The sequence below is a fragment of the Bacillus sp. FSL L8-0099 genome (genome assembly GCF_038006385.1).
In the GTDB taxonomy this organism is placed as follows: Bacteria; Bacillota; Bacilli; order Bacillales; family Bacillaceae_G; genus Bacillus_A; species Bacillus_A toyonensis.
In genome coordinates this window covers 3,564,013-3,620,602 of record NZ_JBBOVC010000001.1, presented here as the reverse complement: position 1 = coordinate 3,620,602, position 56,590 = coordinate 3,564,013, and the positions used below count along the sequence as shown (strand labels likewise).

The window sequence follows — 56,590 nt, the reverse complement described above, 5'->3', positions numbered from 1 at the left end:
TAGGATTGATGGAATGGCATTTTGAAACTTCAACTCATCTTGCAAGTGGAATGGAAATGTTTCAAGTAAGTCGCCCGATTTCAAGGTTTACAGCTCATGAGCTTGTGGAAGTTATTTTAAATACTATACAGAAAGGGAGTATGGTTGATGGTTGTCCACTCGAGAAAAATATCATTAAAACATAACGTTGTCCAAAGTAAAGGTAATATAGTAAGCGATATGGATGGAGAAAAAGTGATGTTAAATGTCCAGAAAGGAAATTACTATAACTTAGGTGAAATAGGCGGAGAAATATGGGAGCTTATTGAAAAGCCAATAATAATTAATCAGCTTGTTACTATGCTAGTATCCAACTATGATATTGAACAAAAAGATTGTGAAGAGCAAGTTCTTTCCTTTTTAGAATGTTTATTTCAAGAAGGGTTAATTCAAATAAAAGATCAGCCTAATAGATAGATTTGTAATTTCAAAAGAACTGTTAGGAAGGGATTAATGAATATTGTGAAAAGGTTAAGGGTATTTTTATTGCTGAACATGGAAACAAAGCTTTTATTTTTAGAGGCTTTTATTTTTTTAGGATGGGCGCGTGTACTAAAAAGTATTACCTTTGCCAAAGTTGCACCTTCTTTAGGGGATTACATGAACGAAACATCAGTTGCTCAAATTCAGCAACACGAGGATACACTAAAGGAGGTGTCCGAAGCAATTTCTATTATGAGCCGTTATACTTTTTGGGAAAGTCAATGTCTCGTTAAAGCGATAGCTGGGATGAAAATGCTTGAAAAACGTGACATTGAGAGTACTCTTTATTTAGGAACTGCTAAGGATAATAGTGGGGAACTAATTGCACATGCATGGTTACGTAGCGGTTCTTTTTATGTTACTGGATCGGAAGGAATGGAGAAATTCACTGTCGTTGGATCATTTGCAAAGAGGCTAAGTGAGAACACTATTAAAGGAGAGTAAAATGGAGAAAGATTTTGGTCTTAATGTAGAGTTCATGTCTAAGGAATTGAAACTTCTTTTTGCAATTTTGAAGTTAAAAGATGATGAAACAATGCAAACTTACAGCAATGAATGGTTTTCGGATATTGATTGGGAATTATTTCTTGAACAGGTTGTGCATCATCGCGTTTATCCGGTGATATATCAAAAACTTAAACAGGTAGATGAGGAAATAATTCCTTCACATATTGTACAATCCTTGAATAGAAAATATAAAAAAAATACATTTCAAATGCTTTATTTAAGTGCTGAAACGGAACGAATAAATAAAATATGTAATGAAAATGAGATTCGTATGATTTTTCTAAAAGGGCCTGTACTATCTCAGGATTTATATGGAGATATTTCTTTACGAACATCCTGTGATTTGGACGTTCTTATTCCAATTCAAAATTTAGAAAAAGTAGAAATGCTACTTTTAGAGCAGGGGTATGTAAAAGACGATTATATTCAAACGATATTAAATGATTGGAAATGGAGGCATCATCATATAACATTTTTTCATCCGACAAAACAGATTAAGCTTGAGATTCATTGGCGGTTAAATCCCGGACCTAGTAAGGAACCTGGGTTTGAAGAGCTTTGGAAGCGAAAGAGAAAAAGCACCCTTACGAGTAATTCCGTATATATGCTAGGGAAGGAAGATTTATTTTTATTTCTTGTATCTCATGGTGCTAGACATGGTTGGTCCAGATTACGCTGGTTAGTAGATATAAAAAAAATTGTCAATCAAGATCTTAATTGGAGTGAGATTCATAAACTAATGAAAACATATCAAATGCTACATTTAGGAGGACAAGCATTAATTTTGTCATCTCAATTGCTAGGTGTACGGATGGATGAAAGAATGATGGAATTAGTAGCTAAAAAACATTCAAAACAGTTAGCGCAAGAAGCCTTGTTTTATTTCAAGCAAATGATAAACTTGCATACCGATCCGGTTCCTGAAGAAGTACTTGCTTATCATAGTCGACATTTATTTTCGTTAATGTCTAATCAGCAAAAAACTTTATTTATTATGAGCCAACTATATCCTTATCCAATTGATGCGAAAACATTGCCGTTACCTAAATTTCTTCATTTTTTATATTTTCCTTTACGTCCGTTTCTATGTATTTGGAGAAAAACGAAGAAGTTTGCTTTGTTATTGGGGGAACATCGATGAATTATATTATATATTTTATGAAGAAATTATATTCTTCAGCAGGAAAAATATTGTATGTGAATTTATTTGGTATGGTGTTAATAAGTTTACTTGAAGGGATAGGTATTATTTTATTACTTCCTATGATAAGTATGACTGGAATAATTAATACAGGTGAGGAGACTTCTTTTATTGCACCTGTCTATAGAATTTTGCAGAATTTCCCTAAAACAACAAGTTTAATTTCTATTTTAGGTATATATGTATTAATAGTGTTAAGTCAAAATATACTGCAAAGAAATATAACGTTAAGAGATGCGAGAACGCAACAAGTTTTTGTACGAAAGTTAAGAGTAGAAGCATATAGTATGATTTTAAAAGCAAAGTGGAGATTTTTTTTAGAAAAAAGGAAAACAAATCTAATTAATATATTAACTACAGAATTAGCTCGTGTTAGTTATGGGATTAATTTAATTTTACAATTGCTAGCTACTATTCTATTTACATTCATACAGGTAGGGCTTGCGTTTTTATTATCTCCCCAAGTCACTGTATTTGTTTTGGGCTTTGGCTTATTGTTCTTGGTAGCTTCTCGTGTTTTTATAAAAAAAGCACGGATACTAGGCGGTAAGACCTCAGAATTGGCAAAAGACTATCTTTCTGGTATAACAGATCATTTCAATGGAATTAAAGATATAAAGAGCAATACTTTGGAAGGATCACGTTTGGATTGGTTTCAATCTATAACAAAAAAGATGAGTAGCGAACAAATGGAGTATATGAGAATAAGGTCAAACTCTCAATTGTTTTATAAAATTTCAATGGCTATATTAATTGCATTTTTTATATTTTTGTCAGTAAATATGTTTCAAGCGCAAACGGCCCAGTTACTATTAATCATTCTCATTTTTTCAAGATTATGGCCAAGGTTCATGACGATTCAGTCAAATTTAGAACAACTGGCTGCAAGCATTCCTGCCTTTAAGTCATTATGGGAATTGCAACAGGAGTGTAATGAAGCGGTTGAAATGCAGGATATATACATGCAAAAACATATAAAGCCGATTTGTATAAAACAAGGTATTGAGTGTAAGGATGTTTCTTTTCGTTATAATAAGCAAGAAGCTTTATATGCACTTCAAAACATTAATATACAAATTCCAATAAATAGTATGACGGCAATTGTAGGACATTCTGGTGCTGGGAAAAGTACATTAATTGATGTGTTAATGGGGTTAATCCAACCAGAAAAAGGTCAAGTGTTAATAGATGGTATCCCTCTTACAACTGATAATTTATTATCATTAAGACGGGCTATTAGCTATGTACCACAAGATCCGTTCTTATTTAATGCTAGTATAAGAGAGAATTTAATGATGATTGACTCGAATGTAAATGAAGAACAAATTTGGGCTGCATTAGAATTTGCGGCAGCAACTGAATTTGTACGAATGCTTCCAAATGGACTTGATACACTGATTGGAGATCGTGGGGTGAGGCTTTCAGGTGGTGAACGTCAGCGACTTGTATTGGCTCGAGCTATTTTAAGAAAACCGTCGATTTTAGTATTAGATGAGGCTACGAGTGCGTTAGATACTGAAAATGAAGTAAAAATCCAATCAGCAATAGAAAGATTGAAAGGAACAATGACTATTGTTGTTATTGCACATCGCTTATCTACTATACGCAACGCAGATCAAGTTATTGTTTTAGGAAAAGGTGAAATTGTTCAAAAAGGTGAATTTAATCAACTAGCTAAAGAAAGAAAAGGTGTATTTCAAAATTTACTAGGGTCACAAATGGAAGTTGGTTCTTAGAGGAGAAAAATTGAATGAAGCTTTGTATGAATGCAGTTCGAATCGAATAAAATCTCGAATAATGGTGAACTACAACAGAATCTTATTCGGGATTTTATTTGCGCGTTTTTAAAGTCAGTGAATACATATAAACAAGTACCTTGCAATAAATAGTACCAAGTGGTATATTATGGATATACCTAGTACCGTGTATTGAACAGTACTGAACTAAGAAAGGAGGATTACATTTGAACGTTCAGTTTAAAAAAGGTGTGTTAGAGCTATGTGTTTTGGCACTTGTGAAACGTAAAGATAGTTACGGTTATGAACTTGTACAGCAAATTTCAAATAAATTTTTAATATCGGAAGGTTCAGTATATCCATTATTACGTCGTTTAACGAAAGAGGGATATTTTCAAACGTATTTAAAAGAGTCCACGGAAGGACCGCCTCGTAAATATTATCAGCTAACAGAGCAAGGGGAGACGCAACTTCATTTGTTAGTAACAGAGTGGAGTGATTTTGCGAAAGGGGTACAAGAAATTATTGAAGGGGTGAATTGGGATGAATAAAGAACAATTCCTTAGAGAATTATCGAATCAGCTTAGAAAGTTACCGGAAGAAGAGAGGAAAGATATTTTATTTGATTATGAAGAGCACTTTCAGTTTGGGATAGAAGAGGGGAAAACTGAATTAGAAATAATAAAAGGACTTGGTTCTCCTAAAGTAATTGCAAAAGAATTACTTGCGATGTATCGTTTCGATGAAATGAAAAAAGATCCATCGACTTCAAATGTTACAAGAGCTGTCATGGCGGCGATTGGACTTAGTTTATTTAATTTTATTATCGTGTTAGGCCCTTTAGTTGCAATTATCGGTTTTATATTTTCTTTTTGGGTCGGTGGGATTGCTAGTGTAGTGACACCATTTTTCGTTATCGTAAAAGTATTTATGGGCACTTTTATATGGTTGGATCTTTTCGTTAGTATAACATTTGTTGGAGTAGGTTTGTTGTTATGTATGATAGCGTATTATAGTACGAAGTGGTTTAAAAGATTGTGCGTACGTTATGTGATATGGAACTTCAAAATGATAAAAGGGGAGTAGATGATGAAAAAAATATTGTTAGTAGCTATCGCTTGTATCATTATTGGAGTAATAGGGATTTCACAAACATATGAAAAAGCAGTGCAAACTGCAGAAAAAGGCGATAAAGAAGACGTAATTAAAAACGAAACGTTAAAAAATATAGAAGTTAAGTTAGGTGCTGGGGATATTGTCGTCCAAAAATCTCCGGATGCCTCTTTTTATGTAAAGCAAACAGGAGATGTAAGTAAACAAGAAATTCGTATTACTGAAGATGGTGACACATTAAAAGTTATTGGGGAAAGAAAAAAAGATGTTTCGTTTGATTTTTCCTTTTACAATTTCGGATTTCAAACGTCTACATTGACTATATTTGTACCAGAACGTTCTTACCAAGAGATCAAAGTACATTCAGCAGCTGGACAAATAGAAATAAGTGATGTGAAAAGTGACCGCGTAAATGTTGGAACGCTGGCAGGAGAAGTGGATTTGAAGTATGTAACAGCTAAGAACGTAGAGGGATCTACAAAAGCTGGTGAGGTGAACTTTAAAAAGGTTATGGGGAAAGTAACAGCAAAAACGACTAGTGGGGATGTATATATTATGGATCATGATCCTAAGTATGATGTAGAGGCAAGCTCAACTGCTGGAGATATAACTATTACTTTATCGGAAAAACCAAAAGATGCAGTAATAACTGGGCAAACTCCTGCTGGAGATGTGACAATTTTTAATGAGGAAAATAAAAACGTAACAATTGGTAATGGGAGTAAAAAGATTAGCGGCAAAACGGCTGCTGGAGATGTTACGATAGAAACACGTTAATAATAGATGAGAAGATAGATTCATTCGAGTTTTTTGGAATGAATTAAAATCTACCAATATATAAAAGAAGATAATTCCCTATATAAATAAGGGAATTATCTTCTTTTATTATTTTTAATGTAAATCACGATATACGCCAATTACTTTTCCAATAACTGACACTTGTTTTAAAATGATAGGTTCTAATGAAGAGTTTTCCGGCTGTAGACGGAAGTGGTCTTTTTCTTTATAGAAACGTTTAACAGTTGCTTCGTTATCCTCTGTTAAGGCAACGACAATTTCACCGTTGTATGCAGATTGTTGTTGGCGGACAACAACTAAATCTCCATCAAAGATACCAGCTTCAATCATGCTATCTCCAGAAATACGTAACATAAATACTTGATCTGATCCAGAAACGATACTAGCTGGAAGTGGGAAGTGCTCTTCTACACTTTCGACTGCTGTAATCGGTAAACCGGCAGTAACTTTTCCGACGATTGGAACTTGAATAACAGATTGTGTTTCTGTAGCCATTCGGTCATCGCCTAAAATTTCGATTGCTCGTGGTTTTGTTGGATCGCGTCGGATATAGCCCTTTTCTTCTAGTCGTGATAAATGTCCGTGCACTGTAGAGCTAGAAGCGAGGCCGACTGCTTGACCGATTTCACGTACGGAAGGTGGATATCCTTTTTCTTGTACTTTTAGCTTAATAAAGTCGAGAATGTCTTGCTGGCGTTTCGTTAACTTTTCCATGTTTTCTAACACCTCGTTTTCTTTCGTTTTTCTTATTAATAAGTATAACATGCGAAAAAACATTCTACAAACATAAGTTCGAACAAAAGGGAGATTTGTGATACACTAGAGAGAAAATATAGCGAGAAAGAAGGGTTCAAAATGAATGCAATTGTTTATGCACGTGTGAGTACAACAAAAGAAGCACAAGAAACATCGTTATTGCGTCAAAAGGATGAATTATTGCATTTAGCTGAGCGCTATGAAATGAATGTGACAAAAGTGATTGAGGAACAGGCTAGTGGCTATACAATTGAACGTGATGGCATATTAGAAGTATTAGATACAATTCGAGATGAACAAGTTGATGTACTTCTAATACAAGATGAAACACGTCTTGGTAGAGGGAATGCGAAGATTGCATTAATGCATTGTTTACATAAAGAGGGAATAAAAGTATATACACATACGCATAATGGTGAATTACAATTGTCGGATTCTGATTCGATGGTATTAGATATAATTAGTATTGTTGAAGAATATCAAAGAAAGATTCATAACTTGAAAATTAAACGTGGTATGCAACGCGCGGTAGAAAAAGGCTATCGGCCAGAAAATAATTTAAAAAATCGTCATTTAAGCGTAGGGCGAGAGAAAAAAGAAGTGCCAATTGAGGAAATTGTACGTTTGCGCAAGAGTGAACTCACTTTCGAAGAAATTGCGGCAACGCTTCGTGGATTTGGTCATAATGTTTCAAAAGCGACTGTACATCGTAGATACGTAGAATATACAAAGCAATTGCTTGATAAAGAAGAGTAACTATTGTATGATAATAATCAGTTTTGATTAGAAGGGGGATTCGAGATGCTTAATCACGAACTCGTTGAACGCATTAACTTCTTAGCGAAAAAAGCAAAAGCTGAAGGTTTAACTGAAGAAGAACAACGTGAGCGTCAATCGCTACGAGAACAATATTTAAAAGGATTTCGTCAAAATATGTTAAACGAACTTAAAGGAATTAAAGTCGTTAACGAAGAAGGTACAGATGTTACACCAGCGAAATTAAAAGCTTTAAAAAAGCAAGATAATGCAAAATTAAATTAAAAGATGGGCGAAGCCCATCTTTTTTTATTTGTTATTTAATAACTTTCCAGTTGTTATTTCTCGTTGCTTCTATTCTTTTATGCTTCAATATATAGTTAGCAATAAGTTCAGACATATCTGTTGGAATATCTTTTATTACTGGTTTATTTTGAAACATGAAGAAGTTCCCTCCGCCGTTTGCTCGATAATTATTCATAACAACGTCATATTCTTCATTTATATCGAGTGTAGCGCCTTTATACTGTAAAGACTCTACTCTTTCACCAATTGGTTTTGAAATGTTTAATACATACGAAATCCCTTCCCACATATCGTAATTATAATGCGCAGGTTTTGGTTCTATGAATGCAGGATTAACAATTATATCTCCAACTTTATTTAATGTGAAATAAGAAGCAGAAAGTTCGAGAGCATCTTTTATATCGGCTCCAGTCACTCGAATAACTTTTAATGTGTTTGGGTAAATATAATTGGAAACGATATCCCGCATTGTGACATGTTTCGGGAATCCTGGAGATGTATTATGAAACAAACTTGTACAAGAAATAGAAACGTTAGCTATATCCATCTGGATTTTATTTATGAATTCAATAAAAGGATGGTCTTGCAAACGAGTTTGCATAGCATCTGAAATTCGCATGTCTCCATGAATGATGCCAATAGGCTGATCAAGCCATTTTTGTGTTTTCTCTTCATAATCGGCGACCAAGGAAAGAACATCTTTGTCGGCCTCGATTCCTTGCACAGGCAATAATTGTGCGTAACTATTTTTCTTTACCCATGTTTGTTCTGTTTTTTCGAATATTACTTTTACCTTTCCAACGGAGTGTCCATTGCATCCGGTCTGTAAAATTGTTACACCATTATCTAAAGTTTGAGCAATTTCTCGGTGTTGGTGGCCTGTTAGTAAAATATCTATACCATCAATTTCATCATACATTGCGTATCCTTGGTTTTCACCTGTTAAAACTTCAGTCGGTACTCCTGTTTGAAAATCGCGTTCAAATCCCCCGTGATAGGCTACGACTAGTAAATCGGGCTGCTCATGTTTACGGATGTAAGGAACCCACTTTTTTATTGTTTCTAATGCATCTTCAAATAGTAAATCTTTAATATGATGGGCCTGTTCCCAATTCGGGATGTAATGTGTTGTTGCCCCTAAAATAGCAATTTTTATATTTGATTCAATATGTTTTATTATATAAGGTTTCCCGAAATAAGGTTCTTTTATGTTTTTATCTAAAATGTTTGCTGATAAGTACGGGAAGTTTGCAGTTTCTACAGCATGATTTAATATATCCATTCCATAATTAAATTCATGATTGCCGATAATTGCAGCATCATAATTTAAATAGTTGGCCAATAAGGACATTGGATTTTTCTTATCTTTTTCGTATGTAGCGTAATGATAAGTTAATGGTGTTCCTTGTATGAAATCACCGTTATCAACTAAAAGAACGTTTGTATTTTTGGAACGTTCTTTTTTTATAAGAGTAGAAATTTTAGCTAAACCAATTTCTGCTTTGGAGTTATCTTGGTAGTGAATTGGATACACAGTACCATGTACATCGCTTGTTAATAAAATATTTAAAGTTACAATTTGATTTTGATTCAATACCATTCACCTTTTCTATTGTTATCTTTCAATTAATCATATCAAATATATGAAAAGAATTTTAATGAGAATGTATAGAATGTGTAAAGATTATGTAAATAAGTAATTGTTTGTAAAAATATGTGATATATTTCTTCATGTTTACGGAAGGTTATTTTATAACAACGAAAAATGGAGGCATTCACATGTTGAAAAAAGTTTTTGCAATGAGCACAACAGTTGTACTAGCAGCGGGGTTATTAAGTGGCTGTGGAACGAAGGAATCAAGTGCAAGTAAAAATGAGGATACGAAAAAAGGTTATGTACCGAAGACGTTAAATGTTCAATTTGTTCCTTCTCAAAATGCAGATACGTTAGAGGCAAAAGCAAAACCATTGGAAAAACTATTAAGTGATAAATTAAACATTCCGGTAAAAGTTAGTATTTCAACGAATTACAATACAATTGTAGAAGCTATGGCATCAAAACAAGTAGATGTAGGATTTTTACCTCCAACAGCGTATGTGTTAGCGCATGAGAAAAAGGCTGCAAACGTAATATTACAGGCGCAACGTTTTGGGGTAGATGATGAAACTGGAGCTCCCACAAAGGACTTAGTAGATTTTTATAAATCAGAGTTTGTTGTTAAGAAAGATTCTAATATTAACAGTGTAAAAGAATTAAAGGGTAAAAAAATTGGTTATCAAGATGTAACATCATCAGCAGGGTATGTATGGCCTGCAGCTGTATTGTTAAAAGAGGGAGTCGATCCGCTAAAGGATGTGAAACCTGTTACATTAAAAGGTCATGATCAGTCACTTATTGCTCTTTTAAATGGTGATATTGATGCAGCTGTTGTATTCCAAGATGCTCGTAATATTGTAAAAAAAGATTATCCGAATATATTCGATCAAACGAAAATAGTAAAATTTACGGAGAAAATTCCAAACGATACGATTTCTGTACGTTCTGATTTAGATGCGGAGTGGAGCAAGAAATTACAAGATGCTTTCATTGAAATAGGAAAGAATGAAGAAGGGCACAAAATCATTAAAGAGGTATACTCACACGAAGGATATGTGAAATCTGATGATAGTAAATTTGATATCGTTCGTGACTATGGAAAGAAAGTGAAAACACAATAATACATATGGAAATGGCGACTAACTGGAAAGTGTGTGATTTCAGTTAGTTTGCCGTTTTTCAGTTATTGATAATACATAGAAGGTAGGTAAGATGTGTGATAGAGTTTCAAAATGTCTCCAAAGTGTATCCAAATGGTACGAAAGGATTGAAAAACATAAATTTAAAAATTCAAAAAGGTGAATTTGTTGTAATGGTCGGGCTATCTGGGGCTGGAAAATCTACACTCCTCAGATCAGTAAATCGCCTTCATGAGATTACAGAAGGAGAAATTATTATTGAAGGTGAGTCTATTACTGCTGCAAAAGGCAAAGAGTTACGACGCATGCGCCGAGATATTGGTATGATTTTTCAAAGCTTTAACCTTGTAAAGCGATCCACGGTACTGAAGAATGTATTAGCCGGGCGTGTTGGATATCATTCGACATTACGTACAACGTTAGGCTTGTTTCCGAAGGAAGATTTGGAACTTGCATTTCAGGCTTTGAACAGGGTAAATATTTTAGAAAAAGCATATGAACGAGCAGATGAATTATCAGGAGGACAACAGCAACGTGTATCGATTGCTAGAGCATTGGCACAAGAAGCGAAAATTATATTGGCAGATGAGCCTGTTGCTTCGTTAGACCCACTGACAACAAAGCAAGTAATGGATGATTTGAAAAAAATTAATGAAGATTTTGGAATTACGACAATTGTAAACTTACATTCTATTGATTTAGCGAGGCAATATGCTACACGCATTATTGGATTACATGCAGGTGAAATTGTTTTTGATGGTGTAGTAGATGAGGCAACGGATGAAAAATTTGCTGAAATTTATGGGGACGTAGCTCAGAAAAGCTCACTATTAGAGGTGGCAGCTAAATGAATGACGTGACGATATATTCGAAATCAATACCGAAGCCGCCGAGTAAATTGAAACATATGTTAACGGTTATTCTAGTTATTTTACTGTTGTGGTGTAGTAGTGTACAGGTCGACGCATCATTTTCAAAACTAGTAGTTGGTTTTCCAAATATGATGGATTTATTGAAGGAAATGGTGCCACCAGATTGGAGTTATTTTCAAGTTATTACAACAGCAATGTTAGATACAATACGCATGGCGATTATTGGAACGACTTTAGGAGCGATTTTAGCCATTCCACTTGCACTATTTGCAGCAAGTAATGTATTTACTAGTGTATTTTTGTACATTCCAGCTCGATTGATTTTAAATTTTATACGAACGATACCAGATTTATTATTAGCGGCTATTTTTGTAGCGATTTTTGGAATAGGACCACTTCCAGGTATTTTGGCTCTTACTTGTTTCTCGGTTGGGCTCGTAGCGAAATTATTGTATGAGTCAATTGAATCAATTGATCCAGGTCCATTAGAAGCGATGACAGCTGTAGGAGCGAATAAGGTGCAATGGATTGTTTATGGGGTCATTCCGCAAGTGAAAGCGCACTTTGTTTCCTACGTACTTTATACATTTGAGGTGAATGTACGTGCCGCAGCTGTTCTAGGTTTAGTAGGAGCAGGTGGCATTGGTTTATATTATGATCGTACACTTGGATTTTTACAATATCAACAAACTGCTTCCATTATTATTTATACCCTTGTTGTTGTATTGTTAATTGATTATATAAGTACATTGTTGCGGGAGAAATTATAATGAGTAAAACGACGATAATCGTACCAAAACCGAAGAAACCGAGTGTAAATCGCTGGATTATTTTTATAGCACTAACAGTTATATATGTATGGGCCTTTTCAGGTGTCCCACTCGAGGGAATAAAAAATACAGCGGGAGAAATTACAAAAGCAATTATGACAGGCGTGTTGAACCCAGATTGGTCGTATGTATCTTTGCCTGATGGTGAAGATTTATTACATGGTTTGATTGATACGTTGGCAATTGCAATATTAGGTACATTTATTTCTGCCTTTTTATCTGTTCCATTTGCTTTTTGGGCGGCAACGAATATGAGTAGTGGAAAATTAACTTCAGGTGCTGGGAAATTTGTACTTAGTTTTGTTCGTACATTTCCTGAATTAGTTATGGCTCTTTTATTTATAAAAGCTGTTGGGCCAGGCTCTTTTGCCGGAGTTCTAGCTTTAGGGTTACACTCTATCGGAATGTTAGGGAAACTACATTCGGAAGGAATTGAAAATATAGATAAGGGACCGACCGAGGCGTTAATATCAACAGGTGCAAATCGGTTTCAAATACTTTGGTATGCGGTATTACCACAAGTGTTACCAGATTTTCTATCGTATACGTTATACAGGTTCGAAATTAATGTGCGATCCGCTGCGATTTTAGGTGTAATTGGAGCAGGTGGTATTGGTACGCCATTAATTTTTGCATTAAGTTCACGGAATTGGTCTCGTGTGGGAATTATTTTATTGGGCATCATTCTAATGGTAATTATAATCGATTTTATTTCAAGTTCGATTCGAAAACGGATTGTTTAACGGATTTTAAAAGCATCGAAGTCAGATGCTTTTTTGTCTTTTTAAGTGTTTATTAAAAGAAGTCTGTACGTTTGTATAAATATACAGATAATTCCCTTTCTTTTTAAAATAAAAACAATAAAAAAGTATGTCATATTGAATACCCATACATTCCCGAAATCATTGGTTTTTTTATAAAAAATCAAAAAAACATCAACATATTTGTCGATACATGTTGTATAATCTTGCGTGGGAAGCTATCATATAAATGTATAAAACGTTTACTAATATAAGCGAAGGGAAGAATAGCATGTCACATTCAATCGAACAACTTTCTATCAACACGATTCGCACATTATCCATCGATGCGATTGAAAAAGCAAACTCTGGTCACCCAGGAATGCCAATGGGTGCAGCACCAATGGCTTATACATTATGGACTCAATTTATGAAACATAATCCAAATAACCCAACGTGGTTTAACCGCGATCGTTTCGTATTATCTGCAGGTCATGGTTCAATGTTATTATACAGCCTACTTCACCTATCTGGTTATGATGTAACAATGGATGACTTAAAGAACTTCCGTCAATGGGGAAGTAAAACTCCAGGACATCCTGAGTACGGTCATACTGCAGGTGTAGACGCAACTACTGGTCCACTTGGACAAGGTATTGCAACTGCTGTAGGTATGGCAATGGCTGAAAGACATTTAGCGGCTAAATATAACCGTGATGCGTATAATGTAGTAGATCATCATACATACGCTATTTGTGGTGATGGAGATTTAATGGAAGGCGTTTCTGCTGAAGCATCTTCATTAGCTGCTCATTTACAATTAGGTCGTCTTGTTGTGCTTTACGATTCAAACGATATTTCATTAGATGGCGATTTAAATCGTTCATTCTCTGAAAGTGTAGAAGATCGTTACAAAGCATACGGATGGCAAGTAATCCGTGTTGAGGATGGAAACGATATTGAAGCAATCGCGAAAGCAATTGAAGAAGCGAAAGCTGACGAAAAACGCCCAACGCTAATTGAAGTAAGAACGACAATTGGTTTCGGTTCTCCAAACAAATCAGGAAAATCAGCTTCACACGGTTCTCCACTTGGTGTAGACGAAACAAAATTAACGAAAGAAGCATACGCTTGGACTGCTGAACAAGACTTCCATGTAGCAGAAGAAGTATATGACAACTTCCGTAAAACAGTACAAGATGTTGGTGAAACAGCGCAAGCAGCTTGGAACACGATGTTAGGTGAATATGCACAAGCATATCCAGAATTAGCAAACGAACTGCAAGCAGCAATGAACGGTCTTCTTCCAGAAGGTTGGGAACAAAGCTTACCAACTTATGAATTAGGATCAAAAGCAGCAACACGTAATTCTTCAGGTGCTGTAATTAATGCAATTGCAGAGTCTGTACCATCATTCTTCGGTGGATCTGCTGACCTTGCTGGTTCTAACAAAACATACATGAATAACGAAAAAGACTTTACAAGAGAAGATTACAGCGGTAAAAACATTTGGTACGGTGTACGTGAATTCGCAATGGGTGCAGCAATGAACGGTATTGCACTACATGGTGGTTTAAAAACTTACGGTGGTACGTTCTTCGTATTCTCTGACTACTTACGTCCAGCAATTCGTCTTGCAGCATTAATGCAATTGCCAGTAACGTATGTATTCACACACGACAGTATCGCTGTTGGTGAAGACGGTCCAACACATGAGCCAGTTGAGCAATTAGCAGCGCTTCGTGCAATGCCAAATGTATCTGTTATTCGTCCAGCTGACGGTAACGAATCTGTTGCGGCTTGGAGATTAGCTTTAGAATCTACAAAAACGCCAACTGCTTTAGTATTAACTCGTCAAGATCTTCCAACATTAGAAGGCGCAAAAGAAGATACGTATGAAAAAGTTGCAAAAGGTGCATATGTAGTTTCTGCAAGCAAGAAAGAAACAGCTGATGTAATTTTACTTGCATCTGGATCTGAAGTAAGTCTAGCTGTTGAAGCACAAAAAGCGTTAGCAGTAGACGGCGTTGACGCAGCTGTTGTCAGCATGCCATCTATGGATCGCTTTGAAGCTCAAACTGCTGAGTACAAAGAATCTGTATTACCAAAAGCAGTAACAAAACGTTTCGCAATCGAAATGGGTGCTACATTCGGATGGCACCGTTACGTAGGTCTTGAAGGAGATGTGTTAGGTATCGATACATTCGGTGCTTCTGCTCCTGGTGAGAAGATTATGGAAGAGTATGGATTTACTGTAGAGAACGTTGTTCGTAAAGTAAAAGAAATGCTTTAATGATTTTAGAAAAATCTCTCCGGCATGGAGAGGTTTTTCTATGTAAATGAGTTTTTTCGACAGAAAAAGTTTTTTATCTCTCCGCAGTCAGACAATCATTGCAAATTTTCTTCTATATAATGAAGAGAAAAGGTTGTCCAGATTGGGAGGCTGAAAATGAAAACGTATGAATTGTATTTAATTCAAGAGGATATTGCGAAAGCTTATTTTGGTCGTGAATATTTGTTTTTTGATTTATTTGCTAGATTTTCAGAATCTGGGTCCCTTTCGGAGAAAAAAGTGTTATATAAACAAATGATGTATATAACGATGCCATTACAAGTAATGAAAATTCATCATAAATTAGAGCAAGCTTTGCGTGTTCTTGGTAAATATGATAGAACACATCATACGCATACACTTTTTACGGGAGCGGAATATGGCGAAATAATAGTGAAACCACACTATATTCGCATGGATACCTCTGGAAATGTCTCTATGGAAACGACTTTCTTTGAGGTGTTAAGAAAGTGTGAACTAACATTTTTAGCTATGGATTATGAAAATACAAAGTACGGATGGTTGAATCCTTTAAAACAAGTACGAACATATGTGTAAAAAATGTCGAATTCTATCTTGTCTTATTGAAAAGGTTTTAGTACACTGTAAGGTAGACAACATGAAGGAGGAAAATATATGCCAATTTGGTTAGGTATTCTAGTGGGCGTAGTAGCACTAGTAGCAGGCGTGGCGTTAGGATTTTTCATTGCCCGCAAATACATGATGAACTACTTAGAAAAAAATCCACCAATTAATGAACAAATGTTAAAAATGATGATGATGCAAATGGGACAAAAACCTTCCCAAAAGAAAATCAATCAAATGATGAGCGCGATGAGCAAGCAACAAACAAAATAAGCGCTAAAGGGCACTCGATAAGAGTGCCCTTTCCTATTGGATTTTGAAAGTATTTAAAACTTTTAAAAATTCTGTATTTTTGTTAAACTGAAAACATCGCTCATTTTAAGGGAGGAGGATAAATATGAAAGTATTTTTTAATTTAGCTTGGTTTTTTAAACAAGAAAAACGAGCGTACATAATTGGGATTATTATGTTATTTGGTGTCGCGCTTCTTGAACTTGTAGCCCCGAAAGTACTAGGTATTGTAGTAGATGAAATTAATAATGGAACATTAACATCTGAAAAATTGTTGAAGTGGGTTATTCTGTTAGTTGTTGTAGGAATTACTATGTACATATTGCGTTATTTGTGGCGTATTATGATTTTTGGATCTTCTTTAAAATTAGCCCGTCAATTACGAAAGAATTTATATGAACATTTTACAAAGATGAGTCCAACTTTCTATCAATCACGTCGTACAGGCGATTTGATGGCGCATGCGACCAATGATATTCAGGCAATTCAGCAAACTGCTGGATCGGGTGTTTTAACACTTGTTGACTCATTAGCAGTTGGAGGATGTGTACTTGTGGCGATGGGGTTTACAATTAGTTGGAAGTTGACATTATTAAGTTTAATTCCGATGCCAATTGTAGCGATTTCTACAAATTATTATGGAACTTTATTGCATAGAAGATTTCATAAAGCGCAGCAATCGTTTTCTGAAATCAATGATAAAGTACAAGAAAGTATGAGTGGGATGAAGGTGATTCGCTCGCTTGGACAAGAGAAAGAGGATTTGGAAGCATTTCGGAAGAAATCAGAAGATGTCGTACATAAAAATATGTTAGTCGCGCGTATTGACTCGTTATTCGATCCAACGATTGCACTTATTGTCGGGTTTTCGTTTTTAATCGCAGTTTGTTACGGATCTTTATTAGTAGTACGGGGCGAATTAACTGTAGGAGAGCTAGTAACGTTTACAACATACTTAGGGACTCTTGTATGGCCAATGTTAGCTTTTGGATGGTTGTTTAATATTATGGAACGTGGACGCGCTTCGTATGATCGTGTGGAGAAAATACTTTCACAAACTTCAGATGTAGTAAATAAGGAAAACGCTATAAATACTATAGCAAGTGGTGATGTTTCATTTGCTATTGATTCATTTTCTTATAAGAAAAATGAACTATTAAACTTAAAAGATATTTATGTTAATTTAAGAAAAGGTGAAACGCTAGGTATTGTGGGACGTACCGGTGCAGGGAAGACGACGTTGTTAAAATGTTTAATTCGAGAATATGATCATTTTAATGGTGAATTAAAAGTTGGTGAGCGGGATATTCGAGATGTAACACTTCATGGTGTACGTTCTGCAATTTCATACGTGCCGCAAGATCATTTTTTATTTTCAGCGAGTATTGGAGAGAACATTGCATTCGGAAAGGTCGATGCTACATATAAAGAAATTGCGCGTGCTGCTGAAATTGCTTGTATTCATAATGATATCGTTCAATTTTCAGAAGGGTATGATACGGTAGTAGGTGAAAGAGGTGTTTCACTATCGGGAGGTCAAAAACAGCGGATTTCAATTGCGCGTGCTTTATTAACGAATGCTGAAATTTTAATTTTAGATGATTGTTTATCAGCTGTCGATGCAAAAACAGAAGAAACTATATTATCCGCATTGAAACGGGAAAGAGCAGAAAAAACGACGATTATTACTGCACACCGTTTAAGTGCAATTCAGCATGCAAACATTATTCTTGTGATTGATGAAGGAGCGGTAGTGCAACGAGGAACACATGAACAATTGATGGGAGAAAATGGTTGGTATAAAGAAATGTACGAAAGCCAGCAACTAGAGGCGTTAGTAGAGAAAGGAGGCGTATGATGGCTGAGAAAAAGCGGAGTGATTTAAGGAGATTACTTTCTTATATGAGACCATATAAAAGGTTATTAGCATTAGCATTTTTATTCCTAGTTGGTGCAACTGTAACTGAAATGATGGGTCCTTTTTTAATTAAACAATTTCTTGATGAACATTTAGTACCGCGTAACTTTGATCAATCAGCACTTGTTACTCTATTTGTAGTGTATATAATTGCACATTTATTAAAAGTATTATTTACGTATTTAGATTTATTGTACTTTCAAAATATAGCTTTTAAGATTGTTCAAGATATGCGAGTTGAAGTGTATGAACACGTTCAAAAATTGTCATTAAGTTTCTTTGATCGTACGCCGATAGGTACACTCGTATCTCGCATAACAAATGATACGGAAGCGATTAAGGATTTTTATGTAAGTGTACTATCAACATTTGTAAAAAATGTAGTGTTTTTAGTAGGGATTTTAGTGGCGATGTTTTTATTAGATGTAAAATTAGCACTATTTTCTCTTATATTAATTCCAATTATGTTTGCTATTATGGTGCTATATCGCCGGAAAAGTGCAGCTTTTTATTTAGAAGTACGTAATCAATTAAGCGTATTAAATGCGAAGTTAAATGAGTCCATTCAAGGAATGAATATTGTTCAAGTATTCAGACAAGAAAAACGTATGAGAAAAGAATTTGAAGAGGTGAATAATAAACATTATAGTGCAGGACGACGCACGTTAAAGTTAGACGCATTACTTTTACGTCCAGCAACGGATTTAGTTCATATTGTAGCAATTGCATTAGTACTTAGTTTATTCGGAATTGACGCTTTAAAGAGTCCCGTTGAAGTAGGAGTTTTATATGCGTTTGTTAACTATATTCATCGTTTCTTCCAACCTGTAAATGAGATGATGATGAAATTATCATTTTTCCAACAGGCACTTGTTTCATCATCACGTGTATTTCATTTAATAGATGAGAAAGATTTAGCGCCGGTTCAAAAAGGGGATGGGAATCCTCAAGTAGTTAATGGAGATATTGAATTTAAAAATGTTACTTTTTCGTATGATGGAAAGCGTGATGTTTTAAAAAATGTATCTTTTCATGTGAAACAAGGGCAAACGGTTGCTTTTGTTGGGCATACTGGTAGCGGAAAAAGTACCATTATGAATTTACTAATGCGATTTTATAATATTAAGTCGGGAAACATTGTAATAGACGGTGTAGATTTAGAGAAATTTGAAGAACAAGAAATTAGAAAGAGAATAGGACTCGTATTGCAAGATGCATTTTTATTTGCAGGAAATGTAAAGCAAAATATTCGTATGTACAATGAAGAAATTACAGATGAAGAAGTAAAAGAAGCTGCGCAATTTGTGCAAGCCAATACGTTTATTGAAAAATTACCAAAGCAGTATGAAACAGAAGTAGTAGAAAGAGGAGCTGCATTTTCTAGTGGTCAACGACAATTAATTGCTTTTGCTAGAACGATAGCAACTAATCCGAAAGTGTTAGTATTAGATGAGGCAACAGCTAATATCGATACAGAAACAGAAGAGGCTATTCAAACAGCGTTGCAGCAAATGAGAAAAGGTAGAACGACGATAGCGATTGCTCACAGGTTATCTACAATTCAAGATGCAGATCAAATATTCGTTATGCATGATGGAGAGATAGTAGAAAGGGGAACACATCAAGAGTTACTGAGTGAGCAAGGGTTGTATTATAATATGTATTTACTACAAAATAAAGGAAGCTTGCAAAAGGCCTTGTAATATACAAGGTCTTTTTTACTTTGTATATAAAATATATTTACTCTTTGTTTTTATAGCATACATGTCGTGTCCATTTAGTAAAGTTGTACATATTGTATGTATACGGAATGAAAAAATTTGATAGGAGATTTTATATGCAAAACAGATCGAGTTCAAATGTTACGTTTATCGATGTGTCTCATTGGGAAGGGAGTATTGATTGGAATGCAGTGAAGGCATCTGGCATTCCAGCAGCATATGCAAAAGCGACAGAAGGTGTAAATTATCTTGATCCTACTTTTGTTCAAAATGTACAAGCGGCACGAAATGCGAATGTATTAATCGGTGCATACCATTTTGCACATCCAGAACAAAATGATGCAATTTCAGAAGCGAAATATTTTGTGAGTATATTACAAAGCAATCAAACAGACTTAATGCCAGTTCTAGATTTAGAGTCACCAACAGATCCGAGTAATAGTAATTTAACTGGTACCGCTATATCTAATTGGGCAAGAAGTTTCATAAATTATGTGAAACAGGCTACTGGAAAAAATGTAATGTTATATACAGGAGTTTGGTATATTAATGAGTTTGGAATTAACGGGTTAAGTGATATTCCACTTTGGATTGCTAGATATTCTAGTACACCGCCTGCTGATGCTGGTGGATGGACAGAGTGGACAGCGTGGCAATACACTGATTCTGGTCAAATTTCAGGTGTAGGAAATTGTGATGTATCAGCAGCAGTTTCATTAGAAGCTTTGCAAGGGAATGGATCGAGTGGTGGAGGGAATGTTTCTCCGCCTAATAATGCAACTCCAGTTTACGGTGTTGCTGTAATTAATGGCGATAATGTAAATTTACGGACTGGACCATCTTTACAATCTAGTGTAATTCGCCAGCTAAATCGAGGTGAATCATATGAAGTTTTGAGCGAACAAGATGGTTGGCTTGCTTTGGGTGGAAATGAATGGATATACTATGATTCGAGTTATATTCAGTATAAACATTATGTGGCGACTATTACTGGTGACAATGTGAATCTACGGGATGCTCCATCATTAAGTGGAAATGTTATAAGACAGTTACATCATGGTGAGGCATATCGAGTATGGTGTAAGCAAGATGGCTGGCTCGGATTAGGTGGAAATGAATGGATATATTATGATTCGAGTTATATTCAGTATGGTGTATAATAAAGTCAACGTAAAAGGTATCTCGCCTGAGATACCTTTTATCCCGCGATTTGCAGGCAGTAAGAATCTCGGCGAATGCGAGGAAGATAGGTGGGAGTTGCCCGTAAAAGGCCGATTGGTGAGGGCTAATAATGAGTGGGTGATAGAACAAAACACTGATTAAAGTGTCACTCTATGAAAAAAGTAATTTTCACAAGTTGTATATTAAAAGCATAGTATAATACAATGGGGATATTTATAAAAAATAATCAAAAATTGAAATAAAGGAGTAAAAATATGGATTATGTGCTAATAGGTGTAATTTTAATATTATTAGCTGCAGTATTCGTACTGTTTTATAAAAATAAACAGTTGGAATCAGAGAGCCAGCAGGTGGAATTTGAAAAAAAGCAAGCGATTGAAACGTATGAAAGTGAAATTGCAGCCACGGTTACAGAACATAAAGAGCAACAAAATACGTTAAAAAATATGGAACAGAAAAAGTATAATGATTTACAAGTTAGTACAGCTAGAGAACTTGAAAATATGCGTATGATGAAAAATCAATTAGCTATGCAACATAGTAAAGAACGTAGTGAAATGCAAGATAAACATAGTAATGAAATACATATGTTTCAAAAGTTAATTGCAGATTTACGAGAGTATACTAAAAATAGCGCTGAAGTAAATACGCATGAAACATTACATTATATGAAGCAAGGATTTTTAGAACAAGAAATCATACAAGAAGATGAATTTCATATTATGCCGAATGTTTTTATTAGAGATAAACTTGGAATAAACGATATTCGAATCCATCATCTTATCTTATATAAAACTGGTATGTATTTACTTGAGACGAGAGAGTGGACAGGAAAATTAATTCATGGTGTAACGAAAGAGAATGCTAGTATATATTCATTTATGCTTGATGAAATAGGTAAGTATCAACAAGAAATTAAAAAAGAAGAGACGCTTGAATGTATTACAGGTGAAGATTCGTTAACTATACAAGTGAAAAATGAAGGGAATCCAGTATATAAAGCGAAGAAACAATCTCAAATTTTATACAATTGTTTGAAAGAATTGCAAGTTGATATTGTAAAAGAAAACGTAAAGCCAATTGTATATTTTTATAATGAGAGTGGTAAAGAAGTACTAGATCTTTCTAATGAGGACACACCTAGATTAAAAGATAGGGAGCAAATCGTAGCGTTTTTCAAAAATGAAGTTTTAACAGGGGAAGTAATATATACAGCGCAAGAGTTACAAAAGATAAGAGAAATGCTTTGCCAGGTGAATTAAAAAGGGGGAGATTTTTCTGGGTGCTCTATTACATGGGATTTTGTATGTTTATTTTTGTTTGTATATAGTCATGTACATTGCGTTTATTTTCGTTATCGATATAGTTCATATGTCATTAAGTGTAAAGAGTATTTTTGTAGTAGTTATGCCATTTATTTTATTAGTCATGATTCAAAGAGTCATCTTACGTGCTTCTACAAGTCGTAATAAAGAAAAGAAACAAATGTTACGTGTAATGATAGTAGGGATCATTCCATTAATAGTGTGTGCTGTACAATTAAGTATGAATGAGTACACTTCCAATTTTAATCGAGATCGGTGGTTAAATGACGAAGAGAAACGGGTACATATGGTAGATGATTTCATGCAAAAATATAAATTAATAGGGAAATCAAATGAAGAAATTACACAATTGTTAGGAACGCCTACTGAAACGAGAAATGAGGAAGAAGGGGTCATCACTTTGTACTATCTTGGGACAGAACGTGGCTTCATTCCAATAGATAGTGAACAGCTTATTTTCCAATTTGATAGAGATGGTAGAGTTTTGACATATAAGGTACAGAGAGGGTAAAGAAACTTAGAGAGAAGCTATATGTTATAGCTTCTTTTTATTTTTCAATATGTTATAGAAAGGGAATATGAATTTTGGATGGAATAAGGAATGAAAGTGGAGGTGATGCATATATATGGATGTATTGGGTTGTTTTTATCTCGCAAAAGCCTGGTTGATGAGGGCTAATAATCAGTGGGGGTGGCCAAAACCCCCACTGATTAAAGTGTCGCTTTATCATATTGTATAAATGAAAAGGAGGTAAGACGGTGAAGACGATACCGACTGAAGTCCTGAGTAAAGAATTGATGGAAAGAGAAGGTGTTATATCTATTACAGTAAAGGAATTTGAAAAGATAGAAGTAGCTGGAGTAGTCGTTGCTGGTCCTGCTGTTATTTTAATTAATCAAGATTGATTACATATTTTCAATATAGAAAAGTAGTGAAAGCATCCGGATAGGATGCTTTTTATTTGTATGGAAGAGGGCGTATAGTAGATAATTGGGATACTGGAGGGAGAGTATGTGGCAATTATTATAACGATGTTATTAATGGGTATTTTATTAGGATTTGTTGGAGCAGGGGGAGCTGGATTTATTATCGCGATACTCACTTTAGTATTTCATATTCCTATTCACGTTGCACTTGCAACATCTTTAACTGCTATGGCATTTACGACGTTATCTGGAGTTATAAGTCATTATCGTGAAGGAAATGTTGTACTTATGATAGGCGGGATTGTTGGTGGATTTGGAGCGCTTGGTTCTTATATCGGTTCAAAGTTTGGTTCGCTTATACCAGCACATCTTCTCCATTGGTTTACAGCTGGGATGTTATTTTTATCAGCAATTTTTATGTTTATTAAATTGATTATGTCTCTAAATAAGCAACAGCCACCCTTATGTGGACAGAAAAAACTTTCAAAAAACAACTTGATGAAATGTATATGTTTAGGATTAGTTACTGGAATGTTGGCTGGTTCATTCGGGATTGGTTCAGCCCCTTTTATACAACTTGGACTAATGGTTCTTTTAGGATTAACGATACAGCAATCTGTAGGAACGACTATGCTTGTTATATTACCCATTGCAATTGGAGGCGGGATTGGATATAGTTCGGAAGGGTATTTAGATTATATATTGTTATTGCAAGTATTAATTGGGACGATGTTAGGAGCATATATCGGTGCGAAGTTTACAAATTATGCACCACGCATGCTGTTGAGATTTTCAATGATTATGACGCCAGTTTTAGCCGGATGTATGTTATTGATGGAATAAAACTACTATAGCAAGGTATTAATATATTTTACGAATGAATTATATAAGTAATTCATATTTCCCATATAAAAGAATTTGCATTAATATTATGAGTATAAAGTTCGAGTATTCGAAGTACTACTTGAATTATATCCCTATCCCTTTTCTAAAAATGCGAACAAGTTTTGCCCTATTCTATTCAATACTTAATTGCATAGAAATATATTGTTCGATGACCATTATGGAACGTACATAATGGGAAAATCCCGATCCTTAAAGAGGATGCCCCTAATCTTCATGTGAAAATATGATCGGACAAGAAAGCTGGCCAATTGATGGTCAGCTTTCTTTTTGTTCCAAAACTATTTCTTCTTTAACCTCTGTTTGCAATAATAACGTTTTTCCAAAGCGACGTTTACATTCAGCCCGAACTTTTTGAATAGCTAGTAGTTGAGAAGTGGCGGGAACTGTGACGGTAGCTTGGCGAGGTTTTCGATTTTCTTCACAAAAGACACATTCCACAACATATTTAGAAATCATAATTTCATCCTTCCGTTTTTAATTTCTAAGAAGGGACTGCCTATGAAGTTGATGTATTCTTTCGTCACCGTTTTATTTTTTTCCTCTTTTTTCAAGGGGAAAATAAAAAAGAAGGCGAATTTTAGTAGGGGAGGGATGTTTATGGAGAGATGGATAGGTACGGCAGCTATATGTATGAATGACAGAAATGAAATTTTAATGGTGCTGCAAGGCAAAGAAGGGGAAGAAAAAAGGTGGTCTGTACCAAGTGGAGGACTTGAAAAGGGAGAAACACTAGAAGAATGTTGTATCAGGGAAGTTTGGGAGGAAACAGGCTACAATGTGGAAGTTGTAAATAAAATATACGAAAAAGAAGGTATTACATACGGAATTCCAGTGTATGTTCATTATTACTTTGTTAAAAAAATAGGCGGTAGTATGAAAATTCAAGATCCTGATGAGTTAATACATGAAATTGACTGGAAAGGGATACAGGAAGTTGAAAAATTATCGCTAGCTTTTCCGGAGGATTACGAGTTAATATGTCAATATATAAATGAAAAAGCAAGTATGTAAATACTTGCTTTTTAATGTATCCAAGATAAGAAAAGCGGAACGATAACTAAACTAGCACCCGCTGTTAAAAGCATGGATAAACTTGCGATTGTTCCTTCAACAGGGCCGATTTCGAATGCTTTTGATGTACCAGTTCCATTTGCGCTCGTTCCTAACATAATACCTTTTGCGAGCGCGGTTTTAATGCGGCAAATACGTATAAGGGAAGGGCCGAGTAATGCTCCTGTTAAGGCAGTTAAAACGACAAATACAGCTGTTAATTGTGACATGCCACCAATCATTTCTGAAATAGCCATTGCGATTGGTGTCGTTACAATATGCGGTGCTAAACTATGTTCTAGTGACGAATCAATTTGAAAATAATTTGCTAGTAGTGCCGAAGTAATAACTGATAAAAATGAACCAACGATGACGTTAAGTAAGATGGCGATTCCGTGTTTCTTTAATAAATCAAAGTATTTATAGATTGGCCATGCAAAAGCAACTGTTGCAGGTTTTAATAATTCTGTTAGCCATTGACCACCAGATTCATATGTTTCATAAGGTGTGTCTAGTCCAAGCAATAAAGCGATTAAAATAATGGGACAGACAAGGAGAGGAGAAAGTAAGCTCCAATTCCAACGTTGATATATTTTTTTAGATATCCAATATGTCAATAGTGTTAATAGTAAACAAAGAAAGCCGATCATTGCGTTGATCCTTTCCGCTTAAGTAGCAATTCTGTTAATAGTCCTGTTACGAGAGTAACACAAAGTGTACTAATCATAATAATTAAAATGAGATCGATTCCATATTGTGATAGTGTATCTTTGTAACGAATAACAGCGACTGCAGAAGGAATAAAAAATAAAATAAGTTCTTTTAATAGAAAGTCTGCTCCGTCCTGTATCCACTCTTTTTTAACTAGGTTAAATTTTAATGAAATTAATAATAAAAAAATACCGATTATACTTCCTGGAACTGGGAGGTGTGCCTGTTTTGCGATCCATTCACCTGTCCAAGCGAAACAAAATAATAATAAAATTTGTCCACTTAACTTCCACCATTTCATACAGTAACCACCTCTTTCTTTTTTTACATAAAAATTGTAAAAAAGAATTAACAATTTCTACTATACGTTCATTCAAAATATTTGTCTAATATATAAATTATATGTTATTAATATATTAGACGTATTAATTGAAATTGAAAAGGGTGTCCAAAATGGAATTACGGCATTTGCAATATTTTGTTGTTGTGGCAGAAGAGTTACACTTTGGACGAGCGGCTGCTCGTTTACAAATGACACAACCGCCACTTAGTCAACAAATTCAGCAATTAGAAAAAGAAATGGGAGTTCTGTTATTTTCAAGAACGAAGAGAAAGGTTGAATTAACAGAAGCAGGAGAAATGTTTTTAAAAGAAGTAAAAAAAGCGTTTGAGCAAATTGAAAAAGCAGTAGAAGTTGCACAAAGTGCGCAAAGGGGAGAAGTTGGATCACTCTCAATTGGTTTTGTAGGTGCGGCGATATATGATATTTTACCGTCTATCGTCAGGGAGTATAGAAAGAAATTTCCGAGAGTGTCTGTCGCATTACATGAATTATCTACACCAGATCAAGTGCATGCACTTCATGATAATCGTATTGATATTGGATTTTTACGGCCGCCAATTTCAACACAATTATTAGAGTTAGAACCAATTCAAAGGTTATCTTGTACTTTATGTTTGCCAAAGGCACATCCACTTGCAGAGAAAGATGAAATACATATAGAAGATTTACGCGATGAACCGTTTGTTTTTATTACGAGACCAGTATGGCCGGCGTTGTATGATACAATTTTATCTCTTTGTCGAGAGGTTGGCTTTAGTCCTCAAATTGTACAAGAAGCAACAGAATATCAAACAGTTATGGGGCTTGTAGCAGCAGGGATTGGGATTACAGTAATCCCTGTATCGGCAAATAAATTATATAAAACAGAAGTTGTATATAAAGAGTTATATGATTCTAATTTTGTTGCAGAAATGTCGGTAGCTTATAAAAAAATGAATAGTAATCCAGAGCTGTTAGAGTTTTTAAAAATTGCAAGAGAGAAGAAACGAATAGAAGTAGAAGATGAGTAATATTAGTAACGGTAAATAGATTTAATTCGAATATATAAAAGTACACCTTATTAAACAATAAAGCGGAAATGCAGCTTAAGTGCATTTCTGTTTTATTTTTCTTTTTTTAGCTCGATACTGAAAAGATAAACGTGTTCATTTTCTTTTAAGAGTAGATCAATACCTGTTTCTTCATCAATTGTAGGGACGCTTACAGTTTCTTTACTTGTTTGGATTACAGCAGCTAAAATTGTTTTCTGATTATATCTTAAATTTTTTGCAGATTGAATTGTAATAGTTGCAGAACTATTTACACCTAGAGGTGCTTCTTCAGGAGCAAGCGTTGAACCACCGTCAATATTAATATACCATTGACCTTTTTCTTTTACATCTTTATCAAATTGGAAATGTGGTGGTATGAAAGAGAGTTTTATTTTCTTTTCTAGAAAATGTGATGAAGCGATGTTAGTAATCTCTTTTACTTTTTTACCATTTTGATAATAATCAATCGTAGCATTTATTTCATCTTTATCATTATTAAGTGTAACGTTATAAAACATACTATTTCCTTCTTGAATAGGCGTCATTTGTAAAATAGAAGACTGTTCTTTTGTTAACTTGTAAGCTTCTACAGAAGCAACTTCATTATTTTGTATTTGGTTACAACTAGTAAAGAAAAGTAAAGATAAGATAAATAATACGTTTATACGCATAGTATAAACCCTCCTCTTTTTACAATTATAATTTAAATATGAATAAATTCCCATTTTCCTTTCTAGGACTAAAGACTTAGAAAAGATTCAGATTGTAGTGCGATGTTTGTAATGTCATATTTTTATACACTAGTAGTATAGAATGCGTATGTTATAAGGTAGGGGAAGAAATTTATGTCTTTATGTCGGTTAGCGAGAAAAAATATAAGAACATTTGCTGTCAAAAGGATGAAGCAATTCATGTGGATTGCCATGTGTACTGCAATTTTGTTTTTTATGATGTCGCTACAATTTAATGAACTAGCGACTGGGAAAGTAGGGGCAACATTTTTGTTTCAAATGTGTTTTTACACGCTGTTTATTGTATTGATTTTTATATGTATTTTTATTGCGTATAAAATGACGAATTCTCTTCTGCAAGTGAGGAGAGAGGAATTTAAATCTTATGTAGTAGGGAATATGAAAAAAAATGAAATACTATGTTTATTATGTCAGGAGCAATTATTCATTTATGGAGCAGCGTCTGTTTTCGGTCTAGTTCATGGGATGTTATTCTTGAAATTATTCACGATTATCTTTATGAAAATAGCAGGGATACAAGGGATAAATAGTGCACCAATTACAATATATGCAATAGCAGTTGTTAGTATAATTATGATGGCTGTCGTCGTATTATCGATGATGCAATGTTGTCGATTTGTTCGAAGTTTAAAAGACGGAAATTTGTTTCAGTTTGAGAAAAAGGCATGAGAAATCATGCCTTTTTCTATTTTACACATGAAAATAATCGTGTTAGAGTGAAAAGACCTGACAAAGAATGGGAAGGAAAGGTTGTATAGAATGACAAATGAACAATCAATTGTAAAAGTTGAGCGGTTAACGAAGCGAATCGGTTCAAAGACACTTGTAGAAAATATTAGTTTCGAAGTTAAAAAAGGTGAAGTTGTTGGCCTGCTAGGACCAAATGGTGCTGGAAAAACGACTTTAATGAGAATGATGGTCGGTATGATCCGTATGACAGAAGGTGAAGTATGGATTGATGGTCAATCTGTAAAACAGCAATTTGAAAAAACTGCTGCGAAAATTGGTGCAGTAATTGAGACACCGGAATTTTATCCTTTTTTGAGCGGCTACGAAAATTTAACATATTTCGGCCGAATGAATGGGAATGTGACAGAAGAACGTATCGATGAAGTAGTGAAATTGTTAGGAATGGGACAAGTAATTGACCGTAAAGTAAAAGCATATTCACTCGGTATGAGACAACGTTTAGGGATTGCTCAGGCGCTTATTCATAATCCAGATGTATTGGTACTAGATGAACCAACGAATGGACTAGACCCAAGTGGAATACATGAAATGAGAATGTACATAAAGAAAATTGCACATGAACAAGGAAAAGCAGTACTTGTATCTAGTCACTTACTTTCAGAAGTTGAATTAATGTGTGACAGAGTTATTATTATTCAACACGGAGAATATGTAGCGACGCAAAATATTCAGCATAGTCATAGTGAAGAGATGGAGACGATCCGTATACGTGTAGATGATGCAAATAAAGCAGCGGAAATGTTAGAATGTGATGTTGTAATAAAAGGTAATGATCTACTTATCAATGTAAAAGATGAAGAAATCCCAAATGTTATTCGTACTTTGCTTGAGAAAAATATTCAAGTTTATCGTGTATATGAAGAAAGAAAAACGTTAGAAGAGCAATTTTTAGAATTAACAGGGGGAAAAGATATTGTTTAATTTAGTGTATAACGAGCTGTATAAAATATTTAAGCGTAAAAGAACGATTATTCCTTTTGCGGTTATTGCAGTATTAATAATTGGATTAGGATGGGTTACGGTAAAGTATTTAGAACCAGAAACAAAGGGTTGGAAAGCAGATTATACAGAACGTACGGTAGAAATTGAGAAAAAGCTTGGTATGAAAAAAGAAGCTATTTTAGCAGAAAGGTCGGGGGACGAGCTTGTAAAGGAATATCAGCTTAAAATGAAGCATTTAGATACGGATATAGCACCAGCAAGCAATTCTCCACTTTCTTTCATGAGAGATACAGGTTTTATCGTATTTCCAATTTTGCTTCCATTTATCCTCGTGTATGCAAGTACAATTTTTGCGAATGAATATAGCTGGGGAACATATAAATTTTTAACAATCCGTCCGGCAAGTCGATTTAAAATTTTAACAGCAAAATTTTTAGCAATCGTTATATTTGCAGCTTTATTGTTTATATTTAATATGATTTTCTCCGCTTTAAGTGGACTTGTTATTTATAAATTCCAACAGCCTGCATGGAGTGAATTTATTTTTCAAGATGGAAATATTATAAAACAAAATATTTTTGTGGAAGTAAGTAAATATTACATTTTATCGTGGTTGCCAACTCTTGTGTACGCAGCGTTTGCATTTATGATTTCTGTGTTAACAAGATCTAGTGGGGGCGCAATCGGTATTTCACTGTTTCTTGCTTTATCAGGAAATATTGCGTTACTAGCAGCAACTAGATATAATTGGGTGAAATATTTATTGCCGGCAAACACAGATTTATACGGTATTGCCAAGAATGGAAGTTTTATTGAAGGAGTAACCTTCCCATTTGCTTCATGTATGTTATTGCTGTATTTATTTGTATTTTTAAGTATTTCCTATACAGTATTTTTAAAACGCGATTTAACTTAATAAGAAAAGCCGTTAAGTACCCCTTAACGGCTTTTTTCTATGAGAATTGTTTAAGAGCTTTTTCAGCTAGCAAAGCAAAGTATTTTGCACTTATAGGGAGTGCTCGTTCATCAATTGTAAAAGAAGGATGATGCCACTCATGTGTACCGCTCGTTCCCATAAAGACGAATGAACCTGGTATTTCTTGTTGGTAAAAGGAGAAGTCTTCTCCGGCCATTGATGGGTTAGGAGAAATAATATTTAAATTCATTTTTTCGGCAACTTGAGTAGATAAGTCGGTTAGAGATGTATCGTTATGAACAGCAGGAGGACCTGAATAAAAACGGAATTCTGTTTTTACGCCTAATGCATCAGAAACTCCTTTAATAATACGTTCCATTAAAGCTGGTATCTTTTCTCGTGTTTCATTTTGGAATGTACGAACTGTTCCTTCTAATGTTGCTTTTTCAGGAATAACGTTCCACGTATTTCCTGAATGAATGTTTGTAACACTTACAACGGCATTATGTGAAGAGCTAATATTTCGACTTACAATTGTTTGTAGTGCCATAACAATTTGAGAGGATGCGACGATAGGGTCAACACCAGCATCTGGTACAGCTGCGTGCGTCCCGACACCGTGAATTTCAATTTCAAATCGATCTACTCCAGCCATTAGTGGACCATCTTTAATGCCAATTGTACCTACTGGTAAATCAGGTTTATTATGCATACCGAAAATAGCTTGTACATCATGTAAATGTCCAGCTTCAATAACTTTGCAAGCACCGTTGCTACTTTCTTCAGCTGGTTGGAATATAAAGCGAACCGTTCCATTTAGGGAAGATTCCTTTTCTTTTAATAAGAAAGCTGTACCTAAAATAGCTGCGGTATGAAAATCATGTCCGCAAGCATGCATTTTACCTTGAATTTTTGAAGTGTATGGTAAGTTTGTTTCTTCTTGAATAGGAAGTGCATCAATATCAGCACGAATTGCTATAATTGGACCATTTTGATTACCAGAAATTTCTGCGATAATTCCTGTTTCTAAATTGGAATCAATAATAGTAATATTTGCTTCTTCTAACCAAGTTTTTATCGCTTTTGTTGTTTCAAACTCTTCATATGATAGTTCTGGATACTCATGTAAATGTCGGCGAATGGAAATAAGTTTTTCTGTTAGTTGATTTGGAATAGATGCCACGTATTATGCCCTCTTTCTTAAGCGAAGTATTTACTATAAGTATACAACAATAAAAGAGAGGATTCTCAAATGAAAATCCTCTCTCGTTAATGCCCGAGTGGTGTGAGCTAATAATCAGTGGGGATGAACAAAATCCCCACTGATTAAAGTTTTACTTTATGCTGCCACTTTTTTATGTGTATGAAGTTTTTGATAACGTCCACGCCTTGCATATGCAATTTGCGGAATTGCAATACCGATTAAAATAAGTGATACACCTATCCACTGTGAAGATAGTACAGCTTCTTTTAAAACGAATACAGACATAATTGTTGTAACTGGTAGCTCTGCTGCACCAAGAATAGTCGCTAAGCCAGAACCGATTTTTGGAATACCAATTGTAAAGGCAATAGACGGAATAACGATACTAAATATTCCTAATCCTAAGCCGTATTTCCAAAGTCCTTGAGAAATGGCACCGTTCATAATAAATGTTGGTGGGAATACGATCATAACTAAAGTTAAAGCGCCAGCCATTAACAGGACACCACGTGGTAATGAAGGTACTTCAACAGCAACTTTTCCGCTCACAAAAATGTATGTTGCAAATGTAATAGCAGATAATAGCCCTAAAATGATTCCTGTTGTATCGAAAGTACCTGCCGATTTTTCCAGTAAACCACTTGATAAAAATGTACCTACAAGTAAGAAAATAACCGAAATAACTTTTTCCCTTGAAGGTAATGTTTTTGTTACAATAGCTTCAATAATAATACCGACCCAAACGAATTGGAACAAAAGAATAATTGCGATAGAAGCTGGTACAGTTTTTAATGAAGCATAATAAAAAATTCCAGTAAAACTTGCAGATGTTCCTGCAACGAATAAAATTAATGCTTGTTTTAATGGAACGCGGTGTCTAGAAAATAGAAGTGTAATAGCCAGCAAAATAATCCAACCGAACAAATATTGGCTGCCAATTACCTCTCCAAGTGAAAATCCTTCTGCATATGCAAGTTTAACAAAAATAGCTAAAATTCCATAACTACACGCTCCTAATAAAACTAAAAGAGAATAACGAAGCATGAAAAATTCCTCCCATCCATGTGAAGTTGTTCCGTAACGAAAATATATCTAGAGGGAAGTATACAAAATTAAAAATGTAGGGTCAAATAAAAGAAAAGTGCGACATTTTATAGAATAATAATAAAAGTATGATATTTATGCATAATCTTGAAATTGTTAATTATAAAAGTATTGTAAAATCAGCTTTGTATTGTATAAAGACAGCATTTGAAAAAATATTTTTTAAATCAATATGTATATAAACGTACGTATACGTGCTAATCATTTGAGAAACTATGTTACCTTTGTTATGTTAATAACAATTAAAGGGTTTCCTAATCCAATTGAGATTTTTCTATATAATAGAAGGAAATGAAAACGTTTTATTAGAAACTGTGAGAAAGAGTGGTTTTTCTTATTACCACGTTGTAAAAGTGAGTTCACGAATTGTTCATAGTATTTTTATGTGTTTTTGCTACAATATGTAAGGAGAGGAGTGGAATTATGCAAGATATTAGTATTTTTTTAGCGTTTGGCGCTGGGTTCTTATCATTTATTTCCCCATGTTGCTTACCGCTTTATCCGGCATTTTTATCGTACATAACAGGTATGTCGGTTTCTGAATTGAAAGAAGAAAATGCAATGCTTCGCAAAAGAAGTATGATACATACAGCGTTTTTCTTACTTGGATTTTCAATTATATTTATTGCAATTGGATTTGGTACAAGTTTTATTGGAGGAATCTTTACAGATTATAAAGATTTAATTAGACAGCTAGGTGGTATATTTATCATCGTGTTCGGTCTTATTATTGTTGGGGTATTTAAGCCGAAGTTTTTAATGCAAGATCGCAAATTTACATTTAAAAATCGTCCGAGTGGCTATTTTGGATCAGTTCTAATTGGATTGGCCTTTGCTGCAGGATGGACGCCATGTACTGGACCTATTTTAGTGTCCGTAATTGGATTAGCAGCAACAAACCCAGAATCAGCAATGATTTATATGATTGCTTACATACTTGGATTTGCTATCCCATTTTTCGTGCTTTCATTCTTTATTACGAAAATGTCTTGGATTAAAAGAAATAGTATGGCCTTTATGAAAGTCGGAGGATACATTATGATTGTCATGGGTATCTTCTTATACTTTAATTGGATGACGAAAATTATCGTATATTTCTCAAGTTTATTTGGTGGTTTTACCGGTTTTTAGTATTATTCTGTGAAAATGTTGGAAATACTAACGGAAAAGCATATAATGAAAGTATATTTTGCATATAGCCACAAAAAAGGATGAGAAAATATGAACATAGTTCTTTTATCAAGTATCGTTGCTGTTTGTATGGCTGTCGGTGCGATGTTTATTCGTTTAAAAGCAGCTAAGAAACCTGCAACATTGAAAAAAATTATACTTCCGCCATTTTTTATGAGTACGGGAGCATTGATGTATCTTTTTCCTGAATTTCGATTAACTCCAGCAGAAATGTTAGAAGCAATTGGTGTTGGTTTGATTTTCTCTATTTTTCTTATTAAAACATCTAAATTTGAAATTAGAGGACAAGAGATTTACTTGAAGCGTTCAAAAGCATTTGTTTTTATATTAATTGGATTACTTGTAGTACGGATTGTATTTAAAACATACTTAAGTCAATCTCTTGATTTAGGACAACTTAGCGGCATGTTCTTCTTACTTGCGTTTGCGATGATTGTATCATGGAGAATTGCGATGTACCGTTCCTTTACGAAATTACAGAAGGAAATGGAAAAAGAAGATGGTTTTTATAATGAAAAAGATATGAAGCTAACTTAAAACTGTATATGTATAAAATAAAAAAGACAGCGTCAAAGGCGCTGTCTTTTTTATCGAAAATAATGTGAAGTTATTTTGCGAGTAAAGACTTGTAGTTTGAATAATCAATCTCTTTTTCTTGTAGTTTTTTTACTAAAAATTTATGATCACGCTTTGGTGTGGCAATAATATATCCTTTAATAATTAAGTCTTGTGTAATTTGAGAGGCATTTTCTTGTAATGCAAGTTCTCCAATTTTACTAGCGATTTTGGATTTGGCAACGTCGCGAAATAGTTCTGGAACAGGACTTACAAGCTCTTCTAGCAATTGTTTTTGTTCGTCAGCCCATAAATGTCTCGTTTTATTTATGTAGTGTTCTTCCCAATCTAAAATGGACATACCATCTTCTTTTGGTAATCGTTTTAAAAATTTTCTGAACATAAAGTATCCACCGATAGACATAAGTCCTAATAAAATGACAGTCCATAATACAATGAACCAACTGAACCATCCTTCGAGCAAGTATATCCCCCCTTAAATGATTTCGATTTTCTTTTATTCATATTATAAACATTGAGATTCATAGAAAGCAAGAACGCTTGGTCATTTTGACCAAGCGTAATCATTTAAACAAAGTATAGTTGTTCAACACATAAATTATTATTATCGTCTTCAACATACTCAATAATAAGTGTGCCAACTTTACGATCTTTATCTTCAGTTGTGAAAATAGAGTAAGAAGTAAAACGTGCTGTTGATAGGCCGCTTATATGTGTAGGTAAAGAAATGTAGTCGTTATCGCGGAAGAATTCCATTAGTTCAATATCTTCAAATTCTTTTCGGTCAACTTGTTTGTTTGTATAGCGGCGTTGAAGTTGTTTTAAAGATTCATTCCAAGAAATTGCTTTTGTGTCGTATACCATTGTTCTATCTCCTTACTGTATGTAATCGTTAAGAACATACGTTCTAATCTAGTATACTCTTTTTATTAGAAAAGGGAAAGCAAAAAATAATGTAAGCTTGGATTTCCAAGCTTACATTATTTTTGCGTTCGTCATAATCTCTATCTTTTATTATAAGTTACATAAGAATAAGAAACAAGATGATATATATTTTGTTGATAGTTTTCAAAATTATGTATATTATCAATATATTATATGGAAAGGGAATGAGTGGGATGGCATATGTAATTTCACTACAAGGACCGATGGCAAGTGGGAAAACAACAGTAGCTAAAAGGCTAGAGCAACATGGGTTATCGGTTATATATGAAAATCCATATCGAATTGTAGAAAAGCGAAAAGAATTAAATTTAGATATGAATTCAAAAGATGGTTTTATAACAAATCAAAAAATGTTCATTGGAGCAAAAATAAAAGAGTTTCAAAATATCCAGGAATCAACGGTGATTTTTGATCGTGGGCCAGAAGATATTGAGTTCTATACACTTTTTTATCCGAAATTAATAGGAAAAGAGTGGGATATAGAAACAGAATTGCAAGATGATTTATGTGAACTAAGAAAATGCCGTTCGGATGCAATTTTTTATTTAGACGTTTCGAAAGAGAATGTATATGATAGAAAAAATAATGATAGGGTAAGAAACCGAAGTACATTTGAAGAACAACTTAAATTAGTAGAAACTGAAAAAGAATGGTATAAACAATTTCCTGTAACTTATGTGGACACGAATGCATTATCAGTGGACGAATTAGAAGCATATTTTATACGATGGCTAAAGGAGAGAGGGCTATGAAGAAAATATTATTATTCGTATACCCAACATTTGCGGAGTTTGAAATAACGGTAGCAACGGCATTGCTGAGAAATAAATATGAAATCATTACAGCAGGTTTAACTAAGGAATTGGTTATAAGTGAAACGGGGTTGCAAGTGCAGCCGCATATAGAATTAAGTGAAGTGCGTGTAGATGAGTATGAAGGGATACTTATTCCAGGTGGAGAAGAAGTACAGTTGAAAGATGCAAAACCTCTTTTTTCAATCATTCATCAATTTTATGAACAAGAAAAATTAGTGGCAGCAATTTGTGCTGGACCGTATGCGTTGGCAAAGGCAGGCTTATTGAAAGGGGGATCTTATACAGCGACCATAGATTATAAAAGATTCGATTGTTTTCCAGTAGAAAATTTCGTGTATAAAGAAGTTGTGCAGCACTCAAATATAATTACAGCACAAGGGCATGCATTTGTACCATTCGGAATAGCGATTGCTTCTTATTTTGGAGTAGCAGACGAACATAATACAAATTTTTATTGTGGTAAAGGCAATGTAGTGATGGAGAAACTTTTATGAGAAAACGTGTAAAAGCTAGCATTTGCTAGCTTTTTTCTTTTTTACATCGATAAATCGCTACCGTTTTCGGATCATGCCATATACCGTTATGAAGTGATAATTCATTTTCTATTTCTTTTTGTAGCCATTCCTTCATTTCGGCGTGAAGATACATATTGTCTGGTATATTCAGTGATGGGAACATGCTAGAAATATAGTTTACGATCGGAGTAGCGTGATGAAAAACGAGTGCATTATGAATAACTGTTTCTGCAACAGTTGGAAAAACAGATTGTAATATCTCCTTACCATTTTCTAAACAAAATGGAGCAACCGCTGCTGATGTTTGCGGTAAATCAAATGCGGCTAACATCTTGTTACACATTTCAACTATACGAGGTAATGAAACGTTAGAATTTGTTGTAGCTAAAAGTGTACCGCCAGGACGAATGACTTTATAAAAGTCTTGAATGGTTCTTTTTACATCTTTCACGTGGTATAACATATGTCTTGCGATTATCCAGTCATAACAATTATCTTCGAATGGAAGTTTACTAGCATCACCCTGTTTCCATTCAATTCTATTACTTTTTTTAGCGGCTTCAGAAAGCATGGCTTTCGATTGATCAAATCCGGTTAATTGGCCTTTATGACCGTTAGTTTGTAAAAGGGAAAGGAATTTTCCGCTCGCGCACCCAACTTCTAATATGTTTTCTTTTCCTTGAAGTTGTAAATGTTCAAGGACGACTTCATCTAAATTCACTTGTTTCTCTTCGAAACGTTTATGCGTATGGATACGTGTTTGTAAATGGTTGCTGACGCTGTATTGGCGTTTTACATCATTCATTTTTTCGGATTCCACCTTCGTGCAAAATTGCTGAATCGCATGTGTTAATACATCTGTCTTCTTTAAGCCTTCGTAATGGAGTGCTGCTTCAAACCTTTCAAGTAAATTTTCTTCAATTCGAAAATGAATATCTTTTCGTTTCGCCACTGAAAACTCGCCTCTTTTCATCTGTTAGTGAAAATATAGCATGCCTGGAAATTTTGTGTAAATAATTTGTGTACACAAAATTAGGGGAGGTGAAAAAATGTTTGAATATGAGTTTAAACTATTGACGATTTAACCGTTTTCATTTATTCTTAAATTAAGAAATATTCAAATAATTAAAAGAAATGAGAGAGTCACATGCTTCTTCAAGGAACACATCGAATTGGTCGTATGGCCATGCTGTTGGCACTTGCGGATGAGAATGAAAGCCCTGTATTATCTATTCCAAAAGGTTGGAAATATTGTACAGGGAAAGTGGGTTCTATGAATTCGCAAAAGGTCGTAGCGGCAATGGAAACAGCGGCTAAAAGCAACCGAGTTATTGAAACGGATGTTTACAGAGAAACACATGCACTTTATCATGCAATAATGGAAGCTTTGTACGGAGTGACGAGAGGTCAAATTCAGTTAGCAGACGTTCTTCGTACAGTAGGACTTCGTTTTGCAATTGTGCGCGGTACACCATACGACGGAAAAAAAGAAGGCGAATGGGTTGCTGTTGCACTTTATGGAACGATTGGTGCACCTGTAAAAGGATCTGAGCATGAGGCGATTGGTTTAGGAATTAATCACATATGATTTGCCCATAGTCTATTAGTTAGAAGGGGGCCTTACTTTTTAGGACAGAAGTCTGTCTTAAAAAGATAAGGTCCCCTTTTGCCTTTTTAAGGAGGAAAAAAGAATGATTACGTTAACAGGACATACATTGACAGTTGAAGAAATGAAAAAGTTATTACTTGATGGGGAAGGTGTAACAGCTTGTCCAACTAGTATGCAAAAGGTGGCGGAGTGCCGCGAAGTAGTTGAGAAAATCGTAGAAGACGGAAAAGTTGTTTACGGTATTACAACTGGATTTGGAAAGTTTAGTGATGTGCTTATTCAAAAAGAGGATGTAAAGGCACTTCAACATAATTTAATTCAGTCACATGCATGCGGGATAGGTGATCCATTCCCGGAAGAAGTATCTCGCGGTATGTTAATTTTACGAGCGAACACGATGCTTAAAGGAGTATCTGGCGTTAGACCGCTTGTTGTAAATATGCTTCTTGAGTTTGTAAATCGCAAAATTCACCCAGTCGTTCCGCAACAAGGTTCACTTGGTGCGAGTGGAGACTTAGCACCTTTATCTCATCTTGCGCTTGTATTATTAGGCGAAGGTGAAGTGTTCTATAAGGGGAAACGCGTTCATGCGATGGTTGCTCTTACAGAAGAAGGTCTTGAACCGATTGAACTTGAAGCGAAAGAAGGGCTTGCATTAATCAATGGTACGCAGGCGATGACAGCGCAAGGAGTTCTTTCTTATATAGAAGCAGAAGCAACTGCATATCAAGCGGAATTAATTGCTTCGATGACAATTGAAGGATTACAAGGCATTATTGATGCATTTGATGAAAATGTTCATAAAGCACGTGGTTATAAAGAGCAAGTGGAAGTCGCGAGCAGAATTCGTGACATCCTTCAAGATAGTAAGTTAACAACAAAACAAGGAGAACTACGTGTACAGGATGCATATTCACTTCGCTGTATCCCGCAAGTACACGGTGCTTCTTGGCAAGTTTTAAATTATGTGAAAGAAAAATTAGAAATTGAAATGAATGCAGCAACAGATAATCCGCTTATCTTTGATGGCGGAGAAAAAGTAATTTCGGGTGGTAATTTCCATGGTCAACCGATTGCGTTTGCGATGGACTTCTTAAAAGTAGGAATGGCGGAACTTGCAAATATTTCAGAGCGTCGTATTGAGCGTTTAGTAAATCCGCAATTAAATGATTTACCTCCATTTTTAAGTCCAGAACCAGGACTGCAGTCTGGTGCAATGATTATGCAATACGCAGCTGCTTCACTTGTTTCTGAAAATAAAACGTTAGCACATCCGGCGAGTGTTGATTCAATCCCGTCATCAGCTAACCAAGAAGATCACGTAAGTATGGGAACAATCGCTTCACGCCATGCACATCAAATTATTCAAAATGTAAGACGTGTTCTTTCAATTGAGATGATTTGTGCGATGCAAGCAGCGGAATATCGCGGAATTGAAAACATGAGTACAGTGACGAAGAGCTTCTACCATCAAGGCCGTCAGCAAGTACCTTCTATTACAAATGACCGTATATTCTCAACAGATATTGAAAATATTACGCATTGGTTAAAAACGAATGATTCGATAAAAGAAAGATTAGATGTAAACGCAGCACTATAAAATGAGAAAAGGGAGAGATTGAAATGGAAAAAGTAAAACAAACAATTCGCGCGCCAAGAGGTACGGAGTTACAAACGAAAGGGTGGGTTCAGGAAGCTGCACTTCGTATGTTAATGAACAATTTAGATCCTGAAGTTGCTGAAAAGCCAGAAGAATTAGTTGTATATGGCGGAATTGGCCGTGCGGCTCGTAACTGGGAAAGCTATCAGGCAATTGTAGATTCATTAAAAACGTTAGAAAGCGATGAAACGTTACTTGTTCAATCAGGGAAACCAGTAGCAATCTTCAAATCACATGAAGATGCACCTCGCGTTCTGTTAGCGAACTCAAACTTAGTACCAAAATGGGCGAACTGGGATCACTTCCGTGAACTAGAGAAAAAAGGTCTTATGATGTACGGACAAATGACAGCTGGTAGCTGGATTTACATTGGGACACAAGGTATTTTACAAGGAACATATGAAACGTTTGGTGAAGCGGCTCGTCAACATTTCGGTGGTTCATTAAAAGGTACATTAACACTTACTGCCGGCTTAGGTGGTATGGGTGGTGCACAACCTCTTGCTGTAACGATGAACGGCGGTGTTGTAATTGCTATTGATGTTGATAAGCGCAGCATCGATCGTCGTATTGAAAAGAGATATTGTGACATGTATACAGAATCATTAGAAGAAGCATTAACTGTTGCGAACGAGTATAAAGAGAAGAAAGAACCAATTTCAATTGGCTTATTAGGAAATGCAGCGGAGATTTTACCAGAACTAGTGAAGCGTAATATTACGCCAGATTTAGTTACGGATCAAACATCTGCTCATGATCCATTAAACGGTTATATTCCAGTAGGCTACACATTAGAAGAAGCAGCAAAACTTCGTGAAGAAGATCCAGAACGTTACGTACAATTATCAAAAGAAAGCATGACAAAACATGTGGAAGCAATGCTTACGATGCAAGAAAAAGGCGCAATTACATTTGATTATGGAAATAACATTCGCCAAGTTGCTTTTGATGAAGGTTTGAAGAATGCTTTCGATTTCCCAGGATTCGTTCCAGCATTTATTCGTCCATTATTCTGTGAAGGAAAGGGACCATTCCGCTGGGTAGCACTTTCTGGTGATCCAGAAGATATTTATAAAACAGACGAAGTAATTTTACGTGAGTTCGCTGATAATGAACATTTATGTAACTGGATTCGTATGGCACGTCAACAAGTTGAGTTCCAAGGACTTCCATCACGTATTTGTTGGTTAGGTTACGGTGAGCGTGCGAAGTTTGGCCGAATTATTAATGAAATGGTGGCGAATGGTGAATTATCAGCACCGATCGTTATCGGCCGTGACCATTTAGATTGCGGATCAGTAGCATCTCCAAACCGTGAAACGGAATCTATGAAAGACGGTAGTGATGCAGTAGCAGATTGGCCAATTTTAAATGCATTAATTAATAGTGTAAACGGTGCAAGCTGGGTATCTGTTCACCACGGTGGTGGCGTTGGCATGGGGTATTCACTTCACGCTGGAATGGTTATCGTTGCAGATGGAACAGAAGCGGCAGCAAAACGTATTGAGCGCGTATTAACTTCTGACCCTGGAATGGGTGTTGTTCGTCACGTAGATGCTGGATATGACTTAGCTGTTGAAACAGCGAAAGAAAAAGGCGTTAACATTCCAATGATGAAATAAGGAGGAGAAAACATGCTGGACACTTTACTAATAAATATCGGTCAATTACTAACAATGGATCAAGAAGATGGCTTGTTAAGACGGGAAGCGATGAACGCGCTTCCTGTTATTGAAAACGGTGTGGTTGGAATTGAAAATGGCGTAATCACTTTCGTTGGAACAGCGGAAGAAGCAAAAGGAATACAAGCGAAAGAAGTTATTGATTGCGGCGGTAAAATGGTTTCTCCTGGTCTTGTTGACCCGCATACTCATCTTGTATTTGGTGGATCTCGTGAAAATGAAATCGCGCTAAAATTACAAGGAGTTCCGTACTTAGAAATTTTAGAACAAGGTGGAGGCATTCTTTCGACTGTAAACGCAACGAAACAAGCATCGAAAGAAGAACTTGTTCAAAAAGCGAAATTCCATTTAGACCGTATGCTATCTTTCGGTGTGACAACTGTAGAAGCGAAGAGTGGTTACGGATTAGATGATGAGACGGAATGGAAACAATTAGAGGCAACTGCACAATTACAAAAAGAGCACCCAATCGATTTAGTTTCAACATTTTTAGGTGCCCATGCAGTTCCGAAAGAGTATAAAGGAAGATCAAAAGAATTTTTACAATGGATGCTAGACCTACTGCCAGAAATGAAAGAGAAGCAATTAGCGGAATTCGTTGATATTTTCTGCGAAACAGGTGTGTTCTCTGTAGAAGAATCAAAAGAGTTTTTATTAAAAGCGAAAGAACTTGGCTTTGACGTGAAAATTCATGCAGATGAAATCGACCCTCTTGGTGGTGCGGAAGCAGCAGCTGAAATTGGTGCAGCATCAGCGGACCATTTAGTTGGCGCTTCTGATAAAGGAATTGAAATGCTTGCAAACTCTAATACAGTAGCAACGCTATTACCAGGAACAACTTTCTATTTAAATAAAGAAAGCTTTGCTCGCGGTCGTAAAATGATTGATGAAGGTGTTGCAGTTGCGTTAGCTACAGACTTTAACCCAGGCAGCTGTCCAACTGAAAACATTCAGCTTATTATGAGCATCGCAATGCTCAAACTGAAAATGACACCAGAAGAAGTCTGGAACGCGGTAACAGTTAACTCTTCGTATGCTATTAATCGAGGTGATGTAGCTGGGAAAATTAGAGTTGGTCGCAAGGCAGATTTAGTTTTATGGGATGCTTACAATTATGCTTACGTACCGTATCATTACGGCGTAAGTCATGTGAATACAGTATGGAAGAATGGTAATATCGCATATACAAGAGGTGAACAATCGTGGAGCACGGCCACTATTTAAAGAAAAATGCAAAGTTTATTGATCGTGAAGTGACGAAATGGAGTGAGATGATTAAAGATTGGGAGGAAGGCGTGGAAATATTCGGTGCTGCCTTAATTGGAGCACCCCTTTCTAAACCATCTATTAGTCATTCAGGAGCAAGTTTTGCTCCAAAAACAATTCGTGCGATGTTAGATGCATATAGCACGTATGCAATTACAGAAGAACACGATATGAAAGAAAGTGTTTTATATGATTGCGGTGATATTACGATGCATGTGACAAATATAAAAGAAAGTCATGACCGAATTGCGAAAACAGTTGGGCATCTAACGAAAGTAAATCCAAACATGATACCAATCGTTCTTGGTGGGGACCATTCGATTAGTTTTCCGAGTATAACAGGATTTGTAAATAGTAAAGGAAAGGTCGGTATTATTCAATTTGATGCTCATCATGATTTGCGTAATTTAGATGATGGTGGTCCATCAAATGGTACACCGTTCCGTAGTTTACTAGAAAATGGTGTCATTACAGGAAAACAACTCGTTCAAATTGGAATTCGTAATTTTTCTAATGCACGTGCGTACCATGAATATGCAAAAGAGCACGGTGTGACAGTGTATACAATGAAAGATGTACGAGAGCGAGAAATAAAAGATATTATGACAGAAAGCATTGAAGTATTAAGAAAACAAGGTGTGACTTCTATTTACATTTCTCTTGATATGGATGTACTAGATCAAGCATTCGCGCCAGGTTGTCCAGCAATTGGCCCTGGAGGAATGGATAGCTCAACTTTACTTGATGCGATTGAATTTATTGGCAAAGAACCCCTCGTGCAAGGGATGGATATAGTAGAAATTGATCCAACTCTTGATTTCAGGGATATGACGAGCAGAGTAGCTGCGCAAGTAATTATGAGTTTTCTTTTAGCGCGAGAAACGATTCGTAAGCAAGTTAGTATATAGGTTGGAAATTAAAAGTGAATCTTTAGCTATGTCTTACAAAAACACATTACTACTTATATTGTAGTAATGTGTTTTTGTATTGTAAGAGGTTTGTAAAATTAAAATGGGTGCTTATGAAAAAGTTGGAGGAATTGCGGTTTTGTAGTGTTATTTTGTGGATTAATTAAATTGTTTTGAATGAATTGACACGGGAAATAATTTTATGATAAAATAAAATTTTGCTAAAAAAATGAATATATGTTAAGCTTGAGAAGGTTACCATATATGGAGGTGGATTATTTGTTTCAAATTGGCGATAACATTGTGTATCCAATGCAGGGAGCAGGTATAATTAAAGCCATAGAAGAGAAAGAAATCGCAGGAAAAAAACAACAATATTATGTTATAAAAATGTCGGCTAATAATATGGAAATAATGATTCCTGAAGGGAAAATATTGAATTCAAATATACGACCAGTTACGGATATCACGGCATTAATACACATAATAGATATTTTTCAGCATGGGGAATCAGATAGATTACTTACGTGGAAACAAAGGTATAAAGTGAACACTGATAAAATAAAAACGGGTAAAATGCAAGAAGGTGCTGAAGTTGTGCGTGATTTAATGCGTATACAAAAAGAAAAAGCACTTAATGCAAGCGAAAAGAAAATGTTAGATAACGCACATGAATTTTTGATTAGTGAACTTGGATTAATTGAAGGTATCACAGAAAATCAAATAAAAAGCTTTTGTTAAGGTTCATTACAAATAATGTATTGCATCCCAAAAAAGGTCTTGAATTTTTTGGGAACATAATTATAGGCAATTAATCATTTCAAAGACATTCAACTCTTTCAAACCACTTTTAAAGCATTAACCTCTTTTGTTATTACTACAATCAAATCCATTTTTATTTTAAATTTCTTTTACGAATGTTCGAAGTTTAATTCAATACTTCGATAAAATAGTTACTTGATTTTTGCAATCCTGATTCACACTGGCACGGACGAGGAGCCGTAAGGATGAAAGAGAGGTAGGGCTTTCATTGTTTTAGGTATATAAGTTATTATTTTTAGAAGAATACGGAACCATTTTCACTTCTATTGATAAGGGATTCTTTATGTTAAAGAGATAGACGAATTGACAGCCATATATGGTCAACTAAAAAGGTTTCCTACTAAGGAAACCTTTTTAATTTTATTTAGAGCATTCTATTTTTTTGATATTCGAATGTTTTGTGGCAAAGTCGTATAAATTGACGCTACTATTTAAAAGTAAGTATGATGCAATTATAGTAAGAATTTTTTAGGGGGAAGAAAAATGACAAGTTCAAATAATAAAACGGCAAGTATTTATGAAGGAACGAATATAAACGCTGGTGGAACTTTTGAAAACGTTGAAGAAACGAAGTTATTTAATCCGATACAAATTGGGTCTTGGTCTCTTCGTAATCGCATAGCGATGGCACCGATGACGAGATGCTTTGCAGACAGTGAAACGGGTGTAGTTGGTGCTGACGTAGTTGAGTATTATCGCAAGCGTGCTGCTGATGGTATCGGGTTAATTATTACCGAAGGAATTGTCATTAGCCCAAGAGCAAAAGGGAACCCAGGGTTACCAGGTATGTATACACAAGCACAAATAGATTCTTGGAAACCTGTTACCGAAGCAGTACATAAAGAAGGCGGGACTATTATTGCTCAAATATGGCATGTTGGACGTATGAGTCATCACGAAATAATTGGTGGTCAATTACCACAAGCACCGTCAGCAATCGCTGCAGAGGGAAATGTTCCGCGTTTCCGTAAACCGTTTGATACACCAGAAGCAATGACAATAGAAGAAATAAAAGAGGTTATTGGTCAATACGCACAAGCAGCGAAAAATGCGATTGAAGCAGGATTCGATGGTGTAGAGATTCACGGTGCGCACGGATATTTAATAGATCAATTTACTTATGAATTTGCGAATAAGCGAACAGATAAATATGGCGGCGATTTAAAGAAAAGGTTAACATTTATGAAAGAAGTAACTGAGGCTGTAATAGAAGCAGTTGGAGCTGATAAAACACTTCTGCGCTTCTCTGCTTTCAAAGGTGATAATCCTACTTATATGTGGGAAAATCCAGAACTTGCAATTGAAACGTTTGTAAATATGTTCAAAGAAGTTGGATTAACGATGATTCACCCTTCAACGATGAATTATACGCAAGTGATTGCTGATGGCAAAAATTTTCATCAATTAGTAAGAAAATATTGGGATGGCACGATTGTTGGGGTTGGTAATTTAAATCCGAAAGAGGCTGAAGAAGCGTTGCAAGAAGGAACGATTGATGTAGCGGCATTCGGAAGACCATTGATCGCTAATCCAGATTTTGTTCATCGAATTAAACATGCTGAAAGTCTAGTTGAATATGACGCGAAAGAGCATCTTGCTACATTAGTGTGAATAAAGATAAAAGGAGAACATATAAAGTGTTCTCCTTTTATTATGGAATTTCATAGGGGGAAGCGGGATGAGTGAAACGCTACTCGTTATTATTAGTATATTGCTTTTTTTGATGTTGCTTTTAATCGTATTTTTTATTATTACATTTTTTATAAAAAAAAGAACGCATCACTCTATATTAAAACTTCATCCATACTTAGGGAGAATGCGCTATTTACTTGAAAAAATAGGGCCGGAATTTCGGCAATATTGGTTTGATCATGATACGGATGGAAAACCTTTTTCACGTTACGATTTTCAAAGTGTTATGTTTTTAGCGAAATATCGTTCTGAAATACTTGGTTTTGGATCGAAACGAGATTTTGGTGCATCGGGCTATTATATTGCGAATACATTGTTTCCAATTTTAACAGATGAATTAAGTGTGAATCTTAGGCAAGAACGTGAGGGGAAAAAATATGTGATTCATAAAGAAGGGTTATTTTCAAGAAGAGAGAAATTGACAGCGGATACAACAAATCTTTGGTTATATGAAGATGACGATGCAATTATAGTCGGTGAAAATCGCAAATACCAATGGGAATTACATGGAATGTTTGGAGCATCAGCGACATCTTACGGTGCGATTGGAGAGAATTATATTTTAGCGAGCGGTTTTGGTGCGAAAATGGCAGGCGGATCGTGGATTAATACTGGAGAAGGTGGCGTAATTCCAGAACATTTACATACAGGTGCGAATATCGTTGCACAAATTGGCCCTGGATTATTTGGATACCGTGATGAGAATGGCAATTTTTCAATGGAGAAATTTATGGAGAAAGCGAAAGAAAATAATATCAAGGCATTCGAATTAAAATTTGGGCAAGGTGCGAAAATACGTGGTGGTCATCTAGAGGGACAAAAAGTAAATGAGAAAATTGCCTCTGTTAGGAATGTACGAGAAGGAGAGACAATTAATTCGCCGAATCGATTTTCATTTTTAAATAATGCAGTGGATACACTTTCTTTTATTCAGCAGTTGCAAGAAAGTGGTGGTAAACCAGTCGGGATGAAAATTGTAATTGGTCAGCAGGAGCCTTTGGAAGATTTAATAAAAACAATGAAAGAATTAAACATTTATCCAGATTTTATTACAATAGACGGTTCAGAAGGCGGATCAGGGGCAACGTATAAATCGATGGCAGATAGTATGGGACTGCCGCTTATTCCAGCATTACTTACATTTATTGATACAGCGAATCATTATAGTGTCCGTGATAAATTCAAAGTGTTTGCTTCTGGGAAGTTAATAACACCGGATAAGGTGGCAATTGCTTTAGCAATTGGAGCGGATGCTGTAAATTCAGCCCGCGGATTTATGATGGCGAGCGGCTGTATTATGGCGCTTCAATGTAATTCCGGACAGTGTCCATCTGGGGTTGCAACGACGAATCCGCACTACCAAAAAGCGTTAGATCCGTATGAGAAGAAATGGCGAGTGATGAATTACATTATTAGTATGAGATATAGTCTGTTTTCATTAGCGGCAGCAGCGGGGGTGAAAAGCCCGCGCCATTTAACGAGGGAGCATATTATATTTAAGGATGAAAGAGGAGGAATTGTACCGCTGTCAGAATTGTTCCCTATAGTAAATAGGAGATAAAATATATGTGTTAAAAGTCATACATTTGTATGACTTTTTTATTCGATAATAAAGTTAATCAAGAGAACAATAATTTAAATAAGGAACTGATTGACAATGAAAAATAAGTAACTTATAATAAATCTTGAGTTCGAGATAAATCGTATTCTAAATAAAGACTTATTATGATTATAAATCGAACAAATATATTTTTGTGAATTATCTCGAATTCGAGATAATTCCAGTGGATCGAATGTTAATGTGTAATTTTAAAGTGTTTATCTCGGATTCGAGATAAAATTATAATAGCGGATTTTACTTTGCAGTATGGACAAAATGAATAATGAATTTGAATGTAAAACAAATTTTTATAATGAAATAAAAAAGGAGTGGCAGAAATGGAAAAGAAAACAATGGGGATTCATCATATTACAGCAATTGTAGGGCATCCACAAGAAAATGTAGACTTTTATGCTGGTGTATTAGGATTACGTTTAGTGAAACAAACAGTGAATTTTGATGATCCAGGTACGTACCATCTTTATTTTGGTAATGAAGGAGGAAAACCTGGAACAATTATTACGTTTTTCCCATGGGCAGGTGCTCGCCAAGGAATTATTGGAGACGGTCAAGTAGGCATTACTTCATATGTCGTACCAAAAGGTGCAATGGAGTTTTGGGAAAGTAGACTAGAAAAGTTTGATGTTTCATATACAAAGATGACTCGATTTGGGGAGCAATATTTAGAATTTGATGATCCACATGGTTTGCATATAGAATTAGTTGAAAGAGAAGAAGGCGAATTAAATAATTGGACTTTTGGAGAAGTTACGCCAGAAGTAGCAATTAAAGGATTTGGCGGTGCTGTTCTTTTATCTGCACAACCTCAAAAAACAGCTGAATTGTTAGAACACGTTATGGGTCTTGAGAAAATTGGAGAAGAGGGTGAATTTGTCCGATTCCGTTCTTCTGCTGATATTGGAAATATTATTGATTTAAAATTATCAACAATTGGACGCGGTCAGATGGGCGTTGGTACAGTTCATCATATTGCTTGGAGAGCGAGCGACGATGCTGATGAACTAGATTGGAGAGAACATGTATCTCGCTTTGGGTACGGTGTAACTCCTGTACAAGATCGAAATTATTTTAATGCAATTTATTTTAGAGAACACGGTGAAATTTTATTTGAAATTGCAACAGATCCTCCTGGTTTTGCTCATGACGAATCGTTAGAGACGATGGGTGAGGAATTAAAGTTACCGGAGCGATATGAACCAAATAGAAAACAGATTGAACAAACACTTTTACCATTTGAAGTGAGAAATTTAGATTAAAGTAATTGAAAGGGGAAAAGGATTATGATGAAACATGTTTTTCAAAAAGGAAAAGATACTTCAAAACCAGTGTTGTTATTACTTCATGGTACGGGCGGTAATGAACTAGATTTATTACCACTTGCAGAAATAATTGATCCGGGAGCTTCGGTATTAAGTGTTCGTGGAAATGTATTAGAGAATGGGATGCCACGTTTCTTCCGTAGATTAGCAGAAGGTATTTTTGATGAAGAAGATTTAATTTTCCGTACGAAGGAGTTAAATGAATTTTTAAACGAAGCGGCAAAAACATATGAATTTGATAGAAATAACATTATAGCTATCGGTTATTCAAATGGAGCGAACATTGCAGCGAGCTTATTATTCCATTATGAAGATGCGTTAAAAGCTGCTGTTCTTCATCATCCAATGGTGCCTAGAAGAGGAATCCAATTGCCTAATTTAGCAGAAACAGCGGTATTTATCGCAGCTGGGACAAATGATCCAATTTGTGCGCCTTCTGAGTCAGAAGAATTGAAGACGTTATTAGAAAATGCAAACGCTAATGTAACAATGCATTGGGAAAATAGAGGGCATCAATTAACAATGGGTGAAGTAGAAAAAGCAAAAGAATGGTATGACAATACAGTATTATAGAAGGAAATAAAAAAGAAGCATTTGCTAATCGTTAGCAGATGCTTCTTTTTTATTTAAGACTGGATTGCAAGATGGGATGAAGAAAGTGGTAATTGAATATCAACGATGGTACCTTTGTTTAGTTCACTTGAAATGTGTAATTTACCATGGTGCTCTTCAATTATTTTGTAACACATCATGAGTCCTAGGCCGGTACCTTTTTCTTTTAAACTATAAAACGGTTCACCTAAACGTGATATACGATCTTCTGGAATGCCACAGCCTTCGTCAATTATACGAATTACGATGAAATTATTGTCTAACGATTTGATTTGAATGAAAATATTACCGCCATTTGGCATCGCTTCTATTGCGTTTTTTAATATGTTAATAAAAACTTGTTTTAATTGATTTCCGTCGCATTGAATGTCATGTTTATGGTTAAAATGATCCATAATAATATGGACGCTATGCATGATGGCAGTCGGTAAAAGAAATGTGACTACCTCTTCAATTAAAGTTTGTATGTTGTAAGTTTGAACGGATAAAACTTGAGGTTTAGACATCGCCATAAATTGACTCGTAATGGATTCCATTTGTGATATTTCACTTAGCATAACATCTACATACCATTTATTCTCCTCATTTATTTCAGGAAGTAGCAATGTTAAAAAACCTTTTAGAGAAGTGAGTGGATTTCGAATTTCATGGGCAATTCCAGCTGTCAGTTGTCCAACTACGGCGAGCTTTTCTGATTTCCGTAATAATTTTTCAGTCTCTTTTAGCTCGGTAACGTCCCTTCCCATCACGATAAGGCCTTTACGGGAACCGTCAGGATGATAAAGAGGGACTTTTGATATACTTAAGATGAGGTCGAAATCATCTCTGTGTATAATAAATTCCTCCCCGTGAAGAATTTGTCTTTGTTGCCATGCTAGTTCATCTACTTCTTCACAGTGTAAAAAAGCTTCTCGGTACGCTGCATTATATTGGATGAGTTCACTGTCCTTTTTCCCGTGATAAGGTACATGATGGAAATTAAAGCAGGAAAGTGCATAGTCATTTGCTTCAAGCCAGCGACCTTCATGATCTTTAAATATAACAAACGCAGGCATTGCATTCATTAATGTACGTAATCTTTTCTCGCTTTCTTGTAACATTTTTTCGATTCTTTCTGATTTTTCAAGAGGTTTCATAATCGCATAGACACCTGTTAGACGATGTTGGACAAAAATAGGAACTAGTTTTGTTACGACGTCTAATAAGTAGCCATCTTTATGATAAATAGATAGGATATACTCTTGCTGATTGTCTGCTTCGGTATTCTTTATATATTGTAATACTTGCTCAGAAATATGAGCTTCTAAAATAGAGATAATGTTTTTCCGTTCTAATTCTAAAGAAGTGTAGCCTAGTATTCTTTCTGCAGAAGGATTGATATGTAGAATAATTCCCTCTAAATTCAATGAAATAATACTATCAGGATTATGTTCGAACAGAGATGCGTACATTTCTGCTAAAGAACGATCTTGTATATGGTTTCGCAAACGTCCAGAAATGTTCGGATGACGTTTTCTTAGAGTTGATGAATATTTTTTACGACTCATAATATTTCCTCCGTACAACTAGCATCTAAAAGATTTGTCTAATAATAACTATAATATAGATGTAATGTGTATTTCTATAAAAAATGGAAGTTACAGAAAAAAATTTGTTTTCTTTATTTTTTGCAAAAGGAATATAAGGTGGTAATAAGGGAAGCTTATATTGTTTTATAAAGTTTTTGTAAGTTACAGGGGTGTGTTTTCTTTATAATATTAGAATAGAAGAGGGGGAGAGAAAATGAAAAGTTATATTCAAGGAATCGATCATGTACAAGTAGCTGCACCTGTAGGGTGTGAAGAAGAGGCGCGTGCATTTTATGGTAAAAAAATTGGTATGGAAGAAATTCCAAAGCCAGAAGAGTTAAAAAAACGAGGTGGATGTTGGTTTAAGTGTGGGAATCAAGAAATCCATATTGGTGTGGAACAGAATTTTACACCAGCTAAAAAGGCACATCCAGCTTTTTATGTGACTCAAATTAATGAATTTAAGCAAATGCTTATAGAACAAGGGATTGAAGTGATTGATGATCATGCCCGGCCAGATGTGATTAGATTTTATGTGTCTGATCCATTTGGAAATCGAATTGAATTTATGCAAAATAAAGACTAGGTGGCTTCCCACCTAGTCTTTAACCTCTTCTGAAAAGCCCTAATACTTCTACAGTTTCTGTAATATTAACGAACGCATGCGGATCAATTTCAGAAATTGTTAGTTTCATACTTGCTAATTCTTCACGAGAAACGACTGTCATAAGTACACGTTTTTTCTCGCTTGAATAAGCACCTTCTCCATCAAGTAATGTAATACCTCGTACAACAGTTGAAAGAAGCTGTTTTTTCATTTTTTCCGCTTCATTTGTTACAATCATAAGTGTAACTTTACGATGTTTCGTATGAACAGCATCAATTACTTTACCAGTTACATAAATTGAAAGTAAACTTGTAAGTGCAACATCCCAAGTGAAGAAAAATCCTGCAATTACTACAACGACTGCATTTAAAACAATAAGGAATCCACCAAGTTTAATGTCACGCTTACGAGATAACAACATACCGATAATATCAAATCCACCAGTGGATCCATTACAATTAAAAACAAGACCAATACCAGCTCCGGCAATAACACCTCCGAAGATAGATGATAAAAGTGGATCTGTTGCTACGATTTTTACTGGAACGTAGTATAATGCAACAGATAATACAATTACAGAGATAACTGTGTTAAAAATTACTTTTTTTCCAAGACCTATGTATCCTAAAATAAGGATAGGTAAGTTTAATACGAAGTTAATAATACCTGTGTTTACAGGAGTTACAATCCCTAAAATAATAGCAATTCCGCCAATTCCACTACTTAAAATTTTGTGGGGGATAAGGAAAAGATTAAAGGCAATCGCAATAATAAAAGAACCAATAATAACACCGAGAAATCTGATCATCTTTTTCCCGTCCTTCACTAAAAAATTCATATTATTTCAAGATTATATATGATATTGAAAGTTTTGGGTAAAAACAGTTTATTTTGGAAAATTAGATTAATCGAAACAATTTGATTGTTTTGTAATTTGAGAGGGGATACAGAAATGAGGATAACGACTTATCAACAAAAAAGCCCGTTGAAGCAAGAGTGTGAGGATTCTTATTTTTGTAATGAAGACAAAAATATTTATGGTGTATGTGATGGTGCAACACCGCTCGTTCCGTTTCGTGACAAAAAGGAACATAATGGAGCATACATCGCTTCACATTTATTTGCAAGTCATTTTACTTCATTATGTGAAAATCTTAGTTTACAAGTCGCGGTTGCAAGAGCAAATGAGTTATTGCAGAACAAGATGCTAGAATATAAGGTTGATACGAGAAAAAAAGAGCATTTGTGGTGTACATGTATTGCAGCAGTTCAAATAAATGGTGAGAAAATTGAATATGCGCAGTTAGGGGACTGTATGATCGTTGCAATTCTTCAAAATGGAACGATGCAAGTAGTAACGAAAGACACAGTTAAAGGAATTAGTAAACGAGCTAAAAAGAAGAGAGAAGAAGATCGTAAAAAAGGTTTATTTGTGCCAGAAGAACATGTTTTTCAAGATGTTCGAGAACAGTTAAAATACAATCGTTATCTTGCAAATATGGAGGGTGGGTATTCCGTTGCAAACGGAATGAAAGAAGCCATCCATTATTTACAACACGGTGAATTACATATAGATGAAGTGAGTGGGATTTTTATTTGTTCAGATGGGTTATTTCATCCAGATTGGTCACTCGAACAAACTGTTGCATATATAAGAAAGAATAGTATAAACGAATACGTAGCAATCATTGAAGAGTTAGAAGGGGAAAAGAGAATAAGGCCAGATGATAAGACAATTATTATGATCGATTTTTAAGAGGAGGAAGTTCATATGGAAATTAAATGTGTAAATTTAATATTTCAAGATGAGTTAGTTCCTTTAGGGAAAGTAAATAAACTTATTATTCACCATACGTCAGAAGATGGATGGGATGTGTATAAAACACATGAATTTCATCAAACTGTAAGAGGGTGGAGCGGGATTGGTTACAATTATTTTATTGAAGAGGACGGAACGGTAATTGAAGGAAGAGGGTTACATATTGGGGCACATGCGAAAGACAATAATCGAGATACAATTGGAATATGTATGACGGGTAATTTTGATAAGTATGATCCAACTACTGCACAAATGAATGCATTATATTCTTTATGTAAAATGTTTATGAAACAGTTTGCTATAAAGAAGGAAAATATACTAGGTCATAGGGAGCTAGTAGGAGTAACAAAAAGTTGTCCTGGAAATCGTTTTTCTATGGTAGAGTTAAGAAAAATAGTATCTTAAATATAGAGGAGTAACAACGATGATGAATATAAAAATACCAAATGATAAAAAAGAAGAGCTTGTAGCGCAAATTCAGCAATTTTTCATGGAAGAAGATTTAGATGAAATTGGACGTTTCCAAGCAGAGCGTTTAATAGAAGAAATGATTAAATTAGTTGGACCATTTGCATACAATCAAGCAATTGGAGATGCAAGAAAGCTTGTAAGTGAGAAATTAACGAATATTGAAGAAGATTTGTATGTGTTAGAGAAGAATGAAGGGAAATAAAAAAGAGCCGAATGGCTCTTTTTTTATTTGTCTTCTTTATACTCGTGTGCTTTTTCTTTTACATTATCGACAGTGCTTTTTGCATTGCCTTTTATTTTATCCCATTTTCCTTCGACTTGTAATTTTTTGTTATCCGTTACTTTCCCGACAACTTCTTTTACTTCACCTTTTACCTTATCAATGGCACCTTCTACTTTTTCTTTTAAACCATGATCATGCCTTGTCATACATTTCTCCTCCTTGTAGTTTGATTAGAATTCTCTTTTCATATTGCAAGTTGAATGATGTATCTAGTAATAGCGTAACAAATCTAGTTTGAATATTCAAATGATTAATAGGATAGAAAAGGAATTGTAAAACAATGTATAAAATTGAAATGGAAAGAGAAAGAATGTTAATTACATGTCTTTTGCAGTCCATATTGATTTTGTATAAGCGATTTTCAAATGAGCGCGTTCCATATTATTTTGACTACTACTACCGAACCTTGCTTGTCCAACTATTAAATTACAATTGGATTTAATAGCTGCCTCAATTCGTTTTTGAATTAATGTAGTGTGACAGCCTATACGCTGAAATTCTGGCAAAGTAGCAGAAGCAGCTAATGATGCAATTCCCTTATTTATATATAGGACACCAATACCCGCAGGAATATTTTGAACTTCTGCTATGAAAAAATACCAGCCTGGTTCATTGTGAAGAATTTCGTTATTTTGACGTACACCATCCTTTGTAAAGGAAGGCATATTAAATCCGCGTACATATATGTCTGCAAAAATATCAAATTCATTTTCTTTTAGTTGGCGCACTGAAATGTTAGAAGGAATAAGGGATGGATCTTCTTTCGGTATACTATATAAAGCGGTATGGAAGCTAGATTGATAAAAACCTTTTTTAGATAAGTACTGAAATAGTTCAGCTGTACCTTGCGCTGGTGTAATTTCAAAACGGCAAGGGATTTGTAGTGATTCATAATAAGAGATGATTTCATCTATCGCATCTGTATTTGTATATGTAATGCCTTTTACTGTATTAAAAGCAGGACCAGTAATTACTTTTGATGAAAAGGCAGTGGCACTCCCGAAATTTTTCATTTGTATTTGCATTGGATTTCCGCTTATTGCTTGTAGTAGCGCTAATCTAGAAGAGAGCATATCTATTTCTGCGTTTTCAATTTCTTGTGCTGCATTGAATGTCATAATCATACTCATAAGATTCCTCCGTCAATTAATATAGTTCATAGTACATATACGATTTTTATTCTGAGATTCCTGTTGAAATGTAAGAGAATAAGAGGTTTTTTGGAAGGGAAATGGAAGTGAACTGTCGAAGGGAAGTGGAAACAGATTAAAGGTGGTGCTCTCATGAAACAGAAAGACGTGCAGACATGCCCTAATTGCGGTTCTCAAAACATAGGAGAAGGTGAGTTTATCGGTTATGCACAAATACGGAAAAAGGAAACGATGTTCACATCTTCACCAGTAGATGCTTATATTTGTACAGATTGCGGGAATATCCTTTCATTGAAGGTACGGAATTATGAAAAGTTTAAGCAGAAGCCGTTATGATTGTTGAGAGGTGGTCATATCCAGCGTTGTATACGAAACATCTTATATTACGGGGAATTAATATGAGTGATATTTTACATATATATGAGTATGCCTCAGATAAAGAAATGTAAACGTATATTGTATGGGATGCTCATCAATCTTTACATGACACACAAAAATATATAGAAAAAATTGTGAGTCAATATGAAAAAGAAAAAGTAGCTCCCTTTAGAATTGTATTAAGAGAGGAACAAAAACTCATAGGGACTTGTGGATT

Annotated in this window: 65 protein-coding genes (2 of these 65 running past the window's edge); 50 read left to right on the top strand and 15 right to left on the bottom strand. The window is 35.1% G+C overall.

Annotated features, from left to right (window positions below):
- From MHH42_RS18235 to MHH42_RS18200, 8 genes are all read left to right on the top strand, one after another.
- Window positions 1–185: the 3' portion of an aldolase gene (locus MHH42_RS18235; protein WP_070173643.1), read on the top strand. It extends 787 nt beyond the left edge of the window; 185 of the gene's 972 nt are visible here — the last part of the coding sequence; its start codon lies off the left edge, out of view; it ends in the stop codon at window positions 183–185.
- The gene (locus tag MHH42_RS18230) at window positions 148–456 is read left to right on the top strand and encodes a lasso peptide biosynthesis PqqD family chaperone (protein WP_097837401.1); all 309 of its coding nucleotides are present in this window, start codon (window positions 148–150) and stop codon (window positions 454–456) included. Before MHH42_RS18235 ends, MHH42_RS18230 begins: the two co-directional genes overlap by 38 nt.
- A gap of 36 nt (window positions 457–492) precedes the next feature.
- On the top strand, window positions 493–966 hold the full coding sequence (locus tag MHH42_RS18225) for a lasso peptide biosynthesis B2 protein (RefSeq protein WP_070173642.1): 474 nt from the start codon (window positions 493–495) through the stop codon (window positions 964–966).
- A 1-nt stretch (window position 967) separates the two neighbouring features.
- The gene (locus MHH42_RS18220) at window positions 968–2,170 is read left to right on the top strand and encodes a nucleotidyltransferase domain-containing protein (RefSeq protein WP_097837400.1); all 1,203 of its coding nucleotides are present in this window, start codon (window positions 968–970) and stop codon (window positions 2,168–2,170) included.
- A complete protein-coding gene (locus MHH42_RS18215; protein WP_340893748.1) occupies window positions 2,167–3,966 on the top strand; it encodes an ABC transporter ATP-binding protein in 1,800 nt (599 codons plus the stop codon). Before MHH42_RS18220 ends, MHH42_RS18215 begins: the two co-directional genes overlap by 4 nt.
- Before the next feature lie 227 nt (window positions 3,967–4,193).
- On the top strand, window positions 4,194–4,517 hold the full coding sequence (locus MHH42_RS18210; protein WP_001102631.1) for a PadR family transcriptional regulator: 324 nt from the start codon (window positions 4,194–4,196) through the stop codon (window positions 4,515–4,517).
- Window positions 4,510–5,052: a DUF1700 domain-containing protein gene (locus tag MHH42_RS18205; protein ID WP_001031393.1), complete on the top strand. Its 543-nt coding sequence runs from the start codon at window positions 4,510–4,512 to the stop codon at window positions 5,050–5,052. Before MHH42_RS18210 ends, MHH42_RS18205 begins: the two co-directional genes overlap by 8 nt.
- The gene (locus MHH42_RS18200) at window positions 5,053–5,856 is read left to right on the top strand and encodes a DUF4097 family beta strand repeat-containing protein (RefSeq protein WP_070173639.1); all 804 of its coding nucleotides are present in this window, start codon (window positions 5,053–5,055) and stop codon (window positions 5,854–5,856) included.
- Between the two features lie 114 nt (window positions 5,857–5,970).
- Here the strand turns inward: MHH42_RS18200 and lexA are convergent, their stop codons facing one another.
- Window positions 5,971–6,591, bottom strand: a complete 621-nt coding sequence (lexA, locus tag MHH42_RS18195; protein WP_070173655.1) for a transcriptional repressor LexA — start codon at window positions 6,589–6,591, stop codon at window positions 5,971–5,973.
- A 141-nt stretch (window positions 6,592–6,732) separates the two neighbouring features.
- Here lexA and MHH42_RS18190 point away from each other — a divergent pair, with 141 nt between their 5' ends.
- On the top strand, window positions 6,733–7,389 hold the full coding sequence (locus MHH42_RS18190; protein ID WP_000991794.1) for a YneB family resolvase-like protein: 657 nt from the start codon (window positions 6,733–6,735) through the stop codon (window positions 7,387–7,389).
- A 45-nt stretch (window positions 7,390–7,434) separates the two neighbouring features.
- Window positions 7,435–7,674, top strand: a complete 240-nt coding sequence (locus tag MHH42_RS18185; RefSeq protein ID WP_000931861.1) for a DUF896 domain-containing protein — start codon at window positions 7,435–7,437, stop codon at window positions 7,672–7,674.
- A 31-nt stretch (window positions 7,675–7,705) separates the two neighbouring features.
- Here the strand turns inward: MHH42_RS18185 and MHH42_RS18180 are convergent, their stop codons facing one another.
- A complete protein-coding gene (locus MHH42_RS18180; protein ID WP_097837399.1) occupies window positions 7,706–9,289 on the bottom strand; it encodes a bifunctional metallophosphatase/5'-nucleotidase in 1,584 nt (527 codons plus the stop codon).
- A 185-nt stretch (window positions 9,290–9,474) separates the two neighbouring features.
- Between MHH42_RS18180 and MHH42_RS18175 the strand changes: the two genes are divergently transcribed.
- The 14 genes from MHH42_RS18175 (at window position 9,475) to MHH42_RS18110 (ending at window position 23,997) form a co-directional block, all read left to right on the top strand.
- Window positions 9,475–10,413 (top strand): phosphate/phosphite/phosphonate ABC transporter substrate-binding protein, encoded by a 939-nt coding sequence (locus MHH42_RS18175; RefSeq protein ID WP_070173637.1) that lies wholly within the window; start codon window positions 9,475–9,477, stop codon window positions 10,411–10,413.
- Between the two features lie 95 nt (window positions 10,414–10,508).
- Window positions 10,509–11,282 (top strand): phosphonate ABC transporter ATP-binding protein, encoded by a 774-nt coding sequence (gene phnC / locus MHH42_RS18170; protein WP_070173636.1) that lies wholly within the window; start codon window positions 10,509–10,511, stop codon window positions 11,280–11,282.
- A complete protein-coding gene (phnE, locus tag MHH42_RS18165) occupies window positions 11,279–12,073 on the top strand; it encodes a phosphonate ABC transporter, permease protein PhnE (protein ID WP_070173635.1) in 795 nt (264 codons plus the stop codon). Before phnC ends, phnE (MHH42_RS18165) begins: the two co-directional genes overlap by 4 nt.
- A complete protein-coding gene (phnE, locus tag MHH42_RS18160; protein ID WP_340893746.1) occupies window positions 12,073–12,876 on the top strand; it encodes a phosphonate ABC transporter, permease protein PhnE in 804 nt (267 codons plus the stop codon). Before phnE (MHH42_RS18165) ends, phnE (MHH42_RS18160) begins: the two co-directional genes overlap by 1 nt.
- A 289-nt stretch (window positions 12,877–13,165) precedes the next feature.
- A complete protein-coding gene (gene tkt / locus MHH42_RS18155) occupies window positions 13,166–15,166 on the top strand; it encodes a transketolase (protein WP_000019759.1) in 2,001 nt (666 codons plus the stop codon).
- A gap of 156 nt (window positions 15,167–15,322) precedes the next feature.
- Window positions 15,323–15,763, top strand: coding sequence for a sporulation inhibitor of replication protein SirA (gene sirA, locus MHH42_RS18150; protein ID WP_000860637.1), 441 nt, complete (start codon window positions 15,323–15,325; stop codon window positions 15,761–15,763).
- A 78-nt stretch (window positions 15,764–15,841) separates the two neighbouring features.
- On the top strand, window positions 15,842–16,063 hold the full coding sequence (locus MHH42_RS18145; RefSeq protein ID WP_001123316.1) for a YneF family protein: 222 nt from the start codon (window positions 15,842–15,844) through the stop codon (window positions 16,061–16,063).
- Window positions 16,064–16,187: 124 nt separating this feature from the next.
- Window positions 16,188–17,939, top strand: coding sequence for an ABC transporter transmembrane domain-containing protein (locus tag MHH42_RS18140; protein ID WP_000862305.1), 1,752 nt, complete (start codon window positions 16,188–16,190; stop codon window positions 17,937–17,939).
- Complete coding sequence (locus MHH42_RS18135) at window positions 17,939–19,702, top strand: ABC transporter ATP-binding protein (protein ID WP_340893742.1); 1,764 nt, start codon at window positions 17,939–17,941, stop codon at window positions 19,700–19,702. The genes MHH42_RS18140 and MHH42_RS18135 overlap by 1 nt, the downstream gene beginning before the upstream one ends.
- Window positions 19,703–19,836: 134 nt before the next feature.
- Entirely contained in the window at window positions 19,837–20,880 is a 1,044-nt protein-coding gene (locus tag MHH42_RS18130; protein ID WP_001181410.1) for a GH25 family lysozyme, read from the top strand.
- 276 nt (window positions 20,881–21,156) lie between these two features.
- Window positions 21,157–22,164, top strand: a complete 1,008-nt coding sequence (locus MHH42_RS18125) for a nuclease-related domain-containing protein (protein ID WP_000386795.1) — start codon at window positions 21,157–21,159, stop codon at window positions 22,162–22,164.
- Between the two features lie 70 nt (window positions 22,165–22,234).
- On the top strand, window positions 22,235–22,738 hold the full coding sequence (locus MHH42_RS18120; protein WP_002109353.1) for a hypothetical protein: 504 nt from the start codon (window positions 22,235–22,237) through the stop codon (window positions 22,736–22,738).
- Window positions 22,739–22,986: 248 nt separating this feature from the next.
- A complete protein-coding gene (locus tag MHH42_RS18115; protein WP_000849372.1) occupies window positions 22,987–23,133 on the top strand; it encodes a BC1881 family protein in 147 nt (48 codons plus the stop codon).
- Window positions 23,134–23,241: 108 nt separating this feature from the next.
- Entirely contained in the window at window positions 23,242–23,997 is a 756-nt protein-coding gene (locus MHH42_RS18110; protein ID WP_000974639.1) for a sulfite exporter TauE/SafE family protein, read from the top strand.
- A 318-nt stretch (window positions 23,998–24,315) separates the two neighbouring features.
- Here MHH42_RS18110 and MHH42_RS18105 read toward each other — a convergent pair whose 3' ends face one another.
- Window positions 24,316–24,516, bottom strand: coding sequence for a DUF3903 domain-containing protein (locus tag MHH42_RS18105; RefSeq protein WP_000624210.1), 201 nt, complete (start codon window positions 24,514–24,516; stop codon window positions 24,316–24,318).
- Between the two features lie 141 nt (window positions 24,517–24,657).
- Between MHH42_RS18105 and MHH42_RS18100 the strand changes: the two genes are divergently transcribed.
- On the top strand, window positions 24,658–25,071 hold the full coding sequence (locus tag MHH42_RS18100; protein WP_000442987.1) for an NUDIX hydrolase: 414 nt from the start codon (window positions 24,658–24,660) through the stop codon (window positions 25,069–25,071).
- A gap of 11 nt (window positions 25,072–25,082) precedes the next feature.
- Here the strand turns inward: MHH42_RS18100 and MHH42_RS18095 are convergent, their stop codons facing one another.
- Both MHH42_RS18095 and MHH42_RS18090 read right to left on the bottom strand, forming a co-directional pair.
- A complete protein-coding gene (locus MHH42_RS18095) occupies window positions 25,083–25,760 on the bottom strand; it encodes an LrgB family protein (RefSeq protein ID WP_000578968.1) in 678 nt (225 codons plus the stop codon).
- A complete protein-coding gene (locus MHH42_RS18090) occupies window positions 25,757–26,122 on the bottom strand; it encodes a CidA/LrgA family holin-like protein (protein ID WP_000872363.1) in 366 nt (121 codons plus the stop codon). Before MHH42_RS18090 ends, MHH42_RS18095 begins: the two co-directional genes overlap by 4 nt.
- Before the next feature lie 152 nt (window positions 26,123–26,274).
- Between MHH42_RS18090 and alsR the strand changes: the two genes are divergently transcribed.
- Window positions 26,275–27,174: an acetoin biosynthesis transcriptional regulator AlsR gene (gene alsR, locus MHH42_RS18085; protein WP_000423218.1), complete on the top strand. Its 900-nt coding sequence runs from the start codon at window positions 26,275–26,277 to the stop codon at window positions 27,172–27,174.
- A 92-nt stretch (window positions 27,175–27,266) separates the two neighbouring features.
- Here the strand turns inward: alsR and MHH42_RS18080 are convergent, their stop codons facing one another.
- Window positions 27,267–27,866 carry a hypothetical protein gene (locus MHH42_RS18080; protein ID WP_001222411.1) on the bottom strand — a complete coding sequence of 200 codons (600 nt, stop codon included), beginning with the start codon at window positions 27,864–27,866 and terminating at the stop codon, window positions 27,267–27,269.
- Window positions 27,867–28,040: 174 nt separating this feature from the next.
- Here MHH42_RS18080 and MHH42_RS18075 point away from each other — a divergent pair, with 174 nt between their 5' ends.
- The 3 genes from MHH42_RS18075 to MHH42_RS18065 all read left to right on the top strand — a co-directional run bounded on the left by MHH42_RS18075 (window position 28,041) and on the right by MHH42_RS18065 (window position 30,555).
- Entirely contained in the window at window positions 28,041–28,616 is a 576-nt protein-coding gene (locus MHH42_RS18075; protein WP_000050641.1) for an FtsX-like permease family protein, read from the top strand.
- 90 nt (window positions 28,617–28,706) lie between these two features.
- Window positions 28,707–29,618, top strand: coding sequence for an ABC transporter ATP-binding protein (locus MHH42_RS18070; protein WP_000180632.1), 912 nt, complete (start codon window positions 28,707–28,709; stop codon window positions 29,616–29,618).
- Window positions 29,611–30,555 carry an ABC transporter permease gene (locus MHH42_RS18065; RefSeq protein ID WP_097837395.1) on the top strand — a complete coding sequence of 315 codons (945 nt, stop codon included), beginning with the start codon at window positions 29,611–29,613 and terminating at the stop codon, window positions 30,553–30,555. Before MHH42_RS18070 ends, MHH42_RS18065 begins: the two co-directional genes overlap by 8 nt.
- 37 nt (window positions 30,556–30,592) lie before the next feature.
- Here MHH42_RS18065 and MHH42_RS18060 read toward each other — a convergent pair whose 3' ends face one another.
- Together MHH42_RS18060 and MHH42_RS18055 are read right to left on the bottom strand one after the other, a co-directional pair.
- A complete protein-coding gene (locus tag MHH42_RS18060; RefSeq protein ID WP_000146709.1) occupies window positions 30,593–31,738 on the bottom strand; it encodes a M20 peptidase aminoacylase family protein in 1,146 nt (381 codons plus the stop codon).
- Window positions 31,739–31,894: 156 nt separating this feature from the next.
- Window positions 31,895–32,803 (bottom strand): EamA family transporter, encoded by a 909-nt coding sequence (locus tag MHH42_RS18055; protein ID WP_097837394.1) that lies wholly within the window; start codon window positions 32,801–32,803, stop codon window positions 31,895–31,897.
- Between the two features lie 317 nt (window positions 32,804–33,120).
- On the opposite strand from MHH42_RS18055, the gene MHH42_RS18050 reads away from it, so the two are divergent.
- The 3 genes from MHH42_RS18050 (at window position 33,121) to MHH42_RS18040 (ending at window position 34,591) form a co-directional block, all read left to right on the top strand.
- Window positions 33,121–33,270 (top strand): peptidase T, encoded by a 150-nt coding sequence (locus MHH42_RS18050; RefSeq protein ID WP_073990665.1) that lies wholly within the window; start codon window positions 33,121–33,123, stop codon window positions 33,268–33,270.
- Window positions 33,271–33,286: 16 nt separating this feature from the next.
- Window positions 33,287–33,994: a cytochrome c-type biogenesis protein CcdA gene (gene ccdA / locus MHH42_RS18045; RefSeq protein ID WP_001152675.1), complete on the top strand. Its 708-nt coding sequence runs from the start codon at window positions 33,287–33,289 to the stop codon at window positions 33,992–33,994.
- 90 nt (window positions 33,995–34,084) lie between these two features.
- Entirely contained in the window at window positions 34,085–34,591 is a 507-nt protein-coding gene (locus MHH42_RS18040; RefSeq protein WP_070173628.1) for a CcdC family protein, read from the top strand.
- Between the two features lie 70 nt (window positions 34,592–34,661).
- Here the strand turns inward: MHH42_RS18040 and MHH42_RS18035 are convergent, their stop codons facing one another.
- Both MHH42_RS18035 and MHH42_RS18030 read right to left on the bottom strand, forming a co-directional pair.
- On the bottom strand, window positions 34,662–35,093 hold the full coding sequence (locus MHH42_RS18035) for a DUF2621 domain-containing protein (RefSeq protein ID WP_016108914.1): 432 nt from the start codon (window positions 35,091–35,093) through the stop codon (window positions 34,662–34,664).
- 104 nt (window positions 35,094–35,197) lie between these two features.
- Complete coding sequence (locus MHH42_RS18030) at window positions 35,198–35,494, bottom strand: hypothetical protein (RefSeq protein ID WP_000262403.1); 297 nt, start codon at window positions 35,492–35,494, stop codon at window positions 35,198–35,200.
- 245 nt (window positions 35,495–35,739) lie between these two features.
- On the opposite strand from MHH42_RS18030, the gene MHH42_RS18025 reads away from it, so the two are divergent.
- Together MHH42_RS18025 and MHH42_RS18020 are read left to right on the top strand one after the other, a co-directional pair.
- Window positions 35,740–36,327 carry an AAA family ATPase gene (locus MHH42_RS18025; RefSeq protein ID WP_070173654.1) on the top strand — a complete coding sequence of 196 codons (588 nt, stop codon included), beginning with the start codon at window positions 35,740–35,742 and terminating at the stop codon, window positions 36,325–36,327.
- The gene (locus MHH42_RS18020; protein WP_000722219.1) at window positions 36,324–36,884 is read left to right on the top strand and encodes a DJ-1/PfpI family protein; all 561 of its coding nucleotides are present in this window, start codon (window positions 36,324–36,326) and stop codon (window positions 36,882–36,884) included. The genes MHH42_RS18025 and MHH42_RS18020 overlap by 4 nt, the downstream gene beginning before the upstream one ends.
- Window positions 36,885–36,909: 25 nt before the next feature.
- Here MHH42_RS18020 and MHH42_RS18015 read toward each other — a convergent pair whose 3' ends face one another.
- Window positions 36,910–37,857 (bottom strand): class I SAM-dependent methyltransferase, encoded by a 948-nt coding sequence (locus tag MHH42_RS18015; protein WP_001129129.1) that lies wholly within the window; start codon window positions 37,855–37,857, stop codon window positions 36,910–36,912.
- Window positions 37,858–38,052: 195 nt separating this feature from the next.
- On the opposite strand from MHH42_RS18015, the gene hutP reads away from it, so the two are divergent.
- From hutP to MHH42_RS17965, 10 genes are all read left to right on the top strand, one after another.
- Complete coding sequence (gene hutP, locus MHH42_RS18010) at window positions 38,053–38,493, top strand: hut operon transcriptional regulator HutP (RefSeq protein WP_000926519.1); 441 nt, start codon at window positions 38,053–38,055, stop codon at window positions 38,491–38,493.
- A 103-nt stretch (window positions 38,494–38,596) separates the two neighbouring features.
- On the top strand, window positions 38,597–40,114 hold the full coding sequence (gene hutH / locus MHH42_RS18005) for a histidine ammonia-lyase (protein WP_097837392.1): 1,518 nt from the start codon (window positions 38,597–38,599) through the stop codon (window positions 40,112–40,114).
- Window positions 40,115–40,137: 23 nt separating this feature from the next.
- Window positions 40,138–41,796 (top strand): urocanate hydratase, encoded by a 1,659-nt coding sequence (hutU, locus tag MHH42_RS18000; RefSeq protein WP_097837391.1) that lies wholly within the window; start codon window positions 40,138–40,140, stop codon window positions 41,794–41,796.
- A gap of 12 nt (window positions 41,797–41,808) precedes the next feature.
- Window positions 41,809–43,080 (top strand): imidazolonepropionase, encoded by a 1,272-nt coding sequence (hutI, locus tag MHH42_RS17995; protein WP_097837390.1) that lies wholly within the window; start codon window positions 41,809–41,811, stop codon window positions 43,078–43,080.
- Window positions 43,059–44,030: a formimidoylglutamase gene (gene hutG / locus MHH42_RS17990; RefSeq protein WP_097837389.1), complete on the top strand. Its 972-nt coding sequence runs from the start codon at window positions 43,059–43,061 to the stop codon at window positions 44,028–44,030. The genes hutI and hutG overlap by 22 nt, the downstream gene beginning before the upstream one ends.
- A 279-nt stretch (window positions 44,031–44,309) precedes the next feature.
- Window positions 44,310–44,771, top strand: coding sequence for a CarD family transcriptional regulator (locus MHH42_RS17985; RefSeq protein ID WP_000486323.1), 462 nt, complete (start codon window positions 44,310–44,312; stop codon window positions 44,769–44,771).
- Between the two features lie 564 nt (window positions 44,772–45,335).
- Window positions 45,336–46,463, top strand: coding sequence for an alkene reductase (locus tag MHH42_RS17980; RefSeq protein WP_097837388.1), 1,128 nt, complete (start codon window positions 45,336–45,338; stop codon window positions 46,461–46,463).
- A gap of 67 nt (window positions 46,464–46,530) precedes the next feature.
- Entirely contained in the window at window positions 46,531–48,105 is a 1,575-nt protein-coding gene (locus tag MHH42_RS17975; protein WP_000005175.1) for an FMN-binding glutamate synthase family protein, read from the top strand.
- 377 nt (window positions 48,106–48,482) lie between these two features.
- Entirely contained in the window at window positions 48,483–49,421 is a 939-nt protein-coding gene (locus MHH42_RS17970; RefSeq protein WP_340893721.1) for a ring-cleaving dioxygenase, read from the top strand.
- 24 nt (window positions 49,422–49,445) lie between these two features.
- Complete coding sequence (locus tag MHH42_RS17965) at window positions 49,446–50,057, top strand: alpha/beta hydrolase (protein ID WP_000975464.1); 612 nt, start codon at window positions 49,446–49,448, stop codon at window positions 50,055–50,057.
- A gap of 53 nt (window positions 50,058–50,110) precedes the next feature.
- Here the strand turns inward: MHH42_RS17965 and MHH42_RS17960 are convergent, their stop codons facing one another.
- On the bottom strand, window positions 50,111–51,643 hold the full coding sequence (locus tag MHH42_RS17960) for a BA3702 family sensor histidine kinase (protein ID WP_016108908.1): 1,533 nt from the start codon (window positions 51,641–51,643) through the stop codon (window positions 50,111–50,113).
- Between the two features lie 235 nt (window positions 51,644–51,878).
- Between MHH42_RS17960 and MHH42_RS17955 the strand changes: the two genes are divergently transcribed.
- A complete protein-coding gene (locus MHH42_RS17955) occupies window positions 51,879–52,250 on the top strand; it encodes a VOC family protein (RefSeq protein ID WP_000844356.1) in 372 nt (123 codons plus the stop codon).
- 19 nt (window positions 52,251–52,269) lie between these two features.
- On the opposite strand, the gene MHH42_RS17950 is transcribed toward MHH42_RS17955, so the two are convergent.
- The gene (locus MHH42_RS17950; RefSeq protein WP_000617799.1) at window positions 52,270–53,079 is read right to left on the bottom strand and encodes a YitT family protein; all 810 of its coding nucleotides are present in this window, start codon (window positions 53,077–53,079) and stop codon (window positions 52,270–52,272) included.
- A 144-nt stretch (window positions 53,080–53,223) separates the two neighbouring features.
- On the opposite strand from MHH42_RS17950, the gene MHH42_RS17945 reads away from it, so the two are divergent.
- From MHH42_RS17945 to MHH42_RS17935, 3 genes are read left to right on the top strand one after another with little or no spacing between them, the layout of a single operon-like run.
- Window positions 53,224–54,027, top strand: a complete 804-nt coding sequence (locus tag MHH42_RS17945; protein ID WP_070173623.1) for a protein phosphatase 2C domain-containing protein — start codon at window positions 53,224–53,226, stop codon at window positions 54,025–54,027.
- A gap of 15 nt (window positions 54,028–54,042) precedes the next feature.
- A complete protein-coding gene (locus tag MHH42_RS17940; protein ID WP_000402959.1) occupies window positions 54,043–54,495 on the top strand; it encodes a peptidoglycan recognition protein family protein in 453 nt (150 codons plus the stop codon).
- A 19-nt stretch (window positions 54,496–54,514) separates the two neighbouring features.
- Entirely contained in the window at window positions 54,515–54,763 is a 249-nt protein-coding gene (locus tag MHH42_RS17935) for a DUF2164 domain-containing protein (protein ID WP_000981064.1), read from the top strand.
- A 23-nt stretch (window positions 54,764–54,786) separates the two neighbouring features.
- Here MHH42_RS17935 and MHH42_RS17930 read toward each other — a convergent pair whose 3' ends face one another.
- Both MHH42_RS17930 and MHH42_RS17925 read right to left on the bottom strand, forming a co-directional pair.
- On the bottom strand, window positions 54,787–54,990 hold the full coding sequence (locus tag MHH42_RS17930; protein WP_097837387.1) for a CsbD family protein: 204 nt from the start codon (window positions 54,988–54,990) through the stop codon (window positions 54,787–54,789).
- Between the two features lie 171 nt (window positions 54,991–55,161).
- Window positions 55,162–55,974, bottom strand: a complete 813-nt coding sequence (locus tag MHH42_RS17925; protein WP_070173621.1) for a GNAT family N-acetyltransferase — start codon at window positions 55,972–55,974, stop codon at window positions 55,162–55,164.
- Window positions 55,975–56,127: 153 nt separating this feature from the next.
- Between MHH42_RS17925 and MHH42_RS17920 the strand changes: the two genes are divergently transcribed.
- Window positions 56,128–56,331, top strand: coding sequence for a hypothetical protein (locus MHH42_RS17920; RefSeq protein ID WP_000810202.1), 204 nt, complete (start codon window positions 56,128–56,130; stop codon window positions 56,329–56,331).
- Between the two features lie 119 nt (window positions 56,332–56,450).
- On the top strand, window positions 56,451–56,590 hold the beginning of the coding sequence (locus tag MHH42_RS17915) for a GNAT family N-acetyltransferase (RefSeq protein ID WP_253185315.1). Its footprint extends 298 nt past the window's final position; only the first 140 of its 438 coding nucleotides appear in the window; it begins with the start codon at window positions 56,451–56,453; the stop codon falls past the right edge of the window.

What these genes read in the sequence shown, in the direction of transcription:
- MHH42_RS18230 (WP_097837401.1), top strand. Translation starts at nt 148, where the DNA reads ATGGTTGTCCACTCGAGAAAAATATCATTAAAACATAACGTTGTCCAA.
- MHH42_RS18225 (WP_070173642.1), top strand. Translation starts at nt 493, where the DNA reads ATGAATATTGTGAAAAGGTTAAGGGTATTTTTATTGCTGAACATGGAA.
- MHH42_RS18220 (WP_097837400.1), top strand. Translation starts at nt 968, where the DNA reads ATGGAGAAAGATTTTGGTCTTAATGTAGAGTTCATGTCTAAGGAATTG.
- MHH42_RS18215 (WP_340893748.1), top strand. Translation starts at nt 2,167, where the DNA reads ATGAATTATATTATATATTTTATGAAGAAATTATATTCTTCAGCAGGA.
- MHH42_RS18205 (WP_001031393.1), top strand. Translation starts at nt 4,510, where the DNA reads ATGAATAAAGAACAATTCCTTAGAGAATTATCGAATCAGCTTAGAAAG.
- MHH42_RS18200 (WP_070173639.1), top strand. Translation starts at nt 5,053, where the DNA reads ATGATGAAAAAAATATTGTTAGTAGCTATCGCTTGTATCATTATTGGA.
- lexA (WP_070173655.1), bottom strand. Translation starts at nt 6,591, where the DNA reads ATGGAAAAGTTAACGAAACGCCAGCAAGACATTCTCGACTTTATTAAG.
- MHH42_RS18190 (WP_000991794.1), top strand. Translation starts at nt 6,733, where the DNA reads ATGAATGCAATTGTTTATGCACGTGTGAGTACAACAAAAGAAGCACAA.
- MHH42_RS18185 (WP_000931861.1), top strand. Translation starts at nt 7,435, where the DNA reads ATGCTTAATCACGAACTCGTTGAACGCATTAACTTCTTAGCGAAAAAA.
- MHH42_RS18175 (WP_070173637.1), top strand. Translation starts at nt 9,475, where the DNA reads ATGTTGAAAAAAGTTTTTGCAATGAGCACAACAGTTGTACTAGCAGCG.
- phnE (WP_070173635.1), top strand. Translation starts at nt 11,279, where the DNA reads ATGAATGACGTGACGATATATTCGAAATCAATACCGAAGCCGCCGAGT.
- phnE (WP_340893746.1), top strand. Translation starts at nt 12,073, where the DNA reads ATGAGTAAAACGACGATAATCGTACCAAAACCGAAGAAACCGAGTGTA.
- tkt (WP_000019759.1), top strand. Translation starts at nt 13,166, where the DNA reads ATGTCACATTCAATCGAACAACTTTCTATCAACACGATTCGCACATTA.
- sirA (WP_000860637.1), top strand. Translation starts at nt 15,323, where the DNA reads ATGAAAACGTATGAATTGTATTTAATTCAAGAGGATATTGCGAAAGCT.
- MHH42_RS18145 (WP_001123316.1), top strand. Translation starts at nt 15,842, where the DNA reads ATGCCAATTTGGTTAGGTATTCTAGTGGGCGTAGTAGCACTAGTAGCA.
- MHH42_RS18140 (WP_000862305.1), top strand. Translation starts at nt 16,188, where the DNA reads ATGAAAGTATTTTTTAATTTAGCTTGGTTTTTTAAACAAGAAAAACGA.
- MHH42_RS18135 (WP_340893742.1), top strand. Translation starts at nt 17,939, where the DNA reads ATGGCTGAGAAAAAGCGGAGTGATTTAAGGAGATTACTTTCTTATATG.
- MHH42_RS18130 (WP_001181410.1), top strand. Translation starts at nt 19,837, where the DNA reads ATGCAAAACAGATCGAGTTCAAATGTTACGTTTATCGATGTGTCTCAT.
- MHH42_RS18125 (WP_000386795.1), top strand. Translation starts at nt 21,157, where the DNA reads ATGGATTATGTGCTAATAGGTGTAATTTTAATATTATTAGCTGCAGTA.
- MHH42_RS18120 (WP_002109353.1), top strand. Translation starts at nt 22,235, where the DNA reads ATGTACATTGCGTTTATTTTCGTTATCGATATAGTTCATATGTCATTA.
- MHH42_RS18105 (WP_000624210.1), bottom strand. Translation starts at nt 24,516, where the DNA reads ATGATTTCTAAATATGTTGTGGAATGTGTCTTTTGTGAAGAAAATCGA.
- MHH42_RS18100 (WP_000442987.1), top strand. Translation starts at nt 24,658, where the DNA reads ATGGAGAGATGGATAGGTACGGCAGCTATATGTATGAATGACAGAAAT.
- MHH42_RS18095 (WP_000578968.1), bottom strand. Translation starts at nt 25,760, where the DNA reads ATGATCGGCTTTCTTTGTTTACTATTAACACTATTGACATATTGGATA.
- MHH42_RS18090 (WP_000872363.1), bottom strand. Translation starts at nt 26,122, where the DNA reads ATGAAATGGTGGAAGTTAAGTGGACAAATTTTATTATTATTTTGTTTC.
- alsR (WP_000423218.1), top strand. Translation starts at nt 26,275, where the DNA reads ATGGAATTACGGCATTTGCAATATTTTGTTGTTGTGGCAGAAGAGTTA.
- MHH42_RS18080 (WP_001222411.1), bottom strand. Translation starts at nt 27,866, where the DNA reads ATGCGTATAAACGTATTATTTATCTTATCTTTACTTTTCTTTACTAGT.
- MHH42_RS18075 (WP_000050641.1), top strand. Translation starts at nt 28,041, where the DNA reads ATGTCTTTATGTCGGTTAGCGAGAAAAAATATAAGAACATTTGCTGTC.
- MHH42_RS18070 (WP_000180632.1), top strand. Translation starts at nt 28,707, where the DNA reads ATGACAAATGAACAATCAATTGTAAAAGTTGAGCGGTTAACGAAGCGA.
- MHH42_RS18055 (WP_097837394.1), bottom strand. Translation starts at nt 32,803, where the DNA reads ATGCTTCGTTATTCTCTTTTAGTTTTATTAGGAGCGTGTAGTTATGGA.
- ccdA (WP_001152675.1), top strand. Translation starts at nt 33,287, where the DNA reads ATGCAAGATATTAGTATTTTTTTAGCGTTTGGCGCTGGGTTCTTATCA.
- MHH42_RS18040 (WP_070173628.1), top strand. Translation starts at nt 34,085, where the DNA reads ATGAACATAGTTCTTTTATCAAGTATCGTTGCTGTTTGTATGGCTGTC.
- MHH42_RS18030 (WP_000262403.1), bottom strand. Translation starts at nt 35,494, where the DNA reads ATGGTATACGACACAAAAGCAATTTCTTGGAATGAATCTTTAAAACAA.
- MHH42_RS18025 (WP_070173654.1), top strand. Translation starts at nt 35,740, where the DNA reads ATGAGTGGGATGGCATATGTAATTTCACTACAAGGACCGATGGCAAGT.
- MHH42_RS18020 (WP_000722219.1), top strand. Translation starts at nt 36,324, where the DNA reads ATGAAGAAAATATTATTATTCGTATACCCAACATTTGCGGAGTTTGAA.
- hutP (WP_000926519.1), top strand. Translation starts at nt 38,053, where the DNA reads ATGCTTCTTCAAGGAACACATCGAATTGGTCGTATGGCCATGCTGTTG.
- hutH (WP_097837392.1), top strand. Translation starts at nt 38,597, where the DNA reads ATGATTACGTTAACAGGACATACATTGACAGTTGAAGAAATGAAAAAG.
- hutU (WP_097837391.1), top strand. Translation starts at nt 40,138, where the DNA reads ATGGAAAAAGTAAAACAAACAATTCGCGCGCCAAGAGGTACGGAGTTA.
- hutI (WP_097837390.1), top strand. Translation starts at nt 41,809, where the DNA reads ATGCTGGACACTTTACTAATAAATATCGGTCAATTACTAACAATGGAT.
- MHH42_RS17980 (WP_097837388.1), top strand. Translation starts at nt 45,336, where the DNA reads ATGACAAGTTCAAATAATAAAACGGCAAGTATTTATGAAGGAACGAAT.
- MHH42_RS17975 (WP_000005175.1), top strand. Translation starts at nt 46,531, where the DNA reads ATGAGTGAAACGCTACTCGTTATTATTAGTATATTGCTTTTTTTGATG.
- MHH42_RS17970 (WP_340893721.1), top strand. Translation starts at nt 48,483, where the DNA reads ATGGAAAAGAAAACAATGGGGATTCATCATATTACAGCAATTGTAGGG.
- MHH42_RS17965 (WP_000975464.1), top strand. Translation starts at nt 49,446, where the DNA reads ATGATGAAACATGTTTTTCAAAAAGGAAAAGATACTTCAAAACCAGTG.
- MHH42_RS17960 (WP_016108908.1), bottom strand. Translation starts at nt 51,643, where the DNA reads ATGAGTCGTAAAAAATATTCATCAACTCTAAGAAAACGTCATCCGAAC.
- MHH42_RS17955 (WP_000844356.1), top strand. Translation starts at nt 51,879, where the DNA reads ATGAAAAGTTATATTCAAGGAATCGATCATGTACAAGTAGCTGCACCT.
- MHH42_RS17950 (WP_000617799.1), bottom strand. Translation starts at nt 53,079, where the DNA reads ATGATCAGATTTCTCGGTGTTATTATTGGTTCTTTTATTATTGCGATT.
- MHH42_RS17945 (WP_070173623.1), top strand. Translation starts at nt 53,224, where the DNA reads ATGAGGATAACGACTTATCAACAAAAAAGCCCGTTGAAGCAAGAGTGT.
- MHH42_RS17940 (WP_000402959.1), top strand. Translation starts at nt 54,043, where the DNA reads ATGGAAATTAAATGTGTAAATTTAATATTTCAAGATGAGTTAGTTCCT.
- MHH42_RS17935 (WP_000981064.1), top strand. Translation starts at nt 54,515, where the DNA reads ATGATGAATATAAAAATACCAAATGATAAAAAAGAAGAGCTTGTAGCG.
- MHH42_RS17930 (WP_097837387.1), bottom strand. Translation starts at nt 54,990, where the DNA reads ATGACAAGGCATGATCATGGTTTAAAAGAAAAAGTAGAAGGTGCCATT.
- MHH42_RS17925 (WP_070173621.1), bottom strand. Translation starts at nt 55,974, where the DNA reads ATGAGTATGATTATGACATTCAATGCAGCACAAGAAATTGAAAACGCA.
- MHH42_RS17920 (WP_000810202.1), top strand. Translation starts at nt 56,128, where the DNA reads ATGAAACAGAAAGACGTGCAGACATGCCCTAATTGCGGTTCTCAAAAC.